Origin of the sequence: Streptomyces sp. TSRI0107, from assembly GCF_001905845.1 — a bacterium.
GTDB lineage: Bacteria > Actinomycetota > Actinomycetes > Streptomycetales > Streptomycetaceae > Streptomyces.
The window spans coordinates 57,388-114,575 of the sequence record NZ_LIVZ01000008.1 but is presented as its reverse complement, the minus strand read 5'-3'; the positions used below and the strand labels follow the sequence as shown (position 1 = coordinate 114,575).

The window sequence follows — 57,188 nt, the reverse complement described above, 5'->3', positions numbered from 1 at the left end:
ATCTCGACCGCCGGGCGCGCGACGCCCTGCCGCAGGACCTGCTGCCCGTCCGCGTTCCGCCCGGCCGCGGCCAGCACGTCGGCGACGGCGACCAGCCGGTCGGCGGGCAGCGAGCCGATCTCCCACAACAGCGTCGCCCAGTCGGCCGCCAGTCCGGCACGCTCCATCTCCGCGGCGAGCAGCGGGAAACGCGCGGGAGCCCAGTACGCGACCTCCGCCAGCACCACGTGCGCCTCCCCGCCACGCCCCTCCCCCCGCAACCGCACCAGCGCCTCGACGACCCCCGCGACCGCCCCGGCCGCCCCCGCGTCCACCGGCTCCCGCACCACCACCTCGCCCCCACCGTCCCCCACCCCCGCGAAGCGCGCCCCACGCGGACCCCGCCGCCCGGCCCGCTCGACCGGCGCGGACGCCAGCGGCGCGGGGCTGGGCGGCACGACGACGGGAGCGACGTCGTCCTCGGCGGCCCCGGCGAACCGGGCACCGCCTCGGCGGCGTTTGCGGGGGGTGGGAGTAGGGGTCGGGGTGGGAGCGGGGGTTCGGGTGTGGGTGGGCGTGGAGTCGAAGCCGGGCGTGATCGGGGGGTGGGTGGTCGGCGTGGGGTCGATGGCGGGTGCTGGAGCAGGAGCGGAGTGGGGGGCGGGAGCGGAGTGGGGGCCGCCCGGCATGGGAGCGGGGGCGCCTGGTTCGGCGTGCGGGTACGAGGCGGGCTCGGCGCCGAAGGGCGGTCCCGCCACGGAGTAGGGGCCGCCCGGCATGGGAGCCTGTGCGCCTGATCCGGCGTGCGGGTACGAAGCGGGCTCGGCGCCGAAGGCCGGTCCCGGCGCGGAGTAGTGGGCCGTTGCCGGTACGGACGTGGTGTGGGCCGGTGCCCCGGCACCGCCCGGCGCGGGGGCGCTCGATGCCGGCTGCGGTCCGGGCTCGGTGCGGTGGGGTGCGGCGGAGCCGCCCGGCACGTGGGCACGCGTACCCGGTGCTGGGCCCGGGCCGGGCTCAGTGCGGGGTGCCGCGGCGGGCGCGGGGTGCGGGGCGTGCCCCACGGAGCCCGAAGTGCCGGACGCCGGATGCGGCTCCCCCGCCATCCAGTGCGCAGCATCAGACGCCGAAGGCGAGGCCGGTCCCGTGGGCCGCAGGCGCGGCATGCCCGGTGCCTCGGACGCGGGGTGCGGGGCGGCCGCCGCCCCGTGCGAAGCGCCGGGCCCCGGCTGTACCGCCGGCCCCGTCGCAGTACGCGCAGCGCCGGTCGCCGTACCCCCCGGCACCCCCGCCCCCATCCCCGTACGGGTGTCGTCCGCCAGACCGGTCGAGGCGTGCCGGTCCAGGTGGGTGATGCGGGCGCGCAGCTCCGCGCAGCGGGCGGTCGCGCGGGTGTGGTCGTCCCGGGCCCAGGCGAGGTCGAGGCGGAGGGCGTCGGCGGCCTGCCGGGTGGTGGCCTCGGCGAGCAAGTGGCCCAGTTCGGTGAGGCGTTCGGCGGCGTACTTCTGTTCGCGGAGCATGACGTCGAGCCGGTCGCCGAGGGTGTCGCGTGCGCCGGGCCGCGCGTCGTACGCGGTGAGGGCGGCGGCGTACAGGGAGCGGGCCGTGTCCTTGGCGGGGGCGGCGGCCTCGGGGCCGTGTTCCGCCGCGAGGTCCTGGAGCAGTGCCTCCACGACGTCCCAGGGCGGGACCTCCCGCCCCTCCAGGCAGGCCCGCATGCCGTCCGGGTCGCGCCGCCAGAACACCGCGCACCATCCGCCGCCCTGGTCGAGCCGCCCCAGCAGGCCGTCCAGGTAGGACGCGAACTCCCGTACCGCGTCCGGGAGTTGATCCGATGCCATCGCTCGTTCCCCCGCGTCGCCGGAGTATCAACCGGAGTATCCGGATCCGTCGTAGCCAACACGAGCCGTGTTACAGGCTCGCTACGGGGAGTTTTCGGCGGGGGCGCGGGACCCTCAGGCCACCGCGGGCTCGGCGGTGACGGCCGTGGCCACGGCCAGCTCGTCCATGGACAGCCCGAGGACGCCGGCCAGCGCCGCCACCGTGAAGAACGCCGGGGTCGGGGCCCGCCCGGTCTCGATCTTGCGCAGCGTCTCCGCGGAGATGCCCGCGCGTGCCGCGATCTCCGTCATGCTGCGGCCGCCGCGGGCCTCGCGCAGCAGCCGGCCGAGCCGTTCGCCGCGTTCGCGTTCCTCTGGGGTGAGTGGGGTGCGCACCATGGCGCCCATTCTAATACCGGTATAGTAATTGGCATGGTGGAACTGAAGACGGACTCCTCGATCGATGCCATGTACCAGGCGGGCCAGGTCGTCGCCCGCGCCCTCACCGCCGCACGCGACGCCGCCGACGTCGGTGTCTCCCTGCTCGAACTGGACGCCCTCGCCCGTGAGGTGCTGCGCGAGGCCGGCGCGTCCTCGCCCTTCCTGGGCTACCGCCCCTCCTTCGCCCCGACCCCCTTCCCCGCCGTCCTGTGCGCCTCGGTGAACGACGCGATCGTGCACGGCATCCCCACCACCTACCGCCTGCGCGACGGCGACCTGGTCTCCCTCGACTTCGGCGCCGAGCTGAACGGCTGGGTCGGAGACTCGGCGATCAGCTTCACCGTCGGCACGCCCCGCCCCGCCGACCTCCGCCTGATCGCGACCGCCGAGCGCGCCCTCGCCGCGGGCATCGAGGCGGCCGTCGTCGGCAACCGCGTCGGCGACATCGCGCACGCCGTCGGCTCGGTGTGCCGGGCGGGCGGGTACGGCGTCCCGGACGGCTTCGGCGGGCACGGCGTGGGCCGCCACATGCACGAGGACCCGCCGGTGCCGAACGAGGGCCGACCGGGACGCGGGCTCCGGCTGCGGCACGGCATGGTCCTCGCCATCGAGCCCATGCTCGTCGCCGGCGGCGGCGACACCTACTACGCGGCCCCGGACGGCTGGACCCTGCGCACCCACGACGGCTCGCGCGCCGCCCACGTCGAGCACACGGTGGCGATCACGGACTCCGGGCCCCGCGTCCTGACGGCCCGCTGAGCCACCCGTAGCTGCCGGTAGCCGCCGGCGGGGGCCGCCGCACGGTCCGGCTGAAGGTGCTCCCTCCGATTGTTCGTGCGAAGGTGTTCTACGAGCGCGCGCCCACGTGTGTAACCGGCTCCCGCCCGGGTTACCCGGCTCCGGCACGTCGATCAGCGAGGGCGTCCCCCGACCCGCGCAGGGACGCCGGATGGGAACGCCATGACCAGCGGTTTCACCGGATCTGAGGGCTACGACGCCTTCGGAGAATTCCTCGCCCGCTTCTTCGGCGGCCCCCGCCCCGGCCCGCGCCAGATAGACATCGGCCGGCTGCTCAGCCAGCCCGCCAGGGAACTGGTGCGCGGCGCGGCGCAGTACGCCGCCGAGCACGGCAGCCGGGACCTCGACACCCAGCATCTGCTGCGCGCGGCGCTGTCCGCGGAACCCACCCGAAGTCTGCTCAGCCGTTCGGGCGCGGATCCGGACTCCCTCGCGTCGGAGATCGACGAGCGCTCCGGGCCGGTCCAGTTCCCGGAGGGCAGCGCGCCGCCGCCGACCTCGCTGTCCCTCACCCCGGCGGTCAAGCGCGCCCTGCTCGACGCGCACGACCTGGCCCGGGCGACCGGCGCCGGCCACATCGGCCCGGAGCACGTGCTCAGCGCGCTCGCCAACAATCCCGACTCGGCGGCCGGGCACATCCTCAACGCGGCCCGCTTCTCCCCCGGCGGGCTGTCGCCCGAGACGGCGGAGGCGGGACCGGCGCCCCGCGCCGAACGGCCGCGGCAGACCGGCACGCCCACCCTCGACAAGTACGGCCGGGACCTCACCGACCAGGCCCGCCGGGGCCGTATCGACCCGGTGATCGGCCGGGACGACGAGATCGAGCAGACCATCGAGGTGCTGTCCCGGCGGGGCAAGAACAACCCGGTGCTGATCGGTGACGCGGGCGTCGGCAAGACCGCCATCGTGGAGGGGCTGGCCCAGCGGATCGCCGAGGCCGACGTCCCGGACGTCCTGCTCGGCCGCCGGGTGGTCGCCCTCGACCTGACCGGGGTCGTCGCCGGCACCCGCTACCGGGGTGACTTCGAGGAGCGGATGAACAACATCGTCGAGGAGATCCGCACCCACTCCGACCAGCTGATCATCTTCATCGACGAGCTGCACACCGTCGTCGGCGCGGGCGGAGGCGGCGAGGGCGGCTCGATGGACGCCGGGAACATCCTGAAGCCGGCGCTCGCGCGCGGTGAGCTGCACATCGTGGGCGCCACCACGCTGGAGGAGTACCGCCGGATCGAGAAGGACGCGGCGCTGGCCCGCCGCTTCCAGCCGATCCTGGTGCCGGAGCCGACCACCGAGGACGCCCTGGAGATCCTGCGCGGTCTGCGCGACCGCTACGAGGCCCACCACCAGGTCCGTTACAGCGACGAGGCGCTGGTGGCCGCCGTGGAGCTGTCCGACCGCTATCTCACCGACCGGCGGCTGCCGGACAAGGCGATCGACCTCATCGACCAGGCGGGCGCGCGGGTGCGGCTGCGCGCCCGCACCAAGGGCACGGACGTACGGGCCATGGAGCGGGAGGCCGAGCAGCTGGCCGCGGACAAGGACCAGGCGGTTGCGGACGAGCAGTACGAGGAGGCGATGCGGCTGCGCGACCGCATCACCGAGATCAAGCAGCGGATCACCGAGGCCGCCGGGGACGGCGAGGCCGACGAGGGCCAGCACCTGGAGGTGACCGCGGAGGCCATCGCCGAGGTGGTGTCCCGGCTGACCGGCATCCCCGTCAGCCGGCTCACCGAGGAGGAGAAGGACCGGCTGCTGGGCCTGGAGGAGCATCTGCGCGAGCGGGTGGTAGGCCAGGAGGAGGCCGTACGGGTCGTCTCGGACGCGGTGCTGCGCTCCCGGGCCGGGCTCTCCTCCCCGGACCGGCCGATCGGCAGCTTCCTCTTCCTCGGCCCGACCGGCGTCGGCAAGACCGAGCTGGCCCGGGCGCTCGCCGAGGCGCTGTTCGGCAGCGAGGACCGGATGGTCCGGCTGGACATGAGCGAGTACCAGGAGCGGCACACGGTCAGCCGGCTGGTCGGGGCCCCGCCCGGATACGTCGGGCACGAGGAGGCCGGGCAGCTCACCGAGGTGGTGCGCCGTCACCCGTACTCGCTGCTGCTGCTCGACGAGGTGGAGAAGGCGCACCCGGACGTCTTCAACATCCTGCTCCAGGTGCTGGACGACGGCCGGCTCACCGACTCGCAGGGCCGGACGGTGGACTTCACCAACACGGTCATCGTGATGACCAGCAACCTCGGCTCGGAGGCGATCATCCGGCGCGGCGCCTCGATCGGGTTCGGGCCGGGCGGCGGGGACGCCGACGAGGAGGCCCGCCGGGAGCAGATCCTGCGGCCGCTGCGCGAACACTTCCGGCCCGAGTTCCTCAACCGGATCGACGAGATCGTGGTGTTCCGCCAGCTCACCGCCGACCAGCTGCACCAGATCACCAATCTGCTGCTGGAGCACACCCGGCGGCTGCTCACCGCCCAGGGCGTGTCGGTGGAGTTCACCGACGCGGCCGTGGACTGGCTGTCCCGGCAGGGCTACCAGCCGGAGTACGGCGCCCGCCCGCTGCGCCGCACCATTCAGCGCGAGGTCGACAACCGGCTGTCCCGGCTGCTGCTGGACGGCCGGGTGAAGGAAGGCGACCGGGTCACGGTGGACGTGTCGGACGGACGGCTCGACTTCCGTCCGGAGCGGACACCGGTCGGCTAGACGGTCCGGCCGGACGGCCGACCGTCCGGCCTCCTCCGTGCCCGGCGCCTCCTCAGCCGATGGTGACCACGCGTGCCCACGGCGGTGGGGTGTCCGGCACGTAGTCCGGGTCCTCCTCGTCGACGGCGCGGGCGGGACGGGGGAAGAGGCCGACGACGGTGCGGCAGGGCGGCTGCGCGGAGGGCCACGGGGTCTGGCCGTCGGTCAGGGCGACGATCACGTCCGGGCGCGGCGCGGAGCGGAGCGCCCGGGCGAACCCGGAGCGCAGGTCCGTGCCTCCGCCGCCGACCAGCTCGATGTTCTCGGCGCGGCAGATCGGGACGGCGACCCCGGCCGCCGCGTCGCAGGAGACGACCGAGACCAGGTCGCGCCGCCCTCCCACCGCGCGTGAGATCGCCGCGACCTCCAGCAGCGCGCTGCCCAGCTCGGCGTCGCTCACCGACCCGGAGGTGTCGATCACGACGCAGACCCGGGGCGGCGTACGGCGCAGGCTCGGCAGCACCACCTTGGGGACGCTCGCCGAGCGCCGGGACGGGCGCCGGTAGCTGTGGTTCTCGCCCGCTCCCGGCGCCCCGGCCGCCGAGCGGACCGCCGCGCCCAGCAGCTGCCGCCACGGCTGCGGCGGGTGGAAGGCCTCGTCCGCCCAGCGGCGCCATCCCTCCGGCGCGTCGCCGGGCTTGCCCTTGATCCCCTCCGCGACCCGGAAGCGGACCGCGTCGCGCTGCTGCCTGGTGAGCCCGTGGGCCCCGTCGGGCCCCAGCTCCCACGGCCGCTGCTGCCCGTCGGCGCCGCTGCCGCAGTCCAGCCAGGCCAGGTCCGAGGCGAGGGAGGACATCGACGCCCGGCGCAGGTACTCCTCCATCAGCAGCCCGTCGGGCAGCCGCAGCAGCGACGGCAGCACCGCCCCGACGGGCATCGGCAGACCGTCGCCGTAGATGTCGTCGTTGATCTCGAAGTCGGCGGCGATGTTCCGCCGCAGCCGCTCGCCCGGCCCGTGCTCCTCGTGCTCGCGCGCGTAGCGCTCGCCCCGTGCGTGGTGGTCGCGGAGCAGATGGGACACCTCGTGCACCCACACCCCGGCCAGTTCCTCCACCGGGGTGCGCGCCACGAAGCCGGGCGAGACGTAGCAGCGCCAGTGCGCGTCCACCGCCATCGTCGGCACCGACCGGTCCTCCACCACGTGCAGCGCGAACAGCGCGTGGGCCAGGTAGGGACGGACCTTCACCGCGTGCAGCCGGGCGGCGAGCAGCTTCTCCATGTCCAGCGGGAGCCCGGGCCGGTCTGCGGGCCCCTCGGAGCCGGCCGGCGGCGTCGGCGGGACCGCCCGCACCGGGCGTGGCCGCGGGGGCGGGGACATCGGGCGAGGCAGCGGGCGCGGCCCCGGGTGCTTGGCGGGCCCCGTCATCGGCTCGCCACCGTCGCGCGCCCGGCGTGGCCCGCCGCCTCGGCCCGGCGCACCGACCGGTCGGCGCGCCGGGCGAGACCGACCACCGAGGCCAGCCGCTCCACCGTCTCCGGCACCTCCCAGTCGTCGCGCCGCAGCGAGGCCAGGGTCGTGGCCGGGGCGACCAGCAGGTCGGGGGCGCCGGTCTCCAGGGCGCGGACCAGGACCGCCCAGGCGGCCTCCCACCGGTCCCGTTCGGGGCGTGCCCCGACGGCGGCGACCACCGCCTCCAGCGCCGCCTGGCGCAGATCGCCCCGCTCGGGGAGTTCGGCACGGGCGGGGTCGGCGAGCAGCGACTCCGGGTCCGGCAGGTCCATGCGGTCGAGGTGGGCGAGGAGTTCGAGCCCCGGGCCGTCCCCCACCGCGCCCCGCACCAGCAGCGCGAGCACGTCGCGGGAGACGCCGGCCGCCGTGCCGAAGGCCAGCAGGGTGAGCGCGGCCTCCCAGCTGCGGGGCGAGGGCCAGGCACCGCCGCGCCGCGTCTCGGTGCTGGGCAGCCGGTGGATCAGCGTCGGCCGGACCTCCAGGAAGCCGCAGACCGCGCGCCGGGCGAGGGCCACCGCCTCCGGCAGCCGTTCCGGCACCAGCCGGGGCAGCTCCGCGCGCGGCCAGACCCCGCCCAGCCCGCGCACCACCACGTCCCGGTCGTGCACCCAGTACAGGTGCACGAACCGGTTGGCCAGCGGCGGGCTCAGCTCCCATCCGTCCGCCGCCGACGCGCGCGGGTTGGCGGCGGCCACGATCCGCACTCCGGGCGGCAGTTGCAGCGCGCCGACCCGCCGCTCCAGAACGACCCGGAGCAGTGCGGCCTGGACGGCCGGGGTGGCGGTGGACAGCTCGTCGAGGAAGAGCAGTCCCCGCCCGGCCCGCACCAGTTCCACGGCCCACTGCGGTGGCGCCATCGGCACGCCCTGCACCGCCGGGTCGTCGCCCACGACGGGCAGCCCGGAGAAGTCGGACGGCTCGTGGACGCTGGCGATCACGGTCGTCAGGGGCAGATCGAGGGAGGCGGCGAGCTGGGTCAGGGCGGCGGTCTTGCCGATGCCCGGCTCGCCCCAGAGCAGCACGGGCAGGTCGGCCGCGACGGCCAGGGTGAGCGCTTCGAGTTGTTCGTCGGGGCGCGGTTCGGTGGTGGTCGTGCGCAGCAGGCCGAGGAGGTCGTCGGCGAGGGCGAGCTGTGCGCCGGTCGTCGGTTCACCGGCGGCGGGGGCGGGAGCGGGGGCGGACGGCAGGGTGCTGGGAGTCATGGTCGTCACCTGTGGTGGGAGAAGGAACGGCACGGGACGGGCCCGGCCGGAGGTCTTGAGGGGCGTACGACGCCCTGATGCGCGGTGTGGGTGCGGGACTTCCGCGGTGGTCAGCAGGCGGTGCGGGGCCGGCCCCGGCCGGTGCGCTTGCGGCGCATCAGGGGAGGCGTATGGCGGTCGAGCCGCGGGCGGTGGCCGGCCTCCGCGTGCTCCCCGCCCTCGGCGGTCCCGCCGTGCGCCGCGTCGGCGGCGGGGTGCACGGCGACCAGCCCCGAGCGGAAGAGCCCGTGGTCGACGCGGCGTGCCGCGGCCGACTCCAGTTCGTCCCGCAGCGGCCCGTCGCGCAGGACGGCTGCGGGACCGAGCAGCCCTTCGACCACGGCCAGCGCCCCGGTGACATCGCCGTGGCGAAGCCGCTCGCGGACGGCCGGAAGCGCCTCCGGGCTGCGGTGCACCGCGTCGATCGCGCGCAGGCAGGGCAGCGCCGGCCCGCCGAGCGCCACCAGGAGTTCCTCCCGGCGCAGCTCGACCGGGTCGTGGTCGACCGCCGTCAGCGCCCCGTCCCGCAGCGCGATCCGGTGGACCGCGCCCCGGCATTCCACCCGGTGCGGGTCACCGGGCTCGGGGGCGGGGCCGGCTGCGGGGCCGGCGTCCGGTGTCAGGTCGTACGCCGGGAGCGCCGCGGCGACCAGCGGATGCAGCCGCTCGGCCGTGACGAGCCCGGCCCGCAGCAGTTCCAGATCGGGCAGGATCCGGGCCGCCGCCTCCGGCAGCAGGGGAAGCGCCGCGGCCTCCTGCGGTGGCGGCTCCTCGCGCACCGGCCGGAACTCCGGGGCATGACTGTCGTCGGGGGCGACGAGTTCGAGCACGGCGCGGCTGCGGGCGCCGAGCCGCACGGCGAACGCCCCGCGGGGGCGCCCTTCGGCCCGCAGCAGCAGTTCCGCCTCGGCGGCCCAACGCCCCGTCGCCCAGGGGGCGTCGGGTTCGGCGGGCAGGCCGGGTGGAGTCGGCGGCGGGGCCGCGTCCGTGCGGCACCGCCACGCCAGGTCGCCGCTGCGCGCGGCGTCCCACAGGTGCCGGTGCAGGTCGAGCCGGAAACGCCGCTCGGGGTGCGGGTGCGGGTGGTGCCGTGGGGCGCCGTGCGCGGAGCCCTCCCACAGGGCCAGGGACATCCGCTGTCCGGCGTCCGCCCAGGCGGGCGGTGTCCGCACCACCAGTTCCAGCGGTGCGGCGTCACAACCGGGGTAACGGGCCAGCGAGAGGGTGAGGCCGGGCCGGAGCCGCCCGTCGGGGGCGATCCGGGGCATGTGCCAGCGCAGCAGATCCGGCGCCAGCCGGCGCAGGTCCGCGCGGAGGCGGTGGACGAGGTCGGTGCCGTGGCGGTCGCGCACGGCGCGCAGATCGAGGTCGACGTCGATCCGGGCGGCGGCACAGGCCCCCGCCCAGTCACCGACCGCACGCCGTGCGGTCGCGGTCTCGATCATGGACGGTGGCACGGCGTACTCACGCACGCGCTGCCACATCGACAGCCGGGAGGGAATCTCGTTCGCGAAGTGATGTGCCATCAGCACTCACCTTGCGCGGACGAGTCCTCCAATCCGTATGAGGAGAAGTTCATCATCGCGGACATCGTAGCCGTCCCGAAGACGATCTGTCAGACCCATACCCCGGCCGGCCTCGCGGCGCGGTCTAGGACGCCGGCCGCACGACCATCGCCGAGCCCCCGCCCCGCCGTACCGTCTCGGCCGCCGCGAGCCACTTCCCGCCGGGCAGTCGCTGTACGCCGGTCGCGGCGCCGATCTCCGGGTTGGGCCGGAAGGCGTGGCCGATGCCCTCCAGTTCGGTCCGCAGGGCGCTGTCGTACAGGCCGGGTTCGAGTTCGGTCTGGGCGGCGTTGCGCTGGCTGGCACGCGGTGCGGCGATGGCGTCGACGAGCGGCAGGCTGCGGTCGAGGAACCCGGTCAGGGTCTGCAGCACGGTGGTGATGATGGTGGCGCCGCCGGGCGAGCCGAGCGCCACGACCGGCCGGTCGTGGCGGTCCAGCACGATCGTCGGCGACATCGACGACCGGGGCCGCTTGCCGGGGCCGGGCAGGTTCGGGTCGTGGACGGCCGGGTTGGCGGGGGCGAAGGAGAAGTCGGTCAGCTCGTTGTTGAGGAGGAACCCGCGGCCCGGCACGGTGATGCCGCTGCCGCCGGTCTGCTCGATGGTGAGGGTGTAGGAGACGACGTTGCCCCACTTGTCGGCGACCGTCAGGTGCGTGGTGCTGTCACCCTCGTACGTCGTGGGCGCCGCCGTGCCGCCGGCGCCGCAGGCCACCGGGTCGCGCGGGTCCCCCGGCGCGAGCGGGCTGGTGAGCACCGCGTCGTCCTTGATGAGGCAGCCGCGCGAGTCGGCGTACCGCTGCGACAGCAGCTCCTTGGTCGGTACGTCCTCGAAGGCGGGGTCGCCGACCCAGCGCCCGCGGTCGGCGAACGCGATCCGGCTGGCCTCGATGTAGCGGTGCAGGTACTGGGCGTCGCTCGCCTCGGAGAGGTCGGTCCGCTCCAGGATGTTGAGGGCCTCGCCGACCGTGGTGCCGCCGGAGGAGGAGGGCGCCATCGAGTAGACGTCGAGCCCGCGGTACGACGTCCTGCTGGGTGCCTGGCGCTTGACGCGGTAGGCCGCCAGGTCCTTCGCGGAGAGGTCGCCGGGGCGGGCGTTCCAGTTCGAACCCGGGTCCACGGGCGGCTTGTTGACGGTGTCGACGATGTCGTCGGCGAGGTCGCCGCGGTAGAGCGCGCCGACGCCCTTGCGGGCCAGCTCCTCGTAGGTGCGGGCGAGGTCGGGGTTCTTGAACGTCGAGCCGACGACGGGGAGTTGCCCGCCGGGCAGGAACAGTCCGGCGGTGTCCGGGAAGTGGCGGAACCGGGTCTCGTTGGCGGCGGTCTGCGCGCGGAAGGTGGCGTCGACGGTGAAGCCGTCGCGGGCCAGCCGTACGGCCGGCTTCAGCAGGGTGCCGAGCCGTTCGCTGCCCCATCGGTCCAGCGCGGTGCGCCAGGTGGCGGGCGTGCCGGGGGTGCCGACGGCGAGGCCGCTGCTGACGGCCTCGGCGAAGGGGATGGGCTTGCCGTCCTCCAGGAAGAGACCGGAGCCGGCGGTCAGCGGCGCGGTCTCGCGGCCGTCGAGGGTGTGCACGGTGCGTGACTTGGCGTCGTAGTAGACGAAGTAGCCGCCTCCGCCGATGCCCGCGGAGTACGGCTCGGTGACGCCGAGCGCGGCGGCGGTGGCGACGGCCGCGTCGACGGCGTTGCCGCCGTTCCTGAGCACTTCGATGCCGGCGGCGGAGGCGTCCGGGTCGACGCTGGCCACGGCGCCGCCGTGGCCGACGGCGACCGGCACCTTCTCGGCGGCCGGGATCTTTCCGGCGGCCGGGGCGGGCGGGGCGGCCGCTCCCACCGACACCACGGCGGCCGACACCGCCAGGACCGTCAGTTTCCGCACGACAGGGCGACGCATCCGCACCTCCAGTCTGGAACCGTCCGCGCAGCCTAATCCATTCGCATGGCCCCGTCAGGAGCGCAACTCGCGGGTGTCGAACACGGGTTTGCCGCGGCCCGCTAGCATGCGCGGCCATGAACGACGACGTGCGCAACATCGTCCTCGGTGTGCTGGCCACCGGCATCAGCGCCGCGCTGGGCTGGTTCACCCGTACCCACCTGTGGCGGCGCAGGCTCCGTCGCAAGCAGGCGTTCTTCGGCCTGCCGGACGAGTCGGAGGCGCTGCTGGTGGTCAACCGCGGTGCCGCCGGCCCCGAACTGGCCGTGATGCGGTACGACGTGTTCGCGCTGCTCGAACTCGCCGCGCTGATCAAGGACTGCCGGGCCCACGCCCAGGTGCTGCCCCACGACGCGGCCCGTCAGGGCTTCGGGGAACGCACCGAGTTCTGTGTGGGCGGCCCCGCCTCGAACCGGCGGATGGCGGCGCATCTGGCGTCCCTGCTGCCCGGGGTGCGGATGAACACCGACGCCGAACCCGGCCCGGACCGCGGGGCTTTCCGGATAGGCGCGGACCGCCACCGGTTGGAGCCGGGCCGGGCCGAGTACGCACTGCTCGCGCGGCTCACCGTCGACCACAGCCACGGCGACCGGCCGGTGTTCCTCTTCTGCGGGCAGACCGCGATCACCAACCAGGCGGCCACCCGCTATCTCGCCCGCAACCACGAGCGGCTGTCGCGCAAGTACGGCACGGGCTCGTTCGTGCTGCTGCTGAGAGTGGTCAACTCGCAGGCGTACGGCCCGGACGTGGTGGAGATGGTGGCGGACGTGACGCGAGCGGCGCAGGCGCCCGTCCCGGCGGCAGCTCCCCGGACCTCGCACCGCGCCTCCTGAGGCCTGTCGATCCAGCCTTCAATGATTGTTACTTTCACGTAACTTACCCACGGGTTACCACCGGTAAAGGGTCGAGGTTACCGTCGGGTCACTTTGCACCGGACTTTGCAGTGACACGTGCAGTGACACGAGTGAGGAGTGACCCGTGGGACACCATCGCAAGGCCCTGCGCACGACCGCCGTCGGCGCCGTCTCCGCGACCCTGATCGCCGGCAGCGTCCTCACCGCGGCGCCGGCCGCGCACGCCGCGCCGAACGGCGTCCGGTTCGTCGACATCACCGGCGACGGCGGCACGACGCTCAAGGCGAACGTCGTCACGCCCGCCGGCGCGGACGGCTCCCGCCGCTACCCGCTGATCGTGCTCCCCACGAGCTGGGCCACGCCCCAGATCGAGTACCTGGCCCAGGCGCAGCGGCTCGCCGACTCCGGGTATGTGGTCGTCACCTACAACGTGCGCGGCTTCTGGCAGTCCGGCGGCCACATAGAGGTCGCGGGTCCGCCCGACATAGCCGACGCCTCGAAGGTGATCGACTGGGCGCTGGCCCACACCCCGTCCGACGGCGGCAACGTCGGCATGGCGGGCGTCTCCTACGGCGCCGGCATCAGCCTGCTCACCGCCGCGCACGACGAGCGGGTCAAGGCGGTCGCCGCGCTCAGCGGCTGGGCCGACCTGATCGACTCGATCTACTCCGGCCGCACCCAGCACGCCCAGGCGGCCGCCCTGCTCCAGGGCGCGGGGTCGATCACCGGCCGCCCGAGCGCCGAACTCCAGCAGATCTTCCAGGACTTCTTCGCGTCGAACCTCGACAAGGAGGACGAGATGCTCGCCTGGGGCGCCAAGCGCTCCCCCGCGGCCTACGTCGACCGGATCAACGACCACGGCACGGCCGTCATGCTCGCCAACGCCTGGGGCGACACGATCTTCCCGCCCAACCAGTACGCCGACTTCTACGAGAAGCTGACCGGTCCGAAGAGACTCCAGCTGCGCCCCGGCGACCACGCCACCGCCGAGGCGACGGGCCTGCTCGGGCTGCCCAACGACGTGTGGACCGACACCGAGCGCTGGTTCGACCACCATCTCAAGGGCGAGGACAACGGCATCGACCGTGAACAGCCGGTCCGGCTCAAGCCCCGCTCGTCGGGCGGCTACGAGGACTACCCCGACTGGAAGTCGGTCGCCGCGACCCACCGGAAGATCGCCCTCGGCGGCAGCACCACGATCCACACGAACGTCAACTCCGGGGCGGACGGCGGGATCATCTTCCTGTCCGGCATCCTCGACCAGCTCGCCCGGGTCCCCCCGACCGCCTCGATCCCCCTGCTCCCCCGCCGCTGGGCCGCCGTCTGGCAGTCGGAGAAGTACGCCACCGCCCAGCGGGTGCGCGGCACCGCCGAACTGCACACCACGGTCACCCCGACCGAGGAGAGCGGAACCCTCGTCGCCTACCTCTACGACGTGGGCCCGCTCGGCCTCGGCAAGCTGGTCAGCAACGCGCCGTACACCTTCCACGGGCGGACGCCCGGAAAGCCGTTCACCGTCGACCTGGAGCTGTTCTCCACGGCCTACGACGTCCCGGCGGGCCACCGGCTCGCCCTGGTCGTCGACACGGTCGACCCGCTCTACGTCGAGCACAACCCGTCCGGCGCACGGCTGACCTTCTCCTCGCCGGCGGCCGACCCGTCGTACGTGTCGGTGCCGTTGCGCGAGCAGTGATCGGCGGCCGCGGCCGGACGGCCCGGCTCTGGGTACCGCTGCCCCCTCACGGTCCACGCCTCCCTACGCGGAACGGCGAGCCCGCCATCACCACGGGGACGAACGGCACATCGTAGTCGACGTCCGGTGCGGCGGGCTCGCCCGTGGAGGACTCATCCGCCCCCTTCGTCGACATCACGCGGCTCGGTCAAGGGATCGACGACCATGCTCGGGGTCCCCACTCTCGGCTCTGTCCGGCTGCCGAAACTATCCATCACAGAAGGGAGTTAAGGAGCGACACGCACCTTTCGGGCATAAGCCGTATTTACGTCAACTGGCCTGTTCAGGCCTCCGCGACCTCGGCATACAGCTGCGACAGCTCGGGCACCCCGCTGGCCGCCCACTCCTGTCCGGCGGCCACCACGTCGACCTCTCGCCCCGAGGCGAGCCGGACGACCGGCTGCCCGTCGGACCGGAACCCCCAGGCGGCGCCCGGCACGGTCCGCACCACCACGGTGCCCAGGTACAGACCGGCGTCGTTGCCCAGCCAGGGCAGGGTCTCCGCGTCGTCCCGCCAGCCCGGCACCAGCTGGTCCAGCGCCTCCAGCGAGGCGACCGTGTCGTCGAGCCGGACCCCCGCCCGCCCCGCCTGGGAGCGCAGCAGCTCGCATTCGGCCAGGAGTCCGGCGATGCCCTCGGGATCGGGAGCCCCTCGCCGCGTGCGCCGGTTGCCCAGGAAAGGGATGTTCATATGCCCAGCCTGTCACTCACACCCTCGAACGCACCACCGGGCGGGCCCCCTCCACACCACGCCCGCGGGCGGTTTCACGCCGTGTTGACGCCCCGTTCGTTGACGGGTCCCTGACGCCTGCCTAGCTTCACGATGCGGTGTCCGTGTCCGCTGTGTCGGGAGGTCCGGTTGGTGCGCCGAGGGTTCCGGGGGCTCGTGGTCGTCCTGTTCCTGTGCGCGGTGACGGTACCCACCGCCGCCGCCGGAGCCGAGGACGAACGGCGGGCCGGGCCGCAGCCGATCACCCGGCTGTTCGACAACACGGCCGTCAGCGACGACGCCCGCCCCGCCGAGGCGGACTTCGACGGCAGCGGCGCCTCCCTGTCGGCGGCGGACCTCACCGCCGCGGGCTGGACGCGCGGCCGTGCGCTCACCGTGCAGGGCGCCCGGCTGACCTGGGCGCGTCCGGCGCCCGGCGAGCCGGACAACGTCGTCGCCGCCGGCCAGAAGGTCCGCGTCCACGGCCGCGGCGACGCCCTCGCCTTCCTGGTCGCGGGCAGCGCCGGGCAGGACGTGACCGGCTCCGGCACGGTCGGGTACGCCGACGGCTCCGCCTCCCCGTATCCGCTCACCGCACCCGACTGGCGCCGGGGCCCGCTCGCCACCAAGGCGGTGGCCCTGCCGCACATCAACACTCCGGGCGGCCAACTCGCCGAGAAGGCGCGGCTGTACGTGGTGACGGTGCCGATCGTGCCGGGCCGCCAGGTCGCCTCCGTGACGCTGCCGACGGCGGCCGGACTCCATGTGTTCGCGGTGTCGGTGCGGGCCGGCACCGCCGGCTGGACCGGCAGCTGGGCGACCGCGACCGCCGGGTATCCGGCCGTCGGGCCGTGGACCGACCGGACGCTGCGGCTGGTCGTGCACACCTCCGCGGGCGGCCCACGGGTGCGGCTGCGCTTCGACAACACCTTCGCCGCCGCGCCGGTCCGGATCGGCGGCGCCACGGTCGCGGTGCAGGCGTCGGGCGCGGCGGCGCGCGGCACGCCGGTGCCGCTGAGGTTCCGGGGCGCGGCGGGCGTCGAGATCCCGGCGGGCGCGCAGGCCTGGACCGACCCGGTCGACTTCGACGTGCCGCCGGACACCAACCTGCTGGTCAGCTTCCACCTCCCCGGCACGGTGCCGGCGGCGCCGGTGCACCGGCTGGCGCAGCAGCGGTCGTACGTCAGCGAGACCGGCGACCACTCGGCCGACGGCTCGGCGTCCGCGTACACCACGGTCATCACCAGCTGGCCGCTGCTCACCGGGGTGGACGTGGGCGGCGGGCCGGGGTCGGTGGTGCTGCTCGGCGACTCGATCACCGACGGGGACAAGTCGACCGTGGACGCCAACCGGCGCTGGCCCGACGCGCTGGCCCGGCGGCTGCTGGCCCAGCGGGAGGTGCCGCACTACGGGGTGCTCAACCAGGGCATCTCGGCGAACCGCGTGGTCGGCGACCGCTACCCCGGCGACGGGGTGTCCACCGACACGGGCGGGGTGAGCGCCGTGCACCGGCTCGACCGGGACGTCCTCGCCCAGACCTCGGCGCGGACCGTGGTGGTCTTCCAGGGCGTGAACGACGTGCGCTGGGGCGCGAGCGCGGACCAGGTGGCCGCCGGGCTGCGGGAGATCGCCGACCGGGCGCACGCGCGCGGGCTGCGGGTGCTGGCGGCGACCGTCCTGCCCTGCGAGGGCGAGGCCCGGTGCACCGCCGCCGCCGACGCCGAGCGGGTCGCCCTGAACGACTGGATCCGCGGCGCCGGGGTGTTCGACGGGGTGCTCGACTTCGACGCGGTGATCCGGGACCCCGAGCGGCCGTCCCGGATGCTGCCCGCCTACGACAGCGGGGACCATCTGCATCCCGGCGACACGGGCCTCGCGGCCCTGGCGGGGTCGGTGGACCTGCGGCTGCTGTGACCTCGGGCCGGGTCTCCCCCGGCCCGCGCTACACGTCCAGGTCGACGACGACCGGCGCGTGGTCCGAGGCGCCCTTGCCCTTGCGCTCCTCGCGGTCCACGTACGCGTCCTTGACGGCCCCGGCGAACGGCGCGTTGCCGTAGACCAGGTCGATGCGCATGCCGCGGTTCTTGGGGAAGCAGAGCTGGCGGTAGTCCCAGTACGTGAACGGGTGGTCGTACTTCAGGGGGCGCGGGACGACGTCGTTCAGGCCCGCCTCGCGCAGGGAGGCCAGGGCGGCGCGCTCGGCCGGGGTGACGTGGGTGGAGCCCTCGAAGGCGGCCCGGTCGTAGACGTCGTCGTCGGTCGGCGCCACGTTGTAGTCGCCCAGCACGGCGAACGGGCGGCTGCCGCCCGCGTCGCCCGCGACGGCCGCCTTCAGGGCCTCGAACCACTGGAGCTTGTACGCGTAGTGCGGGTGCTCGACCTCGCGGCCGTTCGGCACGTACACCGACCAGACGCGGACCGGGCCGCAGGTGGCGGAGACGGCGCGGGGCTCGACGACGCCGTCGAAGCCGGGGTCGCCGGGCAGGCCCTTGACCACGTCCTCCAGGCCGACGCGGGAGAGCACCGCCACCCCGTTCCAGCGGCCGGTGGCGTGCACCGCCGCCTCGTAGCCGAGGTCGCGCAGCTCGTCGAACGGGAACTGCTCCTCGGCGACCTTGGCCTCCTGGAGGCAGAGCACGTCGGTGCCGCTGCTCTCCAGCCAGGCCAGCAGCCTCGGCAGGCGGGCGGTGATCGAGTTCACGTTCCAGGTCGCGATGCGCATGTCTCACAACCTACCGGGCGGCACCGACAACGCGGTCCCGCCCGGGGGTCGGGCGGCTCACACCTCGGCGGAGTCGCCCGGCGTCAGCCGCAGGTGCTCGGCGCCGCCGAGCTGCCCGATCTGGCGGTCGTAGATCGGGCGGGCCAGGTCGGTGAGGAGGGCGTCGTGGACGTCGTAGGCGCGCCGCGGGCGGACCTCGCGGACGTAGTCGATGACCTCGGAGATCTTGTTCCACGGGGCCATCACCGGCAGCATCAGCGTCTCCACCGGCCGGCCGGGCACGGTGAGGGCGTCGCCGGGGTGGAAGACGGTGCCGCCGTCGATCAGGTAGCCGACGTTGGTGACGCGCGGGATGTCCGGGTGGATCACCGCGTGCAGCTCGCCGTGGACCTCCACGTCGAAGCCCGCCGCGGTGAAGGTGTCGCCGTGGCCGACGGTGTGCACCCGGCCCGGGAACGCCGCCGAGATCTGCTCCGCGACCGACTTCAGGGTCCAGATCTCGGCGGCCGGGTTCGCCTCCAGGGCGGCCCGCAGCCGGCCCTCGTCGAAGTGGTCGGGGTGCTCGTGGGTGACCAGGACCGCCTCCGCGCCGACGGCGGCGTCCGCCTCCGTGAACCCGCCGGGGTCGATGACGAGCACGCGCCCGTCCTTCTCGAGGCGGACGCAGGCGTGCGACATCTTTGTGAGCTTCATGGCCCCATCCTCCCGCCCGCCCAAGACGCCCGCTCACTCCTGGGGGGTGGTCTCCTCCCGGATGACCTCCTGCGCCACCCTGAACGCGCTGTTCGCCGCCGGTACGCCGCAGTACACCGCGGCGTGCAGCAGCACCTCCTTGATGTCGGCCGGGGTCAGCCCGTTGCGCAGCGCGGCGCGGGTGTGGGAGGCCAGCTCGTCGAGGTGGCCGCCGGCCACCAGGGCGGTGAGGGTGATGCAGCTGCGGGTCCGTCTGTCCAGGCCCGGGCGGTCCCAGATCTCGCCCCAGGCGTAGCGGGTGACGAACTCCTGGAAGTCCCCGGAGAACTCGTCGGCCTGCGCCAGCGCCCGGTCCACGTGCGCGTCGCCGAGGACCTCCCGGCGCACCTTGATCCCGGCGTCGTACGGGTCCGGCCGGCCCACGGCCTGCGGCTGGGCGGCGGGCGGGGCGATCTCGGCGATCGGCGCGACCGGCGGGGCCTGCGCGGGCACGGCGGCGAGGGCCGGCTTGACCGGGGCGGCGGGGATGGCCGTCTGGCCGGTGCCCGGGTCGGCGATCGGCTGCCAGGCGGTGGAGAAGTGGGTCACCAGCAGGTCCGTGACCGCGGCGGGCTGCTCCACGGGGACGAGGTGGCTGGCGCCGGGGACGACGGCGAGCCGGGCGTCGGGGATCCCGGCGACCAGGGTGCGGGCCTCGGCGGGACCGGTGACCTGGTCCTCGGAGCCGACCAGCACCAGCGTCGGCACACCGACCCGGCCCAGCTCCGGCCGTACGTCGAAGGTGGCCAGCGCCTCGCAGGCGGCGATGTAGCAGCCGGGGTCGGTGGTGCGCACCATCTGCACCGCCCAGTCGGTGATCGCGGGCTGCGCGGCGGCGAAGCCGGAGGTGAACCAGCGGTCGGGCGCGCTGCGGGCGATCGGGTCCAGGCCGTTGGTGCGGACGACGACCCCGCGCTGGCGGAACTCGTCCGCCGTGCCGAAGCGGGGGGAGGCCGCGATCAGCACCAGGGAGGCCAGCCGCTCCGGGTGGCGCAGGGCCAGCTCGACGCCGATCGCGCCGCCGAGGGCACAGCCCGCGTAGCCGAAGCGCTGCACGCCGAGGCCGTCGAGCGTGGCGAGCAGCCGGGCGGTGAGCTCGGTGACGGAGCCCGCGGGGTAGGCGGGCGCACCGCCGTGGCCCGGGAGGTCGAACCGGAAGACGCGCCACTGCTTGGCCAGCTCCGGGACCTGCCGGTCCCACATGTGCCATGTCGTACCCAGTGAGGGACCCAGGATCAGGACCGGGGCGTCTTCTGGCCCGTCGAAGCGGTATTGCAGGGTGTTCGGGGGTGTCTCACTCACGCGTCAGACCCTCTCACGTATCACGGACGCCCCTATAACGGGGGACGCTGGATACCTTTGGGACTGTCCCCATCGTGATCAGCAGGGCGGCGGCACTGTCCGGACCAATACCCACTGGCGCCGACGGCTGCGTGGCGTGGCGTTCGACCGAGCCGGGTCAGGCGTTGGTTCAGCTCATCGATCTGCGTGGTGAGCTGTTCGATGCGCTCGGCCGGCATGCGCAACGTCATGGGGGGTGGCCTGGGACACGCGAGACACCGATCGGCTCCGGCCCGCCGACCACTGCGGCAGACGGTGAGGGCCCGGCGTCCCGAAGCCGGGATGCCGGGCCCTCACCGGGGTGCGCGATCAGGCGGGGCGGATGTTCTCAGCCTGCGGGCCCTTCTGGCCCTGCGTGACGTCGAACTCGACCTTCTGGCCCTCCTGCAGCTCGCGGTAGCCCTGGCTGGCGATGTTGGAGTAGTGGGCGAAGACGTCGGGGCCGCCGCCCTCCTGCTCGATGAAGCCGAAGCCCTTCTCGCTGTTGAACCACTTCACTGTGCCCTTGGCCATGACTGCCTCCGTTGAGGGAAACCGGGCACGCGCCCTGCGTGACCGGGAGGTGATCGCCCTGGTCCGGAGAGGCGCTGAACAGCAAGAACGCCCGTGGTGGCGATCACGGGCGAACGGAACTTCGGAACCACGACTGCTGATCACAACGCTATACCCGCATTACGGAAGCCGCTAGCGAAAACGCGCCAGCATCCCGCCCGGAACGAAGCCCCTCTCCACACGAACGCGGATCAGCGCGACCACGTTGAAGGCGGTAGCCGGTGACGAGCTCGGCGAGAATGCCGACGACGCGGTCCACGTCCATATCGACCCGGCACCCACTGCGGGTGCCCCGCTCCGCCGGTGAGAGGAGATCGCACTGGCAATGGATCACCCGTCCCGCTCTGCGGGTACCGTCAGGGTATGAGTCATCCGCACCCCGAGCTGAAAGCCGCCCCGCCCCTTCCCGAAGGAGGGCTGCGGGTCATCGCCCTGGGCGGCCTGGGTGAGATCGGCCGCAACATGACCGTCTTCGAGCACGCGGGCAAACTGCTCATCGTCGACTGCGGCGTGCTGTTCCCCGAGGAGACCCAGCCCGGCGTGGACGTGATCCTGCCGGACTTCACCTCGATCCGGGACAGGCTGGACGACATCGTGGCCGTGGTACTCACCCACGGCCACGAGGACCACATCGGCGGCGTGCCGTACCTGCTGCGCGAGCGGTCCGACATTCCCGTCGTCGGCTCCAAGCTGACGCTGGCGTTCCTGGAGGCCAAGCTCAAGGAACACGGCATCCGGCCGCGCACGGTGCGGGTGCGGGAGGGCGACCGGCGCGGCTTCGGGCCCTTCGACTGCGAGTTCGTGGCGGTCAACCACTCCATCCCCGACAGCCTCGCGGTCGCGATCCGCACCCGGGCCGGGATGGTGCTGCACACCGGCGACTTCAAGATGGACCAGTTCCCTCTCGACGACCGCATCACCGATCTTCGCGCCTTCGCCCGACTCGGCGAGGAGGGCGTGGACCTGTTCCTCACCGACTCCACCAACGCCGAAGTGCCCGGCTTCACCACCTCCGAGCGGGAGCTGAACCCGGCGATCGAGCAGGTGATGCGCACCGCGCCGCGCCGGGTCATCGTCTCCAGCTTCGCCAGCCACGTGCACCGCATCCAGCAGGTCCTGGACGCCGCCCACCAGCACGGCCGCAAGGTGGCCTTCGTCGGCCGGTCGATGGTCCGCAACATGGGCATCGCCCGTGACCTGGGCTATCTGAAGGTCCCGTCCGGTCTGGTCGTGAGCACAAGGGAGCTGGAGAAGCTCCCGGACCACAAGATCACTCTGGTGTGCACCGGCTCCCAGGGCGAACCGATGGCCGCGCTGTCACGGATGGCCAACCGCGACCACATGATCCGCATCGGCAAGGGCGACACCGTCCTGCTCGCCAGTTCCCTGATCCCCGGCAACGAGAACGCCATCTACCGGGTGATCAACGGACTCACCCGGTGGGGCGCCCACGTGGTCCACAAGGGCAACGCCAGGGTGCACGTCTCCGGGCATGCCAGCGCCGGCGAACTCGTCTACTGCTACAACATCGTCAAACCCCGCAACGTCATGCCCGTGCACGGCGAATGGCGCCACCTGCGGGCCAACGCCGACCTCGCCATCCGTACCGGTGTCGACCCCGAGCGGGTCGTCATCGCCGAGGACGGCGTCGTCGTCGACCTGGTCGACGGGCGCGCGTCCGTCACCGGCAAGGTCCCCGCCGGCAACGTCTACGTGGACGGCATGGAAGTCGGCGGCGCCACCGAAGCCTCCCTCAAGGACCGCCTCACCCTCGCCGCCGAAGGCGTCGTCACGGTGGTGGCGATCGTCGACGCGGACACCGGCGCCCTCGCCGAGGCCCCCGACTTCCTGGCCCGCGGCTTCGTCCACGACGACACCACCTTCGAGCCGGTCATCCCCGTCATCGAGAAGACCCTGGCCACCGCGGCCGAGGAAGGCGTCGGGGACGCCCACCAACTCGAACAACTCGTCGCCCGCGCCGTGGCGAACTGGGCGTTCCGCACCCACCGCCGCAAGCCCCTCATCATCCCCGTCATCATCGACGCCTGAGCCACAGCGCGGCAGCACGGTCCCCTTTCCGGCATCGGACCATGCGTTGGACGACGGTACAGACGGAGCGCTCAGCGTCCAGCGGCTCCTGCATGCCGACCACCATGCAGGCGAACCCGGTGCCCTGCGAAGCGGCACACCGCGTCATTCCGGAGGAATGCGAAACTGGAATTCGGGACGGTCCCACGGCACGGCGGGCGGGTTCGCGAGCGCGGTCCCGGTCCGCACCGCACCGACGCGGTGGTAGAAGTCCTCGGCGGGAAGGTGCGACACGACCTTGACCCGGTCGAGCCCGGCGGCACGGGCCTCGGACTGCATGTGCGCGACGAGCAGTCGTCCGATGCCCCGTCCTTGGGCTTCGTCAGCGACGAACAGCAGGTCGAGCTCCGGTGGAGCGAGGACGAGCGAGTAGAACCCGAGGATCCGGCCTCCGTGCTCGTCGGCGCCGACGGCTACGAAGGCGCGGTGGGCCTCGATGTAATCAGGACCGACCCGGTAGCCCGCGACTGCGGCTGCGTACTTGCCCTCGTAGGCGCCTGAGCCACGCACGAGCCGCGTGAGCCGTCTGGCATCCCGCGCGACGGCCCTCCGTATCGTGATCGGCTGGCTTGTCGGGGAAGTGCGTGAACTCATCGGGAGAGTATTTCGCACCGGAGAGTACCTTCGTGCGGCGGGTCGACTGCTCGGACAGGCGTTCCCGCGCTGCTCCCGGGAACCTCTCGCCCGGGCCCCGATCGGCCACGTCACCGCCGCCGAATCGGCCGCTCGCCGGAGGCTGCGTCGACTCCCCCGGACCATGATGATCGACTGAGAGGGAATACCCTCCCTCCCGACTGCTGCGTCGGCCGGTCCCTGCGGTCGAGGATGTCCGGAAACCGACTCGGTTACGTGGACCCGGTGCCCGTACGCGCGTGCGACGACGCTGTGCGGTCCCCGTCCGGCGCCGGTTCGGCCGGTCCGGGCAGCCCGCTGAGGCCGGCTCCTGGGACCGGGCGTCCGAAGGCCGACTCGGTGCTCTCGCCGAGGAAGCCGCCCGACTGGTGCTGCCACAGCTTGGCGTAGGCACCGTTCGCCGCGAGCAGCTCCTCGTGGGTGCCCTGCTCGACGACGCTTCCGCGATCGAGGACGACAAGACGGTCCATGCCGGCGACGGTGCTCAGACGGTGGGCGACCACGAGGGCCGTACGCCCGTCCATCAACCGCCACAGGGCGTCCTGGACGAGGATCTCGCTCTCCGAGTCCAGCGCGCTGGTCGCCTCGTCGAGCAGCAGGATCGGGGCGTCCCGCAGGATGGCCCTGGCGAGGGCGACGCGCTGGCGCTGGCCGCCCGAGAGTTTGACTCCCCGCTCCCCCACCAGGGTGGCGAAGCCGTCGGGGAGTTGGTCGGCGAACTCTGTGACGTGCGCGGCCACGGCCGCCGCGTGAATCTCGTCGTCGGTGGCGCCGGGCCGGGCGAAGGCGATGTTGTCCCGCAGGCTGCGGTGGAACATGGCGGGCTCCTGCGGGACGTAGGCGATCAGTGAGCGCAGATCGGTCTGACGCAGCCGGCTGATGTCCTGACCACCGATCAGGATGCGTCCGTCGTCGATGTCCGACATCCGCAGCAGGAGCCGGGTGAGTGTGGTCTTGCCGCCGCCGGACCTGCCGACCAGACCGATCCGTGCACCTGCGGGCACGTCCAGGTCGAGTCCCCGGAAAATCGGCTTCGCACCCGCGTGGGCGAAGGTCACGGCCTCGAAGCGGATGCCGGTGTCCCGCGGTGCGAGCGGTTCGGGTTTCGCCGGGTCGAGCACGGTGGGCGGATCCAGCAGCAGCTCCGTGAACTGCGCGGCCTCGGTCATCGAGCTTTCCAGACGCCGGTAGATCTGGTTGAACTCGAACATGATCTGGGTCGCGTTGGAGTAGTAGGTGAAAGCGACGACGACCTCCTCCACTCCCTGGCCCGAGCCACCGAAGGCGATGGCGACCAACAGACCCAGCACGTTGGTCAGTACGGACAGGGGGGCGATCAGGGTGTCGACGCGCAGATTGCCATAGTCCCACGACCTCAGCGTCAGGCGCCGGGAGTCCGCGACACGGCTGCGATGTTCGTCGGCCTCCCGCCGCTCGGCCGCGAACGCCCGGATGGTCTCCATGTTCACGAGGCTGTCGGCGACGTGGCCGGAGACCCGGGCGATCGCCGCCTCACGGTCGTTGACGAGCCGCTGCCGGCGACGGATCAGCGGTGTCGCGGCCACCACGGTCAGCGCGATCATCACCAGGAGGCCGGCGACGAGCATCGGTTCGTAGCTCCACAGCACCACGGCACCGAACACCAGGGGGACGAGACTGCCCACGATCCGGTACGTCACCGTGTCGACGAAGTCCTCGAAGCGCTTGCCGAAGCTCAGCACCCGTTTGGTCAGGGAGCCGGCGAAGTTGTCGTGGAAGAACGCCGCGTCCTTGGCGAGGAGTTCGTCCATGCCGCTGACGTACAGGTGTTCCATGCCGAGGGCGTCCACCCGGTTCAGGCAGTGCTGCCCGACCCGCCACACCGCCTCGGCGAGCAGCATCGTCACGCCGAAGCCCACCACGTACGGCAGCGCCGAGGCGAGGGTGAGGCCGCCGTCGTCGGCGGCCTGTCCTGCCAGTTTGGCGATCAGCAGGGGGGCGACATAGCGGATGCCGATGTTGCCCACGGCCGGCAGCAGCAACGCGGGCAGGGCCAGCAGTCGTAGTCGCATCAGCTCCCGGCCGTAGCGGCGCAGTGCCAGAACGACCGCGCTCCTGCCCGGCGTCGGCCCTCGCGTATCTGTTGTCCCCATCACGCTCCCGGAGGTTCGGAAGTCGGAAGTTTCCCGTCAGGGGAGGTTCTCAGTCCAGGCATTTACGGCGGACTGGCGAGAACCGGACAGCGCTGCGTTCAGCGGACGCGGCGGACGTGTCCGATGGTGAGCTTGCGGTACTCGGTGTGGTCGTCGTCGCGGTTCAGGGCCTGCACGAAGGCGGCGGACCCGTGATCAAGGTCCGCAGCCGCGCGCCGTCGACGACAGGCGTCACCCACCAGGATGGGTCCGACCAGGTTCACGGGTTCCGACAGCACCGGGCCTTCCGGGCCGGCCGAGCGCGGCGGTGGTCTCAGCGCCAGTCGTCGATCACATACGCGTCGGCGTGGCTGTATCCGGGTTCGTTGGGCCTGTGCATGGTCACGCCCTGCAACCAGGTGCGGAAACCGCGGTCGATCATGCGCCGGTAGGCATCCGGGCGCCCCAGGTTCACTCCGGCATCCAACTCACCCAGTCCGCGCTCGGCGGCCAGCCGCTCGCACGCGTCGAGCAGTCGCTCGAACCGGTCAGCGGCCTCCGGACCTGGACGTACTGCGCCGAATTTGACGAAGCACACGTCGGTGCCCGCCTCCGACCCGGCTCCGCAGTGGCAGACGGCCAGGCCATCGAGCTCCGACCCGGCACCATGGAGCAGGATGGTGTCACCGAGTCCCTGCGCGTGCACGGCCACGATCTCGCGTTCCAGGCTCAGGCCCTCGTACACGGCACCGGTCAGTGCGCGACAGTGGCTCAGCGCGTCAGGCCGCTCGGCGGCGGGCAGTTCGCCGTAGAGCACCCGGCCGGGGACCGCGGCACCGCCTGCGACCTGCTTCTTCATGATGGCTGTGAGGAATCGGGGCCAGAAACCGTACCGGCGGTAGAGCTCAAGATGCTTGGCACTGTGCGAGAAGGTGAACAGGCCGAGGTGGCGGTTCCCCCAGGCGTCGAAGCAGTCCATGACCGGCTCCATCAGACGCCTGCCGATGCCCTGGTCCCACAGATCCGGACGCACGGTCAGCGGGCCGAAACAACCGACGCTGCCCCAGTTGGTGGCGAAGTTCGATCCAACGAGCTCGCCCTCGACCGTCGCCGCGAACGCCGCACGCGGATCTGCCGCCCAGCGGGTGCGGACGTAGTCGACGGTCCCGAAGGGCTCGGGGACCCCGAGGAACGTCCCGAAGGCCGTCCTGCAGATCTCATCGGCCCGGTCCAGGTCCGGCTCACTCAGCGGGCGGACTGACACCGGGGCCGCGCTGGTCTTGCGCTCCGCTGCTGGTGGGGCCATCGCTCTCTCCTTCCCGCCCCCGTTCCATCGCACCACGGCGGTGCCGCGCAGGCGAGGCGAACGGTCCGGCGACATACCCGAGGATCGAGGACCCGGCCGGTCTGTCCTGCCTTTCCGCGGGAACCGCGGCGGGCAGCCGGCGCCGGCGTCGTGGACTTCTCGAAGGCCCCGCCGGTGCGCAAGGTGCCGGGTCCCGAGGACGATGGCGGACGCGGTCTCACGCTCGTGGCGACGCCGGCGCGGCGTCGTCGTGGACGTGCGCGGCGGTGTCACACGGGTGCTGCGGCCGGAGTGCGGGCCGGACCGGTGGACGTCACGGCAGCCGGAGCGGCTGCGGGTGATCAAGACCCGTGAGGAGGGGCTGCGGGACCGCGGCGCTTGACGCGTGCAGCGGCAGAAGCCCCGGCGCGGTGGTGTTTCGTCTGCCGCGGCGTCGTCGTGTCGCGACCGTGTGTGCGACTCACCGGACGCCCGCCGTGACGTGAAGTCCCCTGGGCAATATGGAAGATGGCCGGTCCCCACCGCGCGGATAAATTGAGGCACGTCCAGGACGGTCCTTACTGCGAACAGAGGGGCGTTGGCGGAATGAGCCAGATCGGCGACGACTCGGAAAACGTCAAGTTCATCTACTGGGACAACCTCACCTACGCGCCGCCGGGTTCCACGGACCCGGAGAAGTGGGACGCCGGACTCGGGGCCCACCTTTACGAGACCTATCTCGACCACTGTGTCGAGGCGGAGCGGCTCGGCTATGCCGGGCTCAGCATGCCGGAACATTTCGGCCCGTCCTCACTGGTCACGCATCCGAACATCATGCTGGCCGCGCTCGCCGCGCGGACGAAGAGGGCGCGGATCATCTCGGGGGTGAACCTGGCCCTGCTGCACAATCCGCTGCACCTGGCGGAGCAGTTCGCCATGATCGACGTGCTGTCCGGCGGGCGGCTGGAGGTGGGCCTGGGCCGGCGCGGTGACCGGGCCGCGTTCGAGCACGCGGCCGACCTCATCGACGGGGTCCTCAACGGAATCGACCACCCGGTGCCGAAGGCCGACCTGACGCCGGCGCTGGCGCCCTTCGCGCAGGAGCTGGAGACCGCCAGGGTCACCGTGTGGCCCCGGCCCGTCCAGCCGCGGGTGCCGCTGTGGGTGGCGGCGGAGACGGACGGGTCCCTCGCCACCGCGGCCCGCCGCGGCTGGAACGTGTTCACGGGACTCAACCTCGACCCGGCCGCCGGCGGAATGTCGAAGGTGAGCGTGGAGGAAATGGTCACGCGCCTGCACCGGTATTTCGAGATCGGGCAGGAGAACGGGCACGAATTGTCCATGTCGAATGTCGCGGCGAGCTGCTTCACCGTCATCGCGGACACCGATATGGAAGCCGCCGAGCTCGTGCGCGACGGTTTCGCCTCGCACGTCGCCGCCGCGGGCGGGCATCTGGCACGGCTGGCCGGGGCGGCTCCCGCCGAGGGCGCGCTGGAAACGCTCGCGAAGGAGGGCGACACCGGCGTGCAAGGGGTGTTCGAGGCTCCCGCGGATTCCTACCTGAGGAATCCGTTCGCGCTCGTCGGGTCGCCCGAGACGGTCAAGGCGAAGCTGGACGCGCTGGTGTCCGCCGGGTTCAAGCGGTTCGTGCTGCTGTGCGGTGGCGTCGGCAACACGCATGAGATCGGCTGGCAGTCGGCGACCGCCATGGCCCGGGACGTGGCACCCGACCTGTTCTCCGCCGCGAAGTCCGGCCTGGACGAGGTGGCCGCCTGACCGGTGCGCCGGCCCGCGGATTCCGTCCCGCCGCCCGGGCGTTCGAGCACGCCGGGTGCGGGCGGTCTCCCGGGTGAGGCCGTGCCGGCCCGCTTTTCCCGCGAATCTCTGATTTCCGCCGATCGCCGCCGTCCGGGCGCACCCTCTGGAGGAGCCTTCGTGTCTGCACCGACCGCAGTGGCCGACGGGCTGGACTTCCCGACCAGCCTCGCCTTCGACAACGACGACGGAGTGTACGTGGCCGAGTCGGGGCTGCCGTTCGGGGGCGCCGCGCCGGGCGGCCGGATCTGGCGCCTGGGCACCGACGGCACCGACCGCCGGCTCGTCGCCGACCGGCTGGCCCAGCCGGTGACCGGGCTGCTGTGGCACGAGGGCTTCCTGTACGTGTCCGAGGGCGGTGCCGGGCGGATCACCCGGATCGGCCCCGACCGGCGGCGCACCGTGATCGTCGACGGCCTGCCCGGTCCCGGCAACTACCACGTCGGCATGGCCGTCGTGGGCCCCGACGAGAAGCTGTACTTCGCCCAGGGAGCGATGTCCAACCTGGGGATCATCGGGCTGGACGCCTACGAGCTGGGCTGGCTGGGCCGGCTCCCGCACTCGTACGACCTGCCCGGTCTGGACGTGGAGCTGACCGGCGTCAACGTCACCACCCGCGACCCGCTGAGCGGCGCCCCCGACGGGCAGGCCGTCACCGGCGCGTTCGTGCCGTTCGGCACCGCCACCCGGCCCGGTCAGCGGATCGAGGCGGCGCTGCCCTGCACCGCCTCCGTCATGCGCTGCGACCTGGACGGCGGAAACCTGGAGCTGGTGGCCTGGGGCATCCGCAACGCCTTCGGGCTCGGGTTCCTGCCGGACGGCCGGCTGCTCGCGGTGGACCAGGGCGCGGACGACCGGGGCAGCCGGCCCATCGGCAACGCGCCCGACCTGCTGCTCGAGGTGCGTGAGGGCGCCTGGTACGGCTGGCCGGACTTCGTCGGCGGGATCCCGGTGACCGACCCGCGGTTCAAGCCGGAGCGCGGCCCCCAGCCGACGTTCCTGCTCGCCCATCACGACCGGCTGCCGCGTCCGGAGCGTCCCGTGCTCGACTTCGAGGCGCACGTCGCGGCGACCAAGTTCGCCGTGGCGCCGCCGAGTTCGCCGCTCGCCGGGCAGCTGGTGGTGACGCTGTTCGGGGACGAGGCCCCGATGACGCTCCCGCCGGGCGGGCCGAAGCTCGGCCGGCATCTGCTGATGGTCGACCCGGACGGCTGGTCCACCCGCGGTCTGCCGGACGAGCCCGACCTGCACCGGCCGATCGACGTCGGGTTCGCGCCCGGCGATCCGGCGCTGTTCGTCCTCGACTTCGGCGCGTTCGAGATGTCCGACCACGGGGTCGAGGCCAAGGCGGGCACCGGCCGGCTGCTGCGCTGGGACGGCTGGGACCGGCCCTCCCGCACCGGCGGCTGAGCCGGCCCGCGGGCTTCGGGACGTCATCGCTCACCCGGTTGTGAAAGGGAGTCGCACGATGAAAGGCAGAAGCGGTCTGTGGCTGATCGGCGGCAGGGGCTCGGTGGCCACCACCGCCGTCTGCGGCCTCGCCGCGCTGAGGGCGGGGCTGTCCCCGGCCACCGGATCCGTCAGCGAGCGTCTCGACCCGGACCCGGCCGTCTTCCCCGGCTGGTCCGAGCTGGTCGTCGGCGGCCACGACATATCCCGCACCCCGCTGCGCAAGCGGGCCGAAGACCTGGCCGCCGCCGGTGTGCTGCCGGCCCGGCTGCCGGCGGCGGTCGCCGACGAGCTGGAGGCCGCCGACCGCGAGATACGGCCGGGCTACGACGGAGTCGACGGGCCCGCCCGCCAGATCGACGCCGTCGAACGCCTCTCCTCCGACATCGCGGAGTTCCGGCGCGCCCACGCCCTCGACCGGGTCGTGGTCGTCAACGTCTCCAGCACCGAACCCCCTGTCCGCCCGCTGCCCGAGCACGCCGACCCGGCCGCCCTGGACCGCGCGCTCGCCGCTCCCGGCCGGCGGGTGCTGCCGCCCAGCGCGCTGGCGGCCTACGCGGCCTTCTCGGCCGGCTGTCCCTATGTCGACTTCACGCCCTCCCCCGGGCTGCGCCTCCCCGCCGTCGTCGAACTGGCGAACCGCCGGAACCTGCCGTACGCGGGCAGCGACGGGAAGACCGGCGAGACCCTGCTGCGCAGCGCGCTGGCGCCGATGTTCGTGGCCCGCGGGCTGCACGTCCGGTCGTGGGCGGGCACCAACCTGCTGGGCGGCGGCGACGGCGCGAACCTCGCCCTGGAGGGCCGTGCGGCGGGGAAGCTGGCCGCCAAGTCCCGGGGGCTTCAGGCGCTGCTCGGCGGCAAGGCGGACGCGCCGCTGCACATCGACTACGTGCCCGACCTCGGGGAACGCAAGGTGGCCTGGGACCACGTCTCCTTCGAGGGCTTCCTCGGCACCCGGATGAGCCTCCAGCTGACCTGGCAGGGCCACGACTCGGCGCTGGCGGCACCGCTGGTCCTGGACCTCGCCCGGCTCGTGGCGGGCGCGCACGCGGCCGGTGAGTCCGGGCCGCTGGGGGCGCTGGCCTTCTTCTTCAAGGACCCGGTCGGCAGCGACGAGCACCGGCTCGCCGAGCAGGAACGTGACCTGGTGGCCTGGGTGCGGCGCCTCGCGGTGTCCCGGTGAGCGCTCGGGCACGGCCCGGGCCGCCGGGCCGGGTCCGCCGGCCGTCCGACTGGCTGGAGCTGGTCCGGGCGCCCGCCGCCCTCACCGTGCTCGGTGACGCGGTGGCCGGGGCCGCCGCCGCGGGGCGTCCGCTGCGCGGGCGGCGGCTGGCGCTGCCGCTCGCCTCCGCCACGCTGTACTGGTCGGGCATGGCCCTCAACGACTGGGCCGACCGCGAGGTGGACAGGGCCGAGCGGCCCGAGCGGCCCGTCCCGTCGGGCCGGATCACGCCGGGGGCGGCCCTCGCCGGGGCCGCCCTGCTCAGTGGCGCCGGGCTCGCCCTGGCCGCCTTCGCCGGCGGGGCGGACGCGCTGCGCGTCGCGGTGCCGCTGACCGCGGCGATCTGGGCGTACGACACCGTGCTCAAGCCGACCCGGGCCGCGCCGCTGGGCATGGCGGCCTGCCGCGCGCTCGACGTCCTGCTCGGCGCCGGGGCCGGGCGCGGGCCGTCCGCGCGGACACCGGCGCTGGCGATGGCGGCCCACACGTTCGGGGTGACGGCGCTCTCCCGGGGCGAGGTCCACGGCGGGCGCCGCGCCGACGTCCGGGTGGCGCTGACCACGACGCTGCTCTCCGCGGCCCTGGCCTGCGGCGGACGCGCGTCCTCCGCCCGGCACCGGACCGCGTCCGTGCTGTGCGCCCTCGTCCACACGGGCACCACGGCCACCGCTCAGCTCGCGGCGGCCCGTGCCCGGCCCTCCGCCGACGGCCCGGTCGAAGCCGCTGCCGTACGGACCGCCACGGTGGCCGGGATCCACGGGATGGTGCCGCTCCAGGCCGCGCTGGCCGCGCGGTCCGGCTCGCTCGGCGCCGCCGCGCTGGTGCTGGGCGTCCTGCCCCTCGTCCGGCGGCTGTCCTCGGTACGGAGTCCGACATGAACTCGTTCGACCTGGGTTACGGAACCAACGGTTTCTCGAACCACCGGCTGCACGACGCGGTACGGGTCATCGCCGACCTCGGGTACACCGCGATCGGCCTCACCCTCGACCATCATCACCTCGACCCCTTCGCGCCCGGCCTGGCCCGCGCCACCGACCGGCTCGCGGCGCTGCTGTCGTCGCTGGACCTGCGCTGTGTGGTGGAGACGGGCGCCCGCTATCTGCTCGACCCGTCCCGCAAGCACCACCCCACGCTGGTCTCGGAGCAGGCCGGGCCGCGGATCGACTTCCTGCGGCGCGCCGTGCGGATCGCCCAGTCCCTGGACGCCTCCTGCGTGTCCTTCTGGTCCGGCGTGGGCGAACCGGGCGTGCCGGGGCCGGACAACCGCCGCCGGATGATCCGGCATCTGGAGCCGGTCCTGGCCGAGGCGGGGCGGCGCGGTGTCCGGCTCGCCCTGGAGCCGGAACCCGGCATGGTCGTCCAGCGGCTCGACGAGGCGCTGGAGCTGCGCCGGGCGCTCGGCGAGCCGGAGCCGCTGGGCGTCACCCTGGACGTGGGGCACTGCGTCGCGGTGGAGCCGGCCGACGCGGCGGAGTGCGTGCGCCGGGCCGGGCCGCTGCTGTTCAACGTGCAGCTGGACGACATGCTGCCGGGTGTGCACGAGCACCTGGAGTTCGGGCGGGGCGAGCTGGACCTCGCCGGCACGCTGGCCGCCCTGGACGGGATCGGCTACCGCGGCGTCGCCGCCGTCGAGCTGCCCCGGCACAGCCATGCCGCGCCCCTGGTCGCCGCCGACGCCATGGCGGCACTGCGCCGGGCCCGCGACGGGGCGCCGGTGCCGTCCGCGAGGGGAGCGCGCTGACCATGGACTCACTACGGGACGACCGGCTCGCGGCCGCGGAGCGCCGCGTCCGGGAGCGGCCCTCCGCCATCCACGAGGAGTTCCCGCTGGCGGGCCGGCCGGCCGTGCGGCACGGCGCCGGCCCCGACGCGTTGGTCCTCGGCACCGACGACGATCGGGCCCGGGCCCGGCTGCTGACGGTGCTGGCCGAGGTGCTGCCGGAAGGGGAGCTGGCGAGCGAGACGGAGCGGCTCTACCGGCACGGGGACGACGCCGAGCGGCGCGGGGTGCTGCGCGCCCTGCCGGTGCTGCCCGCCTCGTCGGTCCGGCTCGGGCTGACGCTGGTCGCGGACGGCCTGCGCAGCAACGACCCGCGGCTGGTCGCGGCGGCGATGGGACCGTTCGCCGCCGCGCATCTGGACCAGCCGGCGTGGCGGCACGGCGTGCTGAAGTGCCTGTTCGCCGGGGTGCCGCTGGCGGCGGTGGCGGACCTGGAGCGGCGGGCCGACGCCGAGCTGCTGCGGATGGCCCACGACCTGGCCGAGGAACGCCGGGCCGCCGGGCGGGAGATCGGCCCCGACCTGCGGGCGCTGCTCGGTGTCGCCGTACCGCCCGCCCCGGTGCCGTCGCGAGGAGAGGACGACCCCCGATGAGGATCTTCGATCCGCACATCCACATGACCTCCAGGACCACCGACGACTACGAGAACATGCGCGCGGCCGGTGTGCGGGCCGTGGTGGAACCCGCGTTCTGGCTCGGCCAGCCCCGCACCGGGCCGACGTCGTTCACCGACTACTTCGACGGCCTGATCGGCTGGGAGCGCTTCCGGGCCGCGCAGTTCGGCATCAGCCACAACTGCGCGATCGCCCTGAACCCGAAGGAGGCCAACGACCCGCGCTGCGCGGAGGTGCTGGACCTGCTGCCGCGCTACCTCGGCAAGAACGGCGTGGTCGCGGTCGGGGAGATCGGCTACGACTCGATGACCGCGGCGGAGGACGAGGCCTTCACCCGCCAGCTGGCCCTCGCCGCCGAGCGGTCGCTGCCGGTCCTGGTGCACACCCCGCACCGGGACAAGCGGGTCGGCACCCGCCGCAGCCTGGACGTGGTGCGGGAGTCCGGGATCGATCCGGGCGCGGTGCTGATGGACCACCTCAACGAGGTCACGGTGCGGATGGTCGCCGACTCGGGCTGCTGGATGGGTTTCTCCATCTATCCCGAGACGAAGATGGACGAGCACCGCATGGTCGCGGTGCTCGAGGAGTACGGCACGGACCGGATGCTGGTGAACTCGGCGGCCGACTGGGGCCGTTCGGATCCGCTCAAGACCCACCGGGTCGGTCTGGCGATGCTGGCGGCCGGGTTCGGCGAGGCCGACGTCGACCGGGTGCTCTGGCGCAACCCGGTCGAGTTCTACGGGCAGAGCGGGCGGCTGATCCTCGACGTGGAGCGGGACGACGGCACGGGGGCGGCCCTGTACGAGGGCAACTCGGTGCTGCGGGGCCAGTCGTGACGCGGCTGTGCTACTGCACCAACGTCCACCCCGCCGAGGACGTGGCCGGTGTGCTCCGTCAGCTCGACACCCATGCGGTCGCGGTGCGCGAACGGCTCGGGCTCGACCGGCTCGGCCTCGGGCTGTGGCTGGCGGCGGAGGCCGCCGCGGAACTGGCCGCCGACCCGGCCGCGCTGCGCCGGCTGCGCGCCGAGCTGGACGCCCGGGGCCTGGCGGTGCTGACCCTCAACGCGTTCCCCTACGGCGGCTTCCACCAGGAAGTCGTCAAGCACACCGTGTACCGCCCGGACTGGACCGATCCGGCCCGGGCCCGCTACACCGCCGACTGCGCGCACGTGCTGGCCGGGCTGCTGCCCGACGACGCCGGCGGCGGGAGCCTGTCCACGCTGCCGCTCGGCTGGCGCACCCCCTGGCCGCCCGCCGCCGACCGGGCCGCCGAGTCGGCGCTGCGGTGGACCGCGGGCGAGCTGCGCAAGGCGTCCGCGCAGGCCGGGCGTCCGCTGCGGCTCGCGGTCGAGCCGGAGCCGGGCTGCGTCCTCGACACCGTCGCGGACGCCGTGCGCTGGCTCGCGCCCCGGGTGGACCCCGAGGTCGTCGGGATCTGCCTGGACACGGCGCATCTGGCGGTCTCCTTCGCCGACCCGGAACAGGCCGTCGCCTCGATCGAGCGCGCCGGCCTCGCCGTCGTCAAGGTCCAGGCGTCCGCGGCCCTGCACGTCGACGACCCCCGCGACCCGCAGGCCCGCCGGCTGCTCGCCGGGTACGCCGAGCCCCGGTACCTCCACCAGGTGCGGGAGCTCGGCGACGAGGGCCGGGTGCTCGCCGCCGACGACCTTCCGCAGGCGCTGGACGAGCTGCCCGGCCGGGGCCCGTGGCGGGTGCACTTCCACATCCCGCTGCACGCCGCGCCCGCGCCTCCGCTGCGGAGCACCACCGAGGTGCTGCGCCGGGCCGTGGCGGCGGTACGGGAGCCGGCCGTGGTCGAGGTGGAGACGTACACCTGGCAGGTGCTGCCGGACGGATCCGACCCCGTGGACGGGATCGCCGCCGAACTCGCCTGGGCGCGGCGCGAGCTGCCGATCGGAGGGCAGGGGACATGAGGCCCGTGGTGCTCCTGGACGTGGTCGGGCTGACGCCGCGTCTGCTGCCGTACATGCCGAACCTCTCCCGCCTCGCGGCGCGGGGCGGGTCCGCGCCGCTGCGCACCGTCCTGCCCGCCGTGACGTGCAGCGTCCAGTCCACGCTGCTCACCGGGCGGCTGCCCGCCGGGCACGGCGTCGTCGGCAACGGCTGGTACTTCCGCGAGCTGGGCGAGGTCCACCTGTGGCGGCAGCACAACCGGCTGGTCCAGGGCCCGAAGCTGTGGGAGACCGCCCGCGCCGCGCGTCCCGGCTACCGCGCGGCCAACGTCTGCTGGTGGTACGCCATGGGCGCCTCCACCGACGTACTGGTGACCCCGCGCCCCGTCTACCACGCCGACGGACGCAAGTCGCCCGACTGCTACACCCGGCCGCCCGCGCTGCACGACCGGCTCACCGCGGAGCTGGGCCCGTTTCCGCTGTTCCGGTACTGGGGGCCGACCGCCGGGCTGGCCTCCAGCCGGTGGATCATCGCGGCCGCCCGCCGCATCCTGCGCACCGAGCGCCCGGACCTGCTGCTGGTCTACGTGCCGCATCTGGACTACGACCTCCAGCGCTTCGGCCCGCACTCCCCGCAGGCCGCGGCCGCCGCCCGCGCCGTCGACGCGGAACTCGCGCCGCTGCTGGAACAGGCCGACGAGGAGGGCGCCGCCGTGGTCGCGCTGAGCGAGTACGGCATCACCCCGGTCGACCGCCCGGTGGACGTCAACCGCGCGCTGCGCCGCGACGGCTGGCTGGAGGTGTACGAGCAGGCGGGGATGGAGTACCTCGACCCGTGGGCGTCGCGGGCGTTCGCCGTGGCCGACCACCAGACCGCGCACGTGTACGTCGCCGACGACGCCGACGTGCCGAAGGTGCGCGACCTGCTCACCCGGCTGCCCGGCGTGGCCGAGGTGCTGGGCCGCGCGGAGCAGGCGGCGTACGGGCTGGACCATCCCCGCTCCGGTGAGCTGGTCGTGGTCGCCGAGCCGGACTCCTGGTTCACCTACTACTACTGGCTGGACGACGCCCGGGCACCCGACTTCGCCCGCTCGGTCGAGATCCACCGCAAGCCGGGCTACGACCCGGCGGAACTGTTCTTCGACCCGGCGGACCGGCTGGTCAAGGCGAAGGCTGCGCTCGGTCTGGCCCGTAAGAAGCTGGGCCTGCGCTACACCATGAACGCGGTGCCGCTGGACCCGTCCTGTGTCCGCGGGTCGCACGGACGCCTCCCGGACTCGCCGTCCGACGGTCCCGTGGTGCTCTGCTCCGAAGCGGACTGGCGGCCCGAGCTGACGTCCGCCGGCGAGGTCCGCGCGGTCGACGTGGCGGACCTGGTGCTGCGCCTCCAGGGACTGCCGTCCGCGGCTCGCGAGTGAACTCACCCGCCTCCTAGAAGAAGTCGAGCGTCCGCACCGGTCGGTGCGGACGCTCACTCGTGCTCTGGGCGGGCGCTCAGTCCAGCGAGTAGGCGATGAGTTCGGGCCGCGCGTCCTCGGAGTCACCGGCGACGCCCGCGCCCACCAGGAGCGTGTCGCCGCTGATGGCGGGGAAGGAGTTGATGCCGGCCGACGCGGTCGTCCGCCACAGGGTGGCGCCGGTGCGGGTGTCGAAGGCGAAGATCTGCCCGTCGTAGGTGCTGCAGAAGACCACGTCGTTGGCGACGGTCGCGGCGCCGAGCGGCATCTGCGGCAGATCGGCCTTCCAGCGCACCTCGCCGGTCCTCGTGTCGAGCGCCGCGAGTCCGCCGCGGCCCCCGTCCGTGCCCGGATAGGTCATGCCACCGGTGGCGCTCATCTCGGCCGGCAGGTCGACCCAGGGCACGAAGACCCGTCCCCGCGCGGCGGCCATCGGTGTCTCGACCCCGCCGAGGACGCCCGGATAGATGGTGACCGGTTCGTCCGGCAGCGGGCCCACGTCGTTCTGGTGGATGCCGAGCGAACGGGTCCACAGCGGCTTGCCGTCGTCGGCGCGGTAGGCGAAGACCTTGCCCATCTTGCCCGCCGTGATCACGACCTCGGTCTTCACGCCCCGGACCGGGACGGTGGTGACGATGGGCGAGATCTGGAGGTCGTAGTCGCGTATGTCGTGCGGCAGGGCCTGCTGGTACCAGAGCAGCTTCCCGGTGCGGGCGTCCAGGGCCACCAGGGAGTTGGTGTACAGGTTGGGGCCCGGCCGGCTGGAGCCGTTGGGGTACTCGGGTGTGCCGGGCATGGGCGCCGGGTTGCCGACGGCCAGGAAGATCCGGCCCTTCTTGTCGATGGCGGGCGGGAACCACAGGCCGCCGCCGGAGTTGATCTCCGGGTGGCCCCACAGGTCGCCGTCCTTGACGGTGTTGAAGCTCCACTTGGGTTCGCCGGTGGCGATGTCGAGGGCCCAGACGACGCCCATCGTGCCGGCCACGTACTCGCCGAAGGTCGACGGGACGGTGCTGACCACGACGGTGTCGCCGTAGACCTGGGGGGCGACGTCGATGCCGCCCTTGCCGGCGTCGATCAGCTTCCTCGTCCACAGGGTGCGGCCGGTCCGCGCGTCCAGGGCGAAGGCGCTGGTGAAGGTGGTGCCGAGGAGCACTCCGTCGCGGTAGGCGACGCCGTTCGGGCCGACGTTGGGATCGTCGAACTCGCGCTTCCAGCGGACCTTGCCGGTCTCCTTGTCGACCGCGTAGATGTTCGAGTTGAGGTCGATGGCGTAGACCGTCGAGCCCACCACGATCGGGTTGGAGGCCATCAGGCCGGCGAAGGTGGGGTTGCCCTTCAGCGGCAGCCGCCACTTCACCTTCAGATCGTCGACGTTCTTGGAGTTGATCGGGGTCCGGGTGGTGGCCCGGGTGTTGGAGAGGTCGCCGTTGGCGATGGGCCAGTCGGTCGCCCGCCCGTGCCGGGACGAGGCCGGCGGTTCCTCCGCCTGCGCCCCGGCGCTCTGCGGACCGGTGTATCCCGATCCGACGAGCAGGGCGAGGACGGCCAGCCCGGTCAGGGTGATCCGGCCTCCCGCGATCTGTCTGCCCCGGCGGGTCCCGCGGGCGCCTTTGTCTGTGTTGGCTGTCAAGCCGGCCTCATTTCCGCCCGGTGCCGGTCCGTGGATCCGGGCTGGTCGAAGTGCTCTTGCGTCCCGGGTGGGATGGACGGCCGCGGGCTCAGCGCAGGCTGCGCGCGAACGCCCGCACATCGCCGACGAACAGGTCCGGCTGCTCCAGGGCGGCGAAGTGCCCGCCCCGGTCGTAGGAGGACCAGTGGGTGAGCGTGGGGAGGATCCGCTCCGCCCAGCGGCGGATCGGCCGCACCGCGTCGTGGGGGAACACGGCCACCCCGGCGGGCATGGCCAGCGGCCACGGGCCCGCCCAGGTGCGGAGGAAGTCGGCGTCCAGCCGGTTGGACTCGTAGTAGAGCTGGGCGCTCGGGCCGGCGGAGGCGGTGAACCAGTAGATCGAGACGTTGGTCAGCAGCCAGTCGCGGCTCACCGGGATCTCCGCCGCCGACTCGGCCGCCGTCCACTCCTTGAACTTCTCGACGATCCAGGCCAGCTGGCCGACCGGGGAGTCGGTGAGTCCGTAGGCGAGGGTCTGCGGACGGGTGGACTGGATCTTCCGCCACCCGGCGCCGTCCTGCTCGAAGTGGGCCGCGAACTCCAGCCGGGCCCGGTCCTCGGGGTCCAGCCGCGCGAACTCGGCCGGGTCCTGCGGCGGCATGGTGGCGAGCATGTTGAGGTGGACGCCCGCGACGTGCTCGGGGTCGGCCAGTGCGGTGCGCAGCGAGACGGGCATGCCCCAGTCGCCGCCCTGGACGAGGTAGCGCCGGTAGCCGAGCCGTTCCATCAGGGCGGCCCAGGCGCGGCCGACCCTCTCGGTGTCCCACCCGGCCTCCCGGGGGCGGCCGGAGAAGCCGTAGCCGGGCAGTGAGGGGATGACCAGGTGGAACGCGTCGGCGGGGTCGCCGCCGTGGCTGCGCGGATCGGTCAGCGGCCCGATCACGTCGAGGAACTCGGCGACCGAGCCGGGCCAGCCGTGTGTGACGATCAGCGGCATGGCGTCCGGCTCGGGCGAGCGGATGTGCAGGAAGTGGATGTCGACGCCGTCGATCTCGGTGAGGAACTGCGGGAACGCGTTGAGGTGTTCCTCGACCCGGCGCCACTTGAAGCCGGTGCGCCAGTACTCGGCGAGTTCCTTCAGGTAGCCGACGGGGACGCCTCGCTGCCAGCCCGCGCCGGGCAGTTCGTCGGGCCAGCGCGTGGCGGCGAGCCTGCGCTCCAGGTCGTCCACGGCATCCTGCGGGACAGCGATATGGAAGGGACGCATGGCAACGCCTCTCAGCTGGGCCGTCGTACGACCTGGGTCGGTTCGGAGGTGGCGGGGGTGGCCGCGCCCGCCGGGCGGCGGAACGAGTGGCGCAGGACGCGGAACAGGGTCCTGGGCCGCATCAGCGCGGCCGGGGGGTCGATCAGACCGGCGGCGCGGATGAACGCGTTGGTGAGTTCGGCGTCGTGGGTGGCGGCGCGGTGCAGCCGGTCGACATAGGCGTTGGCCATCCGGATGCGGGGCGTCCGGTGTCCCTCGACACCGCGGTAGCCGAGATCGGCGCCGGCGGCGAACTCCCACGGCGCGTCGACGGCGGTCGCGACCTCCTGGAAGAAGCGCCGGAAGTCGGGTGTGCCGGACCTCAGCTGCCGCCGCAGGGCGAGCGTCTCGAGTGCCGCGACGGACATGCCCTGCCCGTAGACGGGGTTGAAGCTGCACACGGCGTCGCCCATGACCAGGAAGTTCTCCGGGAAGCGGGTCAGCCGCTCGTAGTGGCGGCGCACGCTGGCGGGGAACTTGAAGGTTCCCGAGTCGAGGGTCGGGGTGGCCCGGCGGACGGCCTCGTAGATGTCCGGCACCGGCAGTGACCGGGTGTAGGCGAGGAACCCGTCCAGGTCGGCCGGCGGATGGTCGCCGAGGATGCCGGTCAGCGACAGCTGCACCTGGCCGTCGTCGCCGGGCACCCGGTAGAAGAACGCGCCCCGCGGATGCGAGGGGGTCGCCACCGGGATGATCGCCAGCTCCTCGCCGAACGGGTCGGTGTCCAGGGCGAAGTGGCGGGTGGTGTAGGCCAGGTCGATCTTGATCCTGGTCTCCTCGGGGCGCGCGTAGCCGAGCTCCTCCAGCCAGACCGGGGTGCGCGAGCCCCGTCCGGTGATGTCGACGACCAGGTCGGCCGCCAGCACCTCGGGGGATCCGCCGTCCTGGCGCTGGACGCGGGCGCCGGTGACCCGGCGCCGGTCCGCGGAGGTCTCCAGGCCGAGGATGTCGTGTCCCTCCAGGAAGGTGACCTGGGGCATGTCCTGGACCCGGCGGCGGACGTGGTACTCCAGCACCGGCCGCGTCGCGGGCACCGACAGCAGTCCCGAGTGACCGGTCGCGAGCCGGTGGCCGTTGAAGTACCAGCGGATGGCGCTGCCGAAGTCACCCGGCCGGACACCCGCCGCGCTCAGTTCCTCGGTCAGACCGGGGAACAGTTCCTCGAAGATCTGCTGGCCGCGGGCCACCAGGCCGTGCGCGTGGCGTCCGTGCGGGGCGCCGCGCCGTGCCTCGGTGACACCGTCCAGCCGGTCCCGGTCGACGACCAGGACCTCCGTGTACGACTCGGTCAGTACGGTGGCGGCCAGCAATCCGGCCATGCTGCCGCCGAGCACGACCGCGCGATCCCCTACATGGCGGCCCATCGCCGGTACCTCCTTCCGCGGGTTTGCCCGCCGGACCCGGTCACGCGGCGGCTATGGGGGTGTTCTGGTAGGAGGCGATGCGCCAGTCGGCGCCCTCCTTCACCAGGACCCAGGTCGCGCGGATCGCACGGGCGGGCGCCGGCTCGGTGTCCCCGGGGGCCAGCACCCCGCCCCGGGTGACGAGCGCGGCGACGCCGGGCCCGAGCAGCCGGACCGACACCGGTTCGCCGGTCACCCGGGTCCCCTTGAACGCGCCGGAGTAGGCCTCGCGCATGAAGGCCCGGATCTCCTCACGGCTGGTCAGGAAGACGTCGCCGGGCAGGATCAGGGTCGCGTTCTCGGTGAAGACCTCGGCGAACCGGTCGGCGTCGTGCTCCGCCCAGGCCTCGACGATGTGTTGCGGGACGGCGCGCAGCGCGGCGGTGTCGCCGGTGTCCAACGACGGGGTGGCGGCCATGGGTCTCTCCTTCGGCAGCGGTCGACTTCCGGACGACGGTCAGGCTCACACGCCGCCACGGCGGGCTGCATCTTCCCGATTGCGCCCGGTCACGGACGGCCCGGCCGCGCGGGGCGCCGCAACCAGGGAGATGCGGGTGCCCCGCCCGGATGCCAGCCTCGACGGGGCCGATCACCCGGCCATGTCGTCCCGGAGGAGACCCGCTGATGCCGAACGAGATCCCGTCCCGGCAGGAACTGATCGACCGCGCCGCGGAGTTGGTGCCGCTGCTGCAGAAGAACGCGCTGTGGGGGGAGGAGAACCGGCGCCTCCACGAGGAGAACCTCGACGCGCTGACCGAGTCCGGGCTGCTGAACCTGCGGGTTCCCACCCGGTACGGCGGCTACGAGTCCGACATGCGCACGGTGGTCGACGTGATCGCCGAGCTGGGCCGCGGCGACGGATCCACCGCCTGGGTCATGTCGGTCTTCGCGATCAGCACCTGGATGGCCGGGCTGTTCCCCGACGAGGTCCAGGACGAGATCTTCGCCAAGCCCGGCGTGCGGGTGTCCGGCATCCTGAGCCCGACCGCGACCGCCGTGCCGGCCGAGGGCGGCGTCCTGCTGAACGGCAAGTGGTCGTTCAACTCGGGTGTGCTGCACAGCTCGTGGAACACGAACGCGGCGGTACTGCTCACCCCGGAGGGGCCGCAGCCGGTCATGGTGGCGATCCCGGTCGCGGACCTGGAGATCGTCGACGACTGGCACACGGCGGGCCTGCGCGCCTCCGGCAGCGTCACCACGGTGGCCCGGGACCTGTTCGTCCCCGAGGCGCGCGTCCTGCCCATGGGCCCGGTCCTCCAGGGGCAGCACCGCTCCCAGGCCAACGCGGACTCGCCGGTGTTCCGGGCGCCGTTCATGGCCACCGCCTGCGCCACCATCTCCGCGCCCGCCGTGGGGCTGGCCCGCGCCGCCAAGGAGAGCTTCTTCGAGCGGCTGCCGGGCCGGAAGATCACCTACACCACGTACGAGAACCAGGCCGAGGCGCCCGTGACGCACCTCCAGGTCGCCGAGGCCGTCACCAGGATCGACGAGGCGGAGTTCCACGCCCGGCGCGCCGCCGGCCTGGTGGACGCCAACGCCGCCGCCGGCAAGCCGTGGACGCTGGAGGAGCGCGCCCGCGTACGGCTCGACCTGGGGTCGGTCTGCCGGCGCGCCAAGGAGGCCGTGGACATCCTCAACGACGCCAGCGGCGGCTCGTCGGTCTTCACCACGGTGCCGATCCAGCGCATCGAGCGCGACGTCCAGACGCTCAACCTGCACGCGATCCTGCATCCGAACACCAACTTCGAGCTGTACGGGCGGGTCGCCTGCGGGCTCGAGCCGAACACCCTCTACGTGTAGCCGACGCGGGCTCGCGCCCTCATCCTGGGAGGCCGTTGTGACCCAACATCCCCCGCTCGTCATCGACCGTACCGGCTCCGACATCCACGCCGAGCTGGCCACACTGCGCCGCCGGGGCCCGGTGGCCCGGATCGAACTGCCCGGGTCGGTACCGGCCTGGTCGGTGACCGGCTACGAGGCCGCCCTGCGGGTCCTCGGCGACCCGCGGTTCTCCAAGGACCCCCGCAAGCACTGGCCCGCGTTCCGCCGGGGCGAGATCGGCGAGGACTTCCCGCTGATCGGGTGGGTGCTGATGGACAACCTGACGACGGCGCACGGCAACGACCACAGCCGGCTGCGGCGGCTGACGGCCAAGGCGTTCACCCCGCGCCGGGTCGAGGCGATGCGCCCGATGATCGAGCGGGCGACGGCGGAGCTGCTGGACGAGCTGGCCGGCGTGGCACCCGGCGAGCCCGTGGACCTGAAGCGGCGTTTCGCCCATCCGCTGCCCGCCCGGGTCATCTCCGACCTCTTCGGCGTCCCCGAGGAGGAACGCGCCGAACTGCTGCGCGGCGGTGAGGTGAACGTCGACACCACGACCAGCCCCGAGGAGGCGGCGGCGAACGTCGAGCGCTGGCACCGGCAGATGCACGACTTCGTGGAACGCAAGCGCCGCAGCCCCGGCGACGACCTCACCAGCGACCTGATCGCCGCCCAGGAGGCGAACGGGAGCCGGCTGAGCCCGTCCGAACTCGTGGGCACCCTGCACCTGATGCTCGCGACGGGCACCGAGCCGGTGATGAACCTCATCGGCAACGCCGTCCACGCGCTGCTCACCCACCCGGACCAGTACGAGCTGGTGCGCAAGGGCGAGGCGTCCTGGGACGACGTGATCGAGGAGACGCTGCGCGCCGAGGCCCCGGTGGCCCATCTGCCGTTCCGGTTCGCCACGGAGGACGTGGAGCTCGGCGGTGTGACGATACGGCAGGGCGAGCCCGTGCTCGTCGCGTTCGCCGCGATCGGCCGGGACCCTTCGGTCCACGGAGCCGGCGCCGACCGGTTCGAGCTGTCCCGGGAGGACAAGACCCACCTCGCCTTCGGGCACGGCATCTACCGCTGCATCGGCATGCCGCTGGCGCGCGCCGAACTCCAGATCGCGCTGCCCGCGCTGTTCCGGCGCTTCCCGGACCTGGAACTGGCCGTCCGGCCCGAGCAGATCAAGCCGCAGAGCACGTTCATCATGAACGGGCTGGAGTCGCTGCCGGTGCGCCTCGGACCGGAGGGGGACCGCGGATGAAGGCCGCCGTCATCCCGGCGCCGAAGGCCGCCTGGGAGATCCGCGAGGTCCCGACGCCCGAGCCGGGTCCTGGCGAGGTCCTGGTCAGGGTGCGCGCCTGCGGCATCTGCCACAACGACGTCTGGACCGCGCAGGGCGTCTTCCCGTTCCCGCCCTTCAGTCCGGCGGTCACCGGTCACGAGGCCGCGGGCGAGATCGTGGCACTGGGCCCCGGAGTGACCGGCCGGCGGGTCGGCGACCGGGTGGGGACGACCTGGGTGCAGGAGACCTGCGGACGCTGTGACTACTGCCGCCGCAACCTGCCCCTCACCGGGCAGTCGGGGATGAACTGCGCCGCGTCGGTGATGACCGGGCTCAACACCCAGGGCGGGCACGCCGAGTACCTGTGCGTCAAGGCGGCGAGCACGGTGCTGCTCCCGGACGGCCTCGACTACACGGCGGCCGCGCCGGTCCTGTGCGCGGGCTACACCTCGTGGAGCGCCCTGCGCGCGGCCCGGCCCCAGCCCCACGAGCGGGTCGCCGTGCTGGGCATCGGCGGGCTGGGGCACCTGGCCGTGCAGTTCTCGCACGCCTGCGGCTTCGACACGGTGGCCGTCACCGGCTCGCCCGACAAGCACGACCTGGCCGTGCAGCTGGGGGCCGGCACCGTGGTGCCCGACGGCGCCGGGCTGCGGGACGCGGGCGGCGCGGACGTCATCCTCGTCACCGGCATCTCCTACCGGTCCGCCACCGACGCCCTGCAGGGGCTGCGGCCGGGCGGGCGGATCGTGCTGGCCACGATCGACCCGAACGACTCGTTCACCATCGCCCCCGGCAGCCCGTTCTGGTCGCTGCGCCAGCAGGTCATCGGCGCCACGCACAACGGCCTGCGGTATCTGACGGAGGCCCTCGACATGGTCGCGCGCGGATCGGTGACACCGCTCGTCGAGGTGTTCCCGAAGGAGGACGTCGCGAAGGCCGTCGACCGGGCGGCGGCCGGCGAGGTCCGGTTCCGTGCGGTCGTCACGTACTGATCCGGCGGCCGGTTCACGCCATCGTGCGGCGGGCCGGGCGCGTCCGTTTGGACGCGTGATCCACCGCGCGAAAAAATTTCTCGCGCCGATGTAGAGAACCGCGCCTCGGCACCGACGAAGAGGTGAAGAGGCGCGCTGGACGCCTCTCGTGAGCAAGGAGCAGCACCGTGAAGTACCTGATCATGATGTACCCGAACGCCGAGGTCATGGACGCCCTGTCGGAGGAGGAGCGCAACGCCGTGTTCCAGGGCCACGGCGAGTTCATGGCGAAGATCAAGGAGACCGGCGAGTTCGTGGGCACCGTGGCCCTGGGCGGGGCGGACGACAGCTCCGTGGTGCGCGTGCGCGGCGGTGTGCCGGCGGTGACCGACGGTCCGTACGCCGAGTCCAAGGAGCTCATGGGCGGTTACTACGTCATCGAGGTCAAGGACCGGGACCGTGCGCACGAGGTCGCCGCGATGATCCCGGACGCCGCGGTCGAGGGCCTGGGTATCGAGGTCCGGCCGATCATCTTCAGCGAGGACGCGTCGGCGTGACTCCCCCGCCCGGGGGCCGTCGCGCCCCCGGGCCCCGCTTGCCTCCCCCGGAGTCCGCCCGCTCTGTGCCGAGCTTTCGAGAGGACGTACGCAGATGAAGGTTCCCGAGTTGCTTCGCGGCAAGGTCGTCGTCGTGTCGGGTGTGGGCTCCGGGCTCGGCCGGACACTCGCCGTGCGGTGCGCCGAGGCCGGGGCCGACGTGGTGCTAGCGGCACGTACCGCGTTCTACCTCGACGAGGTCGCCAAGGCCGTGGCGGACGCCGGGGGCCGCGCGCTGGCGGTGCCGACGGACATCACCGACCAGGCCGCCGCCGAGGCGCTCGTCGCCGCCACGCTCGAGTCGTTCGGCCGGGTCGACGCCCTGATCAACAACGCGCTCGTGGAACCGCCCCACACCGAGCTCGCCGACACCTCGCTGGACGACATCCGCCTCGGCATGGAGGTGGACGTCTACGCCGCACTGCGGCTGTCCCGCCTGTTCACGCCGGCGCTGCGCGACAGCCGCGGCTCGATCGTCATGGTCAACTCCTCGGTGCTGCGGCACTCCAAGCGTGCCTGCGGCGCGTACAAGATCGCCAAGTCGGCGCTCCTGGCGCTCGCCCAGAGCCTGGCCACCGAGCTCGGCCCGGAGGGCATCCGGGTCAACACGGTGGCGCCGGGCCCGATGTGGACCGACAAGGTGAAGGGCTTCATCGGGGAACTCGCCGCCGCGCGCGGCATGTCGCTCCAGGAGGGCTACGACGAGGTGGCCGCCGACATGGATTTGCGCCGTCTGCAGAGCCCCGAGGAGACCGCCGACGCGGTGATCTTCCTGGCCTCGGACATGGCGCGCGCCGTCACCGGTCACTGCCTCGATGTCAACTGCGGCGAGTACCACCACTGACTCGGCCATCCTCCGAGCTCTCGCGGGTTCACAGGCACATCGCCCGGTCGCCCTGGGGTACGGTGTCGGCACCGGCTGCCGGGCGATCGGCAGTGCCGCGAGCCGCTCGACAGGGGATGGTCCGAGTTCGTATGACTGCCGTAACCCTTCTCCGCTCCGCGCTCCCGGCTCCCCGCCGGGCATCCCGGTGAACCGCGACACCGAGGTCGGCACGCCGCTGCGGGAGCTGATCCCCCAGGTGGTGGGCACGCTGGTCCGCCGCTACGGCCGGTTCGAGGAGTGCGAGGACGCCGCGCAGGACGCGTTGCTCGACGCGATCGTGCAGTGGCGCAAGGACGGCGTCCCCGACAACCCGCTGGGCTGGCTCACCAGGGTCGCCCACCGCAGGCTCGCCGACCGCGCCCGCAGCGACATCGCCCGCCGGCGCCGGGAGGCGACCGTGGCGGCCATGGTCCGCGCGGACGAGCCGGTGGAGTCCGGGCCCGCCGAACTCCACCCGTCGGACCAGGACGACTCGCTCATCCTGCTCTTCCTGTGCTGTCACCCCAGCCTGTCCCCGTCGTCCCAGCTGGCGCTGACGCTGCGGGCGTGCGGCGGTCTGACCACCAGCCAGATAGCCCGCGCCTTCCTGGTGCCGGAGGCGACGATGGCGCAGCGCATCAGCCGCGCGAAGCAGCGCATCAGGGCGGCGGGCGCGGAGTTCGAGCTGCCGCCGCCCGAGGACCGGCCGCAGCGGCTCGGCGTGGTCCTGCACGTGCTCTACCTGATCTTCAACGAGGGGTACACCAGCACCTCCGGAGCCGATCTGCACCAGGTCGAGCTGACGCGCGAGGCGATCCGGCTGACGCGCGCGCTGCGCCGCACGCTGCCGGACAGCCCGGAGGTGACGGGTCTGCTGGCGCTGATGCTGCTGACGGACGCCCGGCGGCCCGCGCGTACCGACGACGACGGGAACCTCATCCCGCTCGCCGAGCAGGACCGCACCCGCTGGGACGCGGCCGCCCTGAAGGAGGGCATCGCGCTCACCGCCGAGGCGCTCGCCCGCGGGCCGATGGGGCCCTACCAGTTGCAGGCCGCCATCGCCGCGGTGCACGCCGAGGCGCCGAGCGCCGACGAGACGGACTGGCGCCAGATCGTCATCCTGTACCGCCTCCTCGAACAGGTGTCCCCGAATCCCATGGTCACCCTGAACCACGCCGTCGCGGCGGCCATGGCCCACGGCCCGCAGGCCGGTCTCGACCTGCTCCGCCCCCTCGCCGAGGACGACCGGATCGCCGACCACCACCGGCTGCACGCCGTGCGCGGCCATCTGCTGGAGATGGCCGGCGACCACGACGCGGCCCGCGAGAACTACCGGGAGGCGGCGCGGCGCACGGCCAGCCTCCCGGAGCGGCGCTTCCTGGAGTCCCGGGCGGACCGTCTGGGTAAGCCGAACGGGTGATTCAAGGCGCCGCACGGACCTCCCGGCAAAAAAGTTCCGCGATCGAGCGCAATATTCCGCTCCCCGCTCCGACGACGTCATGAACGACACTCTGACGAGCGAGAGGACGAACTCGACATGACCGTCACTGCGGCGGCGACCAGCCCCACACAAACCGGAGCACGGCCCTGGTGGGCGCTCGCGGTCCTCGCGCTTCCGACGCTGCTGGTCGCGCTCGACGCGAACGTCCTGCTCCTGGCGCTGCCCGAACTCACCGCCGACCTGGGCGCGAGCAACGTCCAGCAGCTGTGGATCACCGACGCGTACGGCTTCATGGTGGCCGGCCTGGTGATCACCATGGGCGTGCTCGGCGACCGGATCGGACGCCGTCGGCTCCTCATGATCGGTATGGCCGTGTTCGCGCTGGCGTCGCTCGCCTGCGCGTGGGCGACCAGCCCGATCATGCTGATCGTGGCGCGCGGCGTGCAGGGCATGGCGGGCGCCACGCTGATGCCCTCCACCCTCGCCCTGATCACCAACATCTTCCGCGACGACCGCCAGCGCGGCAAGGCCATCTCGATCTGGGCCACCTGCACCTTCACCGGAGCGGCCATCGGGCCCGTGCTGGGCGGCGTGGTGCTCGTCCCGTTCTGGTGGGGCGCGGTGTTCCTGCTGGCCGTGCCGGTCGCGGCGGTCGTGCTGATCGCCGGGCCCGTGCTGCTGCCGGAGTTCCGTCCCGAGCAGACGCGGCGCCTGGACATCACCAGCGTCGTGCTCTCCCTGCTGGGCATCCTCCCGCTGGTGTACGCGATCAAGGTGCTCTCGCTGGGCAGCGGCAGCACCGTCGCCGCGGGCGTGGCGCTCGTGGTGGGCGGTGTGTTCGGCACCCTGTTCGTGCGCCGTCAGCTGCGCGGCGACGACCCGCTGCTCGACCTGCGGCTCTTCGCGAACAGCTCGTTCACGCTGATCCTGACCGCGCTGGCGCTGGCCGGGATGGTGCTGGCGGGAACGGCGCTGGTCGTCACCCAGCAGCTGCAGACGGTGCTCGGCTACTCGGCGCTGGAATCGGCCCTGTGGTTCATGCCGATGGGCCTGTTCATGGCGGTGGGCACCATGTCCACGCCGGCCCTGACCCGGGCGATCACGCCGCGGACCGCGATCATCGGCGGCATGTTCCTGTCCGCGGTCGGCGCGGCGGTGCTGATCGTGGTGAACGACGACCACGGCGCCTGGCTGCCCGTGCTCGGCACCGCGATCATCGGCCTCGGAGCGGGTCCGCTGTTCGCGCTCGGCACCGGTCTGGTGGTCGGCTCGGTGCCCCCGGAGCGCGCGGGTTCCGCCGCGTCGATGGCGGAGACGGCGAACTACCTCGGCGGTGCGCTGGGGCTGGCCGTCCTCGGCACGATCGGCTCCGCGGTGTACAGCCACCAGGTCGACGACGCGATCCCCGCGGGGCTGGACGACGCCGCCGCGGACAGCGCGCGGGAGACGGTCGCCGGGGCCACCGCCGAGGCCTCGAACCTCGGCGCCGACGCGTCCGCGGCACTGCTGGACTCGGCGCACGCGGCGTTCGTGAGCGGGCTGAACGCCGTCGCCGCCGTCTCCACCGCCGTGTTCGTCCTGCTGGCGGTCCTGGCCGGGGTCTACTTCCAGCGGGCGAACCGCGCGGCCGCCGGCGAGTGACCTGACCCGATGAGCGACGCGGGGCCCGAGGGCCCCGCGTCGTCGCGTTCCCCGGTCGTCCGGTGCCCAGGGAACGTCTCGCCCCCTAGTCCTCGGTCAGGCGGAGCGTGCGCGTCGGGCAGTCGTCGACCGCCTCGCGTGCCCTCTCCAGCCGGTCGCCCGTCACCTGGTCGACCAGGACGACGACGGTGGCGTCCACCTTGCTCTGGTCGAACAGCTCGGGCGCCGCGAGATGGCAGCGGCCGGCGCCGATGCAGGTGTCCCGGTTGCTCCGGATCCGCATGCGCTCCCCCCTCACCAGGTGACCGGCAGGGCGTGCAGGCCGTAGTTGACGTGTTCCTCCTTGAACCGCAGCTTCTCGACGGGGTCGACCAGCCGCAGGTCGGGGACGCGCGCGAACAGGGTGGACAGGGCCACCTCCAGCTCCATCCGCATCAGGTGCTGGCCGAGGCACTGGTGCGCGCCGTACCCGAAGGCGAGGCTGCGCTGGTCCCCGCGGTCCAGGTCGAAGGTGTCGGGGTCCGGGAAGCGCTCCGGGTCCCGGTTGGCCCCCACGGTCAGGCCGATCACGCCCTCGCCGGCCGCGATCCGCACTCCGCCGATCTCGACGTCGGCCAGCGCCACCCGGGAGTTGGCGATCTCGGCGATGGTGAAGTAGCGCAGCAGCTCGTCGACGGCCGCCGGCCAGCGCGACGGGTCGTCGCTCAGCGCCTTGCGCAGGTCCGGGCGGTCGAGCAGCATCATGGCGCCCAGGCCGATCAGGTTGGCGGGTGTCTCGTGGCCGGCCATCAGCAGCATGAACGCCATGGCGACGAGGTCGCGGTGGTCGGGGACGCCCGGCTCGCCGCGCCGTACCACCAGCCGCCCGATCACGTCGTCGGTGGGCTCCCGCTCCTTGTCGGTCACCAGCTTGTCCATGTAGCCCATCAGCTCCGCCATGCCCTCGACGCCGGCCTCGGGCGTGGTGGCGTTCATGACGGTGTGCGAGATCCGCAGGAAGAAGTCGCGGTCGGCGAACGGCACGCCGATCAGCTCGCAGATCAGCAGCAGGGGCACCGGGTTGGCGAACGCCTCGATGAGGTCGGCGGGCCGGGGCCCCTCCAGGAGCCGGTCGATGTACTCGTCCACGATCTCCTGGACCCGGGGCCGCAGCCGTCTGGCGCTGCGCGGGGTGAAGTCGTTTGCCACCGCGCGCCGGGCCAGCGTGTGCTCCGGGGGGTCCATGCCCACCAGCGAGGTGGAGAACTCGGGCGCGGGGACCTGGTGGTCCATCATCACCGGGTAGCCCGGGTGACGCAGGTCGGAGCTGAACCGGTTGTCGCCCAGCATCGCCTTGACGTCCTCGTAGCGGGTCGCGGCCCAGGCGAGCCGGCCGCTGGGCAGCCTTACCTTGCCCATGGCCGGGCGTTCACGGAGCTGACGGTATCCGTCCGGCAGCGTGTACGGGCACGTCCGGCGCATCGGGTAGGACGGGTGGTCGGTGGACTCGGGTATGTCGGCCGCGTCGGCCATGACGGTCTCCGATCGGGGGGTGGGGGATGCTCGGGGGTCAGGGCTGGGGCTGGGGTGCCGGTTCCGGCCGGCGGGGGGCGCGTTGCGACGCCGGGCGGCTCCACCGCCGCATGGCGGGCCGCTCCACGGTGTTGCTCACCACCCAGGCGAGGGCGACGCACAGGGCGTAGAGGCCGATGATGAACGCGATGGCGGTCGCCGTGCCGAACGGTGTCCGGGTGTACGCGTGTGCGTATCCCACCAGGTCGCCCGCGAACGCCGCGTGCACGGCGAACATCACGGTGAGGTGGATGATGTAGAAGGAGAAGGACAGTTCCCCGAGCCACACCATGAACCGCCCGCTGAGCAGCGTGCCCTTGCCGGACAGGTCGCGGGTGGCCAGCGCGCCGATCAGCATCGCCGTCGGCAGCGGGTAGAGCGCGGCGATCCCGAAGGGGATGGGCAGGTGGAACAGCAGGAGGAAGACGCCGAGGTTGACGAGGACGGCCGGCATGATCCGGATCTTCGGCCACTGTCCGGTGGCGACGATCCGGGCGAGGAACATGCCGATGATGAAGTCGATCGACCGGACGGGCGGGAAGAAGTACAGCGCCCACAGCTGCGGCCAGGAGCCCGCGGGGTAGAACTCGCTCGGCGGGAACCCGGAGAGCAGCGGGTAGCTGACCGCCGGCAGCAGGATGGCGGTCAGGCCCAGGCCGCCGACGCCGTACCACAGCGCCCGGGTGCCGAGCCGGTTGACCAGCCGCAGCAGCAGCGGGAAGAAGGCGTAGCACAGCAGCTCGACCGCGAGCGTCCAGGTGGCGCCGTTGAACTGGTACATGATCAGGTCCTGTTCGGGCCACCAGTTCTGCACCAGGAAGAGGTTGGCCACCGCGGGACCCCATCGGATCGTCTCGCCCGCGGCGGCGAACTGGCTCAGCGCGATGACGGCGATCAGCAGATGGCAGGGGCCGATGCGCATCAGCCTGCGCCGCCAGAAGCCGACCGCCGTCTGTCCCGGTTTGGCCGACCAGGTGAGCACGAATCCGCTGAGGACGAAGAAGAACGACACCGCGAGGAATCCGATGCGTCCCTCACCGGTCAGGGTGTTGAGGACGGAGAAGGCGTCCTGGTCGGTGAAGGCCCCGAGGACGAGGGCGTGACTCAGGAAGACGAAGATCACGGCGATGGCCCGCAGGCCCTCCAGCGAGCGCAGTGTTCTCGGTGGGGCCGTTGACGGCGAACTCATGTGCAACCTCTTTCTCCAGGTCATGGACGGCTGGGCGACACGGTTCGAACCCCCGGTGGGCGCGCGCCGCCACGTCGGCGCGCGCCCGCCGGGTCACATCTCGATGCCGGACGGCAGCATGATCGGCCGCACCTCGATGCCCAGCCCGGCCATCCGGGCCTCGGGCAGGAGGGCGGCCAGTTCGTGGGCCCGTTCGGCGGTTTCGCAGTCGATCAGGTAGAAGCCGGAGAACTGGACCGGGTTGGCCAGAAGCGGACCGTGGGAGACCGACACGGCGCCGTCGGCCACCCGGACCACCGTGCTCTGCGACACGTGGGCGAGGGTGTGTCCGGCGACCAGCTCGCCCGCCTCCGCGACGCTCTTGTGGAAGGCGCGGTGTCCCTGCACGAACTCCTCGCGGGCGTCGTCCGCGAGGGCGTCCCACGCGGCGGGGTCCATGTGCAGTATCAGCATGTACTTCACACCTGCGCTCCTGACGTCCCGGACGCCCCCTACAGACGTCACTCGTCTGTAAGTCGGTGCCGATGGCCGGGATTCGACATCGCCGGGGCCCCGCGTTGATCCGTTTCTCAGTACCGGGCCGAGGCGCCCGGAGGGATGTCGTGGCGGAAGACGCCGGCCGGGTCGACGCGGCGGCGGACGCCGTCCGCGCGGGCGACCGCCTCGGGTGTCAGGTGCCGCTGGGGCTGGTCCAGCCGCTCGACCAGCGTGGGCGCGGTCCACCCGGTGTCCCAGGGGGCCAGCGCCGAGCGGACCTTGGCGCAGTGGGCCTCGATCGCGGCGCGTGCGGCCGGGTCGGTCACCAGCCCGCCGGCCGTGAAGGCGAACGCCGCGTCGAGGCGGCTCAGCGCACCGCCGTTCGGGGGGTGCGCCGCGAACGCGCCGCCGAGCTGCCGCAGTTCGGCGTTGACCAGGGGCGAGTCCGATCCCTCGCCGAGCAGCCGGAGGAAGGTGTCGACGCCGTCCGCGTCGAGCGAGGAGAGCAGCAGGTGGTCGCCGGCCACGGGCACGGGGTCGGGCGGGTCCATGTGGGCGTCGACCACGGCGGGCGGCGCGGCGACGCCCCAGGTGTCGAGCAGCGGCTCGGCGACGGCGCGCAGCGGTCCGAGCAGGTCCTCGGCGCGCTGCCGGGCGGTCGCCTCGTCGTGGCCGGTGAGGCCGAGCACGGTGCCGGTCAGGCACACCACCGGTCCCCCGGTCAGCTGGGGCGGGATGCCGGGCACGTCCGGCAGGTTCATCACCCGCAGCGCCGTGGTGACGGTCGAGGGGGCGTCGCGGGTCCAGTGGACCCAGCGGGTGAACAGTTCCGGGCCGTGCGCCGCGGGCCAGAACGCCGCACCGGTGATCACCCGCGCCACCGGGAACAGCTCGATCTCGACCGCGGTGACCACGCCGAAGCCGCCTCCGCCGCCGCGCAGCGCCCAGAACAGCTCCGGGTCCGAGGTGGCGTCGGCGCGCAGCATCGCGCCGTCCGCGGTGACGAGTTCGACCGCCCGGACGGTGTTGGCGCCGAGCCCGGTGTGCCGCCCGTAGACGCCGATGCCGCCGCGCAGCAGGTAGCCGACGACGCCGACGGTCGCCGACGTGCCGTGCGCGGCGGCCAGTCCGTGCCCGGCCGCCGCCTCGACGACGGCGCCCCAGCGCGTCCCGGCCGGGACGCGGGCCGTGCGGGCGGCGGCGTCGATCTCGACCGGTCCCGCCGGCTCGGTGCGGATCAGCAGCGAGTCGCGCATCGGGCGGGCGGAGGAGGAGGCGTGGCCGCTGGTGAGCGGTCGCACCCACAGTCGTTCGGACACCGCGTGGCGCACGGCGGCCCGCACCTCCTCGGCGGTGCGGACCGTGACGGCCGCGGCGGGGCGGACCGGGGCGGCCAGGTTGAACACGGCGGTCGCCGCAGCGAACGGCGCCTGTCCGGGGCGCGCGATCGTCAGGGCCGGCGGCTCGGTCCGGGTCATGCGACGGTTCCCTTCGTGGATGGCTGGGCCTGGGCGGGGGCTGCTCCGGGAGGCGGGCTCTAGGCTCTGTCGTTTGGATCAGCCCGGCTGTGAGGGACGGTGCGTCCCGGCCGAGTCGAGCGGGGTCCGGTGCGTGCAGCTGCAAGGCGGAGGAGGGAGTCGACGCGGCGCGTCGGCGACTGACGACAACGCGGCAGATGTGCGTGCCAGACCCTGCGACGCCGGGATGATCCAAACAACAGGGCCTAGGCGATGCCGAACCGGGCGCGGGCCAGGTCCCGGGTGGTCACCGACCTCAGGAGGACGCCGACCCCGGCGTGGCTGTGGAGCGTGGACAGGTCGCGCCAGACCCGCTCCACGCGCTCGCCCTCCCGGACCGCGCTGGAACCGGCCGTGGGGAACAGCTGGCCCTCCACGGCGCGCCAGCACATCCGGATCACCTCGCGGCACAGGGTGGCCAGACGCAGGTCGTGCTCCCGGCTGAAGGCACCCGGACCGGCGGCGCACAGGTCGTGCCACTGCTGCACCGCCTGCCGGACGGCGGCCTCCGCGGTGGTGACGAGCCCGGCCGCCTCGCCGTACCAGTACTGGTAGTCGGGGTTCTCGGCGCGGGTCGTGACCGGCGGGAACAGGGTGGTCCGCGAGCGCATCAGCTCCTCGTAGGCGTCGAGGGCGCCCTGCGCCATGCCGACCGCGAGCGAGGCGACCTCCAGCAGCATGAAGCTGAGGGGTCCGCCGCCGTACTCGGGGTTGCCGTGCAGACGGCTGCCCGGGGTGCCCCGGCTGGTGTCGACCTCGCTCATGTGGGTTCCGGGCAGCGTGTAGCGCGCCGGGATTCTCGCGTTCTCCAGGACGACGCTGTGCGAGCCGCTGCCCTTGAGGCCGAGCTGGCCGCCCCAGTCGTCGAGCCGGCGGAACGCGCTGCGCGGGGCGACGAACAGCATCGGCGCCGGCGGCTCACCGTCGTCGCCGGCGGTGAGGACGTGACCGAGGAAGTGGGTCGCGTACGGCGATCCCGAGCAGTACTTCCAGGTCCCGTCGATCTCCCAGTCGCCGTCCGGGGTCCGCCGTGCCGTGCCGCTCGGCACGATGGTCGCCGGGCAGATGAAGTCGCCCTGGCGGAACAGCTCGGCCTGGGCCCGCTCGTCGAACAGCGACGCGACCGGGAGGGCGTGGGTGGCGCCGAGGCAGAACATCCACCCGGTCGAGGGGCAGCCGCGGGCGAGTGCGGTCGCCACCCGCAGGAAGGTGTCGATGCCGAACTCGTAGCCGCCGTAGCGCCGGGGCACCAGAATGCGGTAGAAGCCGGCGTCGGTGAACGCCTCATGGGTGTCCTGGGCGTAGTAGGTGCGCTGCTCGGTCTCGGCCTGGCGGGCCACGAGCGTCGGCGCGATCGCCTCCGCCCTGGCGATGATCTCGGCGGGTGTCACATCGGGTTCGGGCGGGGAGGGCGGTTCGGAAGCGCGAATCGTGGCGGCCGTCATTCCAGCGCAGCTCCTTAGCCGTTCTGCCATGGATGGATGGGCTGGCAGCCACGGTCACACGCGGCGGTGCGACGGCACATCTCCCGGATTGCCAGCATGCCGGAAGAAACCCCGGTGAATTGCCGGCGGCTAGGGTTCCCCGGAAAGTTCGGCCGTTCCCGGCGGGAGGACGAAACCCCCATGAGCCCTGACATGAAGCCACAGGCCGGCGAATCCGTCGGCCGGATTCCGCTCTCCTTCAACCAGGAATTCCTTTACGGATTCGACCGGGGTGACGACGAGGGGCCGTTCGGTCCGCGGTTCCACATCGTCCATGGCTGGTGGTTGCGCGGAAAGGTGCACGTGGACACCTTGCAGCAGGCGCTGGACGATGTCGTGGCGCGTCACGAGGCGCTGCGCACGGTCGTCGTCCGCGACGCCGGCGAGTGGTACCAGCGGGTCCGCCCGCCGATGCCGGGGCGGCTGGAAGTGCGCGAGGCGGCGGCCGGTCTGGACGCGGACGCCCGCGAACGGGCCGCGCAGCAGCTGGTGACCGAGGTCGAGTCCGGCACCATCGACGCGCGTGAACTGCCGCTGTTCAAGGCGACGTTGCTGCGCTTCGACGAGGAGACCGCGGTGCTGGCGCTCATCGTGCACCACAGCGCGGCCGACGGCTGGTCGGTCCGGCGGCTCATCCGCGATCTGGCGCTGCGCTATGCCGCGCGGCGCGGCAGCGCCGTACCCGAGCCGCCGCCGGCGCTCCCCTACCGGGATTTCGTGGCCTGGCAGCGGGAGTTCTCCGAGAGCGAGGCGGCGCAGCGGTCGCGGGAGTTCTGGCGGGACAAGCTCGCGGGCGCCCGCGTGATGTCCGTTCCCACCGACCGGCCGAAGTCGTCCGGGCTGCCGGAGACCACGGCGGTGTACCGCTTCACCATCGACGCCCCCCTGGTGTCGCGGGCCCTGGAGCTGGCCAGGTCCCTGCGCAGTACGCCCTTCATGGTGCTGCTCGGCGCCTTCGCGCTCCTGGTGCGGCAAACCGGCGGCAGCACCGACGTGGTGGTGCCGACCTTCTCGCCGGGGCGCGAGCGGGAGGAGTTCCAGCACACGGTCGGCCCGTTCCTGAACCT

The 57,188-nt window shown here is 73.1% G+C and carries 49 protein-coding genes (2 of these 49 only partly in view); 24 read left to right on the top strand and 25 right to left on the bottom strand.

Going from position 1 to position 57,188, the window contains the following annotated elements:
• Together AMK31_RS23095 and AMK31_RS23090 are read right to left on the bottom strand one after the other, a co-directional pair.
• Window positions 1-1,817, bottom strand: the 5' portion of a protein-coding gene (locus tag AMK31_RS23095; RefSeq protein ID WP_073942527.1) for a hypothetical protein. The gene continues 223 nt to the left of window position 1, outside the view; 1,817 of the gene's 2,040 nt are visible here — the first part of the coding sequence; it begins with the start codon at window positions 1,815-1,817; the stop codon falls past the left edge of the window.
• Between the two features lie 114 nt (window positions 1,818-1,931).
• Complete coding sequence (locus AMK31_RS23090) at window positions 1,932-2,195, bottom strand: helix-turn-helix domain-containing protein (protein ID WP_158074548.1); 264 nt, start codon at window positions 2,193-2,195, stop codon at window positions 1,932-1,934.
• A 33-nt stretch (window positions 2,196-2,228) separates the two neighbouring features.
• On the opposite strand from AMK31_RS23090, the gene map reads away from it, so the two are divergent.
• Complete coding sequence (gene map, locus AMK31_RS23085) at window positions 2,229-2,996, top strand: type I methionyl aminopeptidase (protein ID WP_073942525.1); 768 nt, start codon at window positions 2,229-2,231, stop codon at window positions 2,994-2,996.
• Between the two features lie 201 nt (window positions 2,997-3,197).
• The gene (locus AMK31_RS23080; protein WP_073942524.1) at window positions 3,198-5,732 is read left to right on the top strand and encodes an ATP-dependent Clp protease ATP-binding subunit; all 2,535 of its coding nucleotides are present in this window, start codon (window positions 3,198-3,200) and stop codon (window positions 5,730-5,732) included.
• Between the two features lie 52 nt (window positions 5,733-5,784).
• On the opposite strand, the gene AMK31_RS23075 is transcribed toward AMK31_RS23080, so the two are convergent.
• From AMK31_RS23075 to ggt, 4 genes are all read right to left on the bottom strand, one after another.
• On the bottom strand, window positions 5,785-6,990 hold the full coding sequence (locus tag AMK31_RS23075; RefSeq protein WP_073942734.1) for a vWA domain-containing protein: 1,206 nt from the start codon (window positions 6,988-6,990) through the stop codon (window positions 5,785-5,787).
• Window positions 6,991-7,133: 143 nt separating this feature from the next.
• The gene (locus AMK31_RS23070) at window positions 7,134-8,423 is read right to left on the bottom strand and encodes an AAA family ATPase (protein ID WP_073942523.1); all 1,290 of its coding nucleotides are present in this window, start codon (window positions 8,421-8,423) and stop codon (window positions 7,134-7,136) included.
• Window positions 8,424-8,533: 110 nt separating this feature from the next.
• Window positions 8,534-9,988, bottom strand: a complete 1,455-nt coding sequence (locus AMK31_RS23065) for a hypothetical protein (protein ID WP_073942522.1) — start codon at window positions 9,986-9,988, stop codon at window positions 8,534-8,536.
• 124 nt (window positions 9,989-10,112) lie between these two features.
• Window positions 10,113-11,921: a gamma-glutamyltransferase gene (ggt, locus tag AMK31_RS23060; protein WP_073942521.1), complete on the bottom strand. Its 1,809-nt coding sequence runs from the start codon at window positions 11,919-11,921 to the stop codon at window positions 10,113-10,115.
• A 116-nt stretch (window positions 11,922-12,037) separates the two neighbouring features.
• Here ggt and AMK31_RS23055 point away from each other — a divergent pair, with 116 nt between their 5' ends.
• Together AMK31_RS23055 and AMK31_RS23050 are read left to right on the top strand one after the other, a co-directional pair.
• The gene (locus tag AMK31_RS23055) at window positions 12,038-12,793 is read left to right on the top strand and encodes a hypothetical protein (protein ID WP_073942520.1); all 756 of its coding nucleotides are present in this window, start codon (window positions 12,038-12,040) and stop codon (window positions 12,791-12,793) included.
• Window positions 12,794-12,938: 145 nt separating this feature from the next.
• Window positions 12,939-14,507 carry a CocE/NonD family hydrolase gene (locus tag AMK31_RS23050; RefSeq protein ID WP_073942519.1) on the top strand — a complete coding sequence of 523 codons (1,569 nt, stop codon included), beginning with the start codon at window positions 12,939-12,941 and terminating at the stop codon, window positions 14,505-14,507.
• Window positions 14,508-14,829: 322 nt separating this feature from the next.
• On the opposite strand, the gene AMK31_RS23045 is transcribed toward AMK31_RS23050, so the two are convergent.
• Window positions 14,830-15,237, bottom strand: a complete 408-nt coding sequence (locus AMK31_RS23045; protein WP_073942518.1) for a DUF6278 family protein — start codon at window positions 15,235-15,237, stop codon at window positions 14,830-14,832.
• 132 nt (window positions 15,238-15,369) lie between these two features.
• Between AMK31_RS23045 and AMK31_RS23040 the strand changes: the two genes are divergently transcribed.
• Window positions 15,370-17,169: an SGNH/GDSL hydrolase family protein gene (locus tag AMK31_RS23040; RefSeq protein ID WP_079186905.1), complete on the top strand. Its 1,800-nt coding sequence runs from the start codon at window positions 15,370-15,372 to the stop codon at window positions 17,167-17,169.
• A 28-nt stretch (window positions 17,170-17,197) separates the two neighbouring features.
• Here AMK31_RS23040 and AMK31_RS23035 read toward each other — a convergent pair whose 3' ends face one another.
• From AMK31_RS23035 to AMK31_RS23020, 4 genes are all read right to left on the bottom strand, one after another.
• Window positions 17,198-17,977, bottom strand: a complete 780-nt coding sequence (locus AMK31_RS23035) for an exodeoxyribonuclease III (protein ID WP_073942516.1) — start codon at window positions 17,975-17,977, stop codon at window positions 17,198-17,200.
• Between the two features lie 57 nt (window positions 17,978-18,034).
• Window positions 18,035-18,670, bottom strand: coding sequence for an MBL fold metallo-hydrolase (locus tag AMK31_RS23030; protein WP_073942515.1), 636 nt, complete (start codon window positions 18,668-18,670; stop codon window positions 18,035-18,037).
• A gap of 33 nt (window positions 18,671-18,703) precedes the next feature.
• A complete protein-coding gene (gene pcaDC / locus AMK31_RS23025) occupies window positions 18,704-20,011 on the bottom strand; it encodes a bifunctional 3-oxoadipate enol-lactonase/4-carboxymuconolactone decarboxylase PcaDC (RefSeq protein WP_073942514.1) in 1,308 nt (435 codons plus the stop codon).
• A 348-nt stretch (window positions 20,012-20,359) separates the two neighbouring features.
• Window positions 20,360-20,563 carry a cold-shock protein gene (locus tag AMK31_RS23020; protein WP_014670069.1) on the bottom strand — a complete coding sequence of 68 codons (204 nt, stop codon included), beginning with the start codon at window positions 20,561-20,563 and terminating at the stop codon, window positions 20,360-20,362.
• A gap of 402 nt (window positions 20,564-20,965) precedes the next feature.
• Between AMK31_RS23020 and AMK31_RS23015 the strand changes: the two genes are divergently transcribed.
• Window positions 20,966-22,651 carry a ribonuclease J gene (locus AMK31_RS23015; RefSeq protein WP_073942513.1) on the top strand — a complete coding sequence of 562 codons (1,686 nt, stop codon included), beginning with the start codon at window positions 20,966-20,968 and terminating at the stop codon, window positions 22,649-22,651.
• Window positions 22,652-22,795: 144 nt separating this feature from the next.
• Here AMK31_RS23015 and AMK31_RS23010 read toward each other — a convergent pair whose 3' ends face one another.
• From AMK31_RS23010 to AMK31_RS22995, 4 genes are all read right to left on the bottom strand, one after another.
• On the bottom strand, window positions 22,796-23,284 hold the full coding sequence (locus AMK31_RS23010) for a GNAT family N-acetyltransferase (protein ID WP_073942512.1): 489 nt from the start codon (window positions 23,282-23,284) through the stop codon (window positions 22,796-22,798).
• A 251-nt stretch (window positions 23,285-23,535) separates the two neighbouring features.
• On the bottom strand, window positions 23,536-25,455 hold the full coding sequence (locus AMK31_RS23005; RefSeq protein WP_073942511.1) for an ABC transporter ATP-binding protein: 1,920 nt from the start codon (window positions 25,453-25,455) through the stop codon (window positions 23,536-23,538).
• Window positions 25,456-25,553: 98 nt separating this feature from the next.
• Window positions 25,554-25,733, bottom strand: coding sequence for a hypothetical protein (locus tag AMK31_RS23000; protein ID WP_073942510.1), 180 nt, complete (start codon window positions 25,731-25,733; stop codon window positions 25,554-25,556).
• A 35-nt stretch (window positions 25,734-25,768) separates the two neighbouring features.
• Window positions 25,769-26,698 carry a GNAT family N-acetyltransferase gene (locus tag AMK31_RS22995; RefSeq protein ID WP_079186915.1) on the bottom strand — a complete coding sequence of 310 codons (930 nt, stop codon included), beginning with the start codon at window positions 26,696-26,698 and terminating at the stop codon, window positions 25,769-25,771.
• 244 nt (window positions 26,699-26,942) lie between these two features.
• Here AMK31_RS22995 and AMK31_RS22985 point away from each other — a divergent pair, with 244 nt between their 5' ends.
• The 10 genes from AMK31_RS22985 (at window position 26,943) to AMK31_RS22945 (ending at window position 36,932) form a co-directional block, all read left to right on the top strand.
• Window positions 26,943-27,122, top strand: a complete 180-nt coding sequence (locus AMK31_RS22985) for a hypothetical protein (protein WP_073942508.1) — start codon at window positions 26,943-26,945, stop codon at window positions 27,120-27,122.
• Window positions 27,123-27,247: 125 nt separating this feature from the next.
• Window positions 27,248-28,495: an LLM class flavin-dependent oxidoreductase gene (locus AMK31_RS22980; protein ID WP_198948554.1), complete on the top strand. Its 1,248-nt coding sequence runs from the start codon at window positions 27,248-27,250 to the stop codon at window positions 28,493-28,495.
• Between the two features lie 159 nt (window positions 28,496-28,654).
• A complete protein-coding gene (locus tag AMK31_RS22975; RefSeq protein ID WP_198948553.1) occupies window positions 28,655-29,944 on the top strand; it encodes a PQQ-dependent sugar dehydrogenase in 1,290 nt (429 codons plus the stop codon).
• 58 nt (window positions 29,945-30,002) lie between these two features.
• Window positions 30,003-31,166: an inositol-3-phosphate synthase gene (locus tag AMK31_RS22970; protein WP_073942506.1), complete on the top strand. Its 1,164-nt coding sequence runs from the start codon at window positions 30,003-30,005 to the stop codon at window positions 31,164-31,166.
• Window positions 31,163-32,083: an SCO3242 family prenyltransferase gene (locus AMK31_RS22965; protein WP_073942505.1), complete on the top strand. Its 921-nt coding sequence runs from the start codon at window positions 31,163-31,165 to the stop codon at window positions 32,081-32,083. The genes AMK31_RS22970 and AMK31_RS22965 overlap by 4 nt, the downstream gene beginning before the upstream one ends.
• Window positions 32,080-32,946, top strand: a complete 867-nt coding sequence (locus AMK31_RS41070) for a sugar phosphate isomerase/epimerase family protein (RefSeq protein WP_198948552.1) — start codon at window positions 32,080-32,082, stop codon at window positions 32,944-32,946. Before AMK31_RS22965 ends, AMK31_RS41070 begins: the two co-directional genes overlap by 4 nt.
• 2 nt (window positions 32,947-32,948) lie before the next feature.
• Entirely contained in the window at window positions 32,949-33,578 is a 630-nt protein-coding gene (locus AMK31_RS41065) for an EboA domain-containing protein (RefSeq protein WP_198948551.1), read from the top strand.
• Window positions 33,575-34,435 (top strand): TatD family hydrolase, encoded by an 861-nt coding sequence (locus tag AMK31_RS22955; RefSeq protein ID WP_073942504.1) that lies wholly within the window; start codon window positions 33,575-33,577, stop codon window positions 34,433-34,435. The genes AMK31_RS41065 and AMK31_RS22955 overlap by 4 nt, the downstream gene beginning before the upstream one ends.
• On the top strand, window positions 34,432-35,535 hold the full coding sequence (eboE, locus tag AMK31_RS22950) for a metabolite traffic protein EboE (protein WP_079186904.1): 1,104 nt from the start codon (window positions 34,432-34,434) through the stop codon (window positions 35,533-35,535). The genes AMK31_RS22955 and eboE overlap by 4 nt, the downstream gene beginning before the upstream one ends.
• The gene (locus AMK31_RS22945; protein WP_073942503.1) at window positions 35,532-36,932 is read left to right on the top strand and encodes an alkaline phosphatase family protein; all 1,401 of its coding nucleotides are present in this window, start codon (window positions 35,532-35,534) and stop codon (window positions 36,930-36,932) included. Before eboE ends, AMK31_RS22945 begins: the two co-directional genes overlap by 4 nt.
• 76 nt (window positions 36,933-37,008) lie before the next feature.
• Here AMK31_RS22945 and AMK31_RS22940 read toward each other — a convergent pair whose 3' ends face one another.
• From AMK31_RS22940 to AMK31_RS22925, 4 genes are all read right to left on the bottom strand, one after another.
• Window positions 37,009-38,604, bottom strand: a complete 1,596-nt coding sequence (locus AMK31_RS22940) for an outer membrane protein assembly factor BamB family protein (RefSeq protein ID WP_073942502.1) — start codon at window positions 38,602-38,604, stop codon at window positions 37,009-37,011.
• Between the two features lie 88 nt (window positions 38,605-38,692).
• Window positions 38,693-39,850: an epoxide hydrolase family protein gene (locus tag AMK31_RS22935; protein ID WP_073942501.1), complete on the bottom strand. Its 1,158-nt coding sequence runs from the start codon at window positions 39,848-39,850 to the stop codon at window positions 38,693-38,695.
• Window positions 39,851-39,861: 11 nt separating this feature from the next.
• Window positions 39,862-41,253 (bottom strand): FAD-dependent oxidoreductase, encoded by a 1,392-nt coding sequence (locus tag AMK31_RS22930; protein ID WP_073942500.1) that lies wholly within the window; start codon window positions 41,251-41,253, stop codon window positions 39,862-39,864.
• Between the two features lie 40 nt (window positions 41,254-41,293).
• Complete coding sequence (locus AMK31_RS22925; RefSeq protein ID WP_073942499.1) at window positions 41,294-41,710, bottom strand: SgcJ/EcaC family oxidoreductase; 417 nt, start codon at window positions 41,708-41,710, stop codon at window positions 41,294-41,296.
• 206 nt (window positions 41,711-41,916) lie between these two features.
• Between AMK31_RS22925 and AMK31_RS22920 the strand changes: the two genes are divergently transcribed.
• The 7 genes from AMK31_RS22920 (at window position 41,917) to AMK31_RS22890 (ending at window position 49,903) form a co-directional block, all read left to right on the top strand.
• Entirely contained in the window at window positions 41,917-43,092 is a 1,176-nt protein-coding gene (locus AMK31_RS22920) for an acyl-CoA dehydrogenase family protein (protein WP_073942498.1), read from the top strand.
• Window positions 43,093-43,129: 37 nt separating this feature from the next.
• Window positions 43,130-44,368, top strand: coding sequence for a cytochrome P450 family protein (locus tag AMK31_RS22915; RefSeq protein ID WP_073942497.1), 1,239 nt, complete (start codon window positions 43,130-43,132; stop codon window positions 44,366-44,368).
• The gene (locus AMK31_RS22910) at window positions 44,365-45,381 is read left to right on the top strand and encodes an alcohol dehydrogenase catalytic domain-containing protein (RefSeq protein ID WP_073942496.1); all 1,017 of its coding nucleotides are present in this window, start codon (window positions 44,365-44,367) and stop codon (window positions 45,379-45,381) included. Before AMK31_RS22915 ends, AMK31_RS22910 begins: the two co-directional genes overlap by 4 nt.
• Before the next feature lie 167 nt (window positions 45,382-45,548).
• Window positions 45,549-45,917: a YciI family protein gene (locus AMK31_RS22905; RefSeq protein ID WP_073942495.1), complete on the top strand. Its 369-nt coding sequence runs from the start codon at window positions 45,549-45,551 to the stop codon at window positions 45,915-45,917.
• Window positions 45,918-46,011: 94 nt separating this feature from the next.
• The gene (locus AMK31_RS22900; protein WP_073942494.1) at window positions 46,012-46,800 is read left to right on the top strand and encodes an SDR family oxidoreductase; all 789 of its coding nucleotides are present in this window, start codon (window positions 46,012-46,014) and stop codon (window positions 46,798-46,800) included.
• 187 nt (window positions 46,801-46,987) lie between these two features.
• Window positions 46,988-48,241: an RNA polymerase sigma factor gene (locus AMK31_RS22895; protein WP_073942493.1), complete on the top strand. Its 1,254-nt coding sequence runs from the start codon at window positions 46,988-46,990 to the stop codon at window positions 48,239-48,241.
• A 117-nt stretch (window positions 48,242-48,358) separates the two neighbouring features.
• Window positions 48,359-49,903 (top strand): MFS transporter, encoded by a 1,545-nt coding sequence (locus tag AMK31_RS22890; protein ID WP_073942492.1) that lies wholly within the window; start codon window positions 48,359-48,361, stop codon window positions 49,901-49,903.
• Between the two features lie 85 nt (window positions 49,904-49,988).
• Here AMK31_RS22890 and AMK31_RS22885 read toward each other — a convergent pair whose 3' ends face one another.
• The 6 genes from AMK31_RS22885 to AMK31_RS22860 form a co-directional block, all read right to left on the bottom strand.
• Entirely contained in the window at window positions 49,989-50,186 is a 198-nt protein-coding gene (locus AMK31_RS22885; RefSeq protein WP_079186901.1) for a ferredoxin, read from the bottom strand.
• Window positions 50,187-50,197: 11 nt separating this feature from the next.
• Window positions 50,198-51,415, bottom strand: a complete 1,218-nt coding sequence (locus tag AMK31_RS22880; protein WP_073942490.1) for a cytochrome P450 — start codon at window positions 51,413-51,415, stop codon at window positions 50,198-50,200.
• A gap of 37 nt (window positions 51,416-51,452) precedes the next feature.
• The gene (locus AMK31_RS22875; protein WP_073942489.1) at window positions 51,453-52,643 is read right to left on the bottom strand and encodes an acyltransferase family protein; all 1,191 of its coding nucleotides are present in this window, start codon (window positions 52,641-52,643) and stop codon (window positions 51,453-51,455) included.
• Window positions 52,644-52,736: 93 nt separating this feature from the next.
• A complete protein-coding gene (locus AMK31_RS22870) occupies window positions 52,737-53,096 on the bottom strand; it encodes a YciI family protein (protein WP_198948550.1) in 360 nt (119 codons plus the stop codon).
• 116 nt (window positions 53,097-53,212) lie between these two features.
• Window positions 53,213-54,598 carry an FAD-binding oxidoreductase gene (locus tag AMK31_RS22865; protein ID WP_073942487.1) on the bottom strand — a complete coding sequence of 462 codons (1,386 nt, stop codon included), beginning with the start codon at window positions 54,596-54,598 and terminating at the stop codon, window positions 53,213-53,215.
• Window positions 54,599-54,843: 245 nt separating this feature from the next.
• Entirely contained in the window at window positions 54,844-56,082 is a 1,239-nt protein-coding gene (locus AMK31_RS22860) for an acyl-CoA dehydrogenase family protein (protein WP_073942486.1), read from the bottom strand.
• 192 nt (window positions 56,083-56,274) lie between these two features.
• On the opposite strand from AMK31_RS22860, the gene AMK31_RS22855 reads away from it, so the two are divergent.
• Window positions 56,275-57,188, top strand: partial view of a condensation domain-containing protein gene (locus AMK31_RS22855; RefSeq protein WP_079186899.1) — the 5' portion only. The gene runs 463 nt beyond the window's last position; 914 of the gene's 1,377 nt are visible here — the first part of the coding sequence; the start codon lies at window positions 56,275-56,277; its stop codon lies beyond the right edge, outside the window.

Bases quoted from the DNA above. Each gene is read 5' to 3' on its own strand.
- AMK31_RS23005 (WP_073942511.1), bottom strand. From the start codon at position 25,455: ATGGGGACAACAGATACGCGAGGGCCGACGCCGGGCAGGAGCGCGGTC.
- AMK31_RS23035 (WP_073942516.1), bottom strand. From the start codon at position 17,977: ATGCGCATCGCGACCTGGAACGTGAACTCGATCACCGCCCGCCTGCCG.
- AMK31_RS22920 (WP_073942498.1), top strand. From the start codon at position 41,917: ATGCCGAACGAGATCCCGTCCCGGCAGGAACTGATCGACCGCGCCGCG.
- AMK31_RS23040 (WP_079186905.1), top strand. From the start codon at position 15,370: ATGCGGTGTCCGTGTCCGCTGTGTCGGGAGGTCCGGTTGGTGCGCCGA.
- AMK31_RS22980 (WP_198948554.1), top strand. From the start codon at position 27,248: ATGGCCGGTCCCCACCGCGCGGATAAATTGAGGCACGTCCAGGACGGT.
- AMK31_RS23065 (WP_073942522.1), bottom strand. From the start codon at position 9,988: ATGGCACATCACTTCGCGAACGAGATTCCCTCCCGGCTGTCGATGTGG.
- AMK31_RS22925 (WP_073942499.1), bottom strand. From the start codon at position 41,710: ATGGCCGCCACCCCGTCGTTGGACACCGGCGACACCGCCGCGCTGCGC.
- AMK31_RS23010 (WP_073942512.1), bottom strand. From the start codon at position 23,284: ATGAGTTCACGCACTTCCCCGACAAGCCAGCCGATCACGATACGGAGG.
- AMK31_RS23075 (WP_073942734.1), bottom strand. From the start codon at position 6,990: ATGGAGAAGCTGCTCGCCGCCCGGCTGCACGCGGTGAAGGTCCGTCCC.
- AMK31_RS22870 (WP_198948550.1), bottom strand. From the start codon at position 53,096: ATGCTGATACTGCACATGGACCCCGCCGCGTGGGACGCCCTCGCGGAC.
- AMK31_RS23070 (WP_073942523.1), bottom strand. From the start codon at position 8,423: ATGACTCCCAGCACCCTGCCGTCCGCCCCCGCTCCCGCCCCCGCCGCC.
- AMK31_RS41065 (WP_198948551.1), top strand. From the start codon at position 32,949: ATGGACTCACTACGGGACGACCGGCTCGCGGCCGCGGAGCGCCGCGTC.
- AMK31_RS23090 (WP_158074548.1), bottom strand. From the start codon at position 2,195: ATGGTGCGCACCCCACTCACCCCAGAGGAACGCGAACGCGGCGAACGG.
- AMK31_RS22880 (WP_073942490.1), bottom strand. From the start codon at position 51,415: ATGGCCGACGCGGCCGACATACCCGAGTCCACCGACCACCCGTCCTAC.
- AMK31_RS22955 (WP_073942504.1), top strand. From the start codon at position 33,575: ATGAGGATCTTCGATCCGCACATCCACATGACCTCCAGGACCACCGAC.
- AMK31_RS22875 (WP_073942489.1), bottom strand. From the start codon at position 52,643: ATGAGTTCGCCGTCAACGGCCCCACCGAGAACACTGCGCTCGCTGGAG.
- AMK31_RS22890 (WP_073942492.1), top strand. From the start codon at position 48,359: ATGACCGTCACTGCGGCGGCGACCAGCCCCACACAAACCGGAGCACGG.
- AMK31_RS22930 (WP_073942500.1), bottom strand. From the start codon at position 41,253: ATGGGCCGCCATGTAGGGGATCGCGCGGTCGTGCTCGGCGGCAGCATG.
- AMK31_RS22945 (WP_073942503.1), top strand. From the start codon at position 35,532: ATGAGGCCCGTGGTGCTCCTGGACGTGGTCGGGCTGACGCCGCGTCTG.
- AMK31_RS23020 (WP_014670069.1), bottom strand. From the start codon at position 20,563: ATGGCCAAGGGCACAGTGAAGTGGTTCAACAGCGAGAAGGGCTTCGGC.
- AMK31_RS23045 (WP_073942518.1), bottom strand. From the start codon at position 15,237: ATGAACATCCCTTTCCTGGGCAACCGGCGCACGCGGCGAGGGGCTCCC.
- AMK31_RS22885 (WP_079186901.1), bottom strand. From the start codon at position 50,186: ATGCGGATCCGGAGCAACCGGGACACCTGCATCGGCGCCGGCCGCTGC.
- AMK31_RS22985 (WP_073942508.1), top strand. From the start codon at position 26,943: ATGGCGGACGCGGTCTCACGCTCGTGGCGACGCCGGCGCGGCGTCGTC.
- AMK31_RS41070 (WP_198948552.1), top strand. From the start codon at position 32,080: ATGAACTCGTTCGACCTGGGTTACGGAACCAACGGTTTCTCGAACCAC.
- AMK31_RS22970 (WP_073942506.1), top strand. From the start codon at position 30,003: ATGAAAGGCAGAAGCGGTCTGTGGCTGATCGGCGGCAGGGGCTCGGTG.
- AMK31_RS22910 (WP_073942496.1), top strand. From the start codon at position 44,365: ATGAAGGCCGCCGTCATCCCGGCGCCGAAGGCCGCCTGGGAGATCCGC.
- AMK31_RS22865 (WP_073942487.1), bottom strand. From the start codon at position 54,598: ATGACCCGGACCGAGCCGCCGGCCCTGACGATCGCGCGCCCCGGACAG.
- ggt (WP_073942521.1), bottom strand. From the start codon at position 11,921: ATGCGTCGCCCTGTCGTGCGGAAACTGACGGTCCTGGCGGTGTCGGCC.
- AMK31_RS23055 (WP_073942520.1), top strand. From the start codon at position 12,038: ATGAACGACGACGTGCGCAACATCGTCCTCGGTGTGCTGGCCACCGGC.
- AMK31_RS22900 (WP_073942494.1), top strand. From the start codon at position 46,012: ATGAAGGTTCCCGAGTTGCTTCGCGGCAAGGTCGTCGTCGTGTCGGGT.
- AMK31_RS23015 (WP_073942513.1), top strand. From the start codon at position 20,966: ATGAGTCATCCGCACCCCGAGCTGAAAGCCGCCCCGCCCCTTCCCGAA.
- AMK31_RS23080 (WP_073942524.1), top strand. From the start codon at position 3,198: ATGACCAGCGGTTTCACCGGATCTGAGGGCTACGACGCCTTCGGAGAA.
- AMK31_RS22860 (WP_073942486.1), bottom strand. From the start codon at position 56,082: ATGACGGCCGCCACGATTCGCGCTTCCGAACCGCCCTCCCCGCCCGAA.
- AMK31_RS23030 (WP_073942515.1), bottom strand. From the start codon at position 18,670: ATGAAGCTCACAAAGATGTCGCACGCCTGCGTCCGCCTCGAGAAGGAC.
- AMK31_RS22935 (WP_073942501.1), bottom strand. From the start codon at position 39,850: ATGCGTCCCTTCCATATCGCTGTCCCGCAGGATGCCGTGGACGACCTG.
- map (WP_073942525.1), top strand. From the start codon at position 2,229: ATGGTGGAACTGAAGACGGACTCCTCGATCGATGCCATGTACCAGGCG.